Annotated in this window: 51 protein-coding genes, 1 other RNA gene and 1 pseudogene (2 of these 53 cut by a window edge); 22 read left to right on the top strand and 31 right to left on the bottom strand. The window is 66.8% G+C overall.

The genetic code is table 11. From position 1 onward, the window contains the following. From QZL87_RS04975 to dapA, 4 genes are all read right to left on the bottom strand, one after another. A protein-coding gene (locus QZL87_RS04975; RefSeq protein WP_295324624.1) for a M13-type metalloendopeptidase crosses the window boundary here: on the bottom strand, positions 1-1,431 show its 5' portion. It extends 624 nt beyond the left edge of the window; only the first 1,431 of its 2,055 coding nucleotides appear in the window; the start codon lies at positions 1,429-1,431; its stop codon lies beyond the left edge, outside the window. Positions 1,432-1,529: 98 nt separating this feature from the next. Next, a complete protein-coding gene (locus tag QZL87_RS04970; protein WP_295324618.1) occupies positions 1,530-2,108 on the bottom strand; it encodes a DUF2062 domain-containing protein in 579 nt (192 codons plus the stop codon). A 47-nt stretch (positions 2,109-2,155) separates the two neighbouring features. Continuing rightward, on the bottom strand, positions 2,156-2,641 hold the full coding sequence (gene smpB / locus QZL87_RS04965) for an SsrA-binding protein SmpB (RefSeq protein WP_295324614.1): 486 nt from the start codon (positions 2,639-2,641) through the stop codon (positions 2,156-2,158). Between the two features lie 137 nt (positions 2,642-2,778). Further along, a complete protein-coding gene (gene dapA, locus QZL87_RS04960) occupies positions 2,779-3,654 on the bottom strand; it encodes a 4-hydroxy-tetrahydrodipicolinate synthase (RefSeq protein ID WP_295324609.1) in 876 nt (291 codons plus the stop codon). Between the two features lie 100 nt (positions 3,655-3,754). Here dapA and QZL87_RS04955 point away from each other — a divergent pair, with 100 nt between their 5' ends. Both QZL87_RS04955 and greB read left to right on the top strand, forming a co-directional pair. After that, positions 3,755-5,782: a lytic transglycosylase domain-containing protein gene (locus QZL87_RS04955; protein ID WP_295324604.1), complete on the top strand. Its 2,028-nt coding sequence runs from the start codon at positions 3,755-3,757 to the stop codon at positions 5,780-5,782. Between the two features lie 107 nt (positions 5,783-5,889). Then, positions 5,890-6,378, top strand: a complete 489-nt coding sequence (gene greB, locus QZL87_RS04950) for a transcription elongation factor GreB (protein ID WP_295324600.1) — start codon at positions 5,890-5,892, stop codon at positions 6,376-6,378. Positions 6,379-6,539: 161 nt separating this feature from the next. Here greB and QZL87_RS04945 read toward each other — a convergent pair whose 3' ends face one another. The 9 genes from QZL87_RS04945 to QZL87_RS04905 form a co-directional block, all read right to left on the bottom strand. Further along, positions 6,540-6,695 (bottom strand): hypothetical protein, encoded by a 156-nt coding sequence (locus tag QZL87_RS04945; RefSeq protein WP_295324596.1) that lies wholly within the window; start codon positions 6,693-6,695, stop codon positions 6,540-6,542. Positions 6,696-6,769: 74 nt separating this feature from the next. Next, positions 6,770-7,156, bottom strand: an RNA gene (rnpB, locus tag QZL87_RS04940) — RNase P RNA component class A. 244 nt (positions 7,157-7,400) lie between these two features. Beyond that, positions 7,401-8,090 carry an N-acetylmuramoyl-L-alanine amidase gene (locus tag QZL87_RS04935; RefSeq protein WP_295324592.1) on the bottom strand — a complete coding sequence of 230 codons (690 nt, stop codon included), beginning with the start codon at positions 8,088-8,090 and terminating at the stop codon, positions 7,401-7,403. A 68-nt stretch (positions 8,091-8,158) separates the two neighbouring features. Then, the gene (locus tag QZL87_RS04930; RefSeq protein ID WP_295324589.1) at positions 8,159-9,028 is read right to left on the bottom strand and encodes a CheR family methyltransferase; all 870 of its coding nucleotides are present in this window, start codon (positions 9,026-9,028) and stop codon (positions 8,159-8,161) included. Further along, entirely contained in the window at positions 9,025-10,068 is a 1,044-nt protein-coding gene (locus QZL87_RS04925) for a chemotaxis protein CheB (RefSeq protein ID WP_295324584.1), read from the bottom strand. Before QZL87_RS04925 ends, QZL87_RS04930 begins: the two co-directional genes overlap by 4 nt. A 74-nt stretch (positions 10,069-10,142) precedes the next feature. After that, complete coding sequence (locus QZL87_RS04920; RefSeq protein WP_295324581.1) at positions 10,143-10,517, bottom strand: response regulator; 375 nt, start codon at positions 10,515-10,517, stop codon at positions 10,143-10,145. Positions 10,518-10,592: 75 nt separating this feature from the next. After that, on the bottom strand, positions 10,593-11,030 hold the full coding sequence (locus QZL87_RS04915; protein ID WP_295324578.1) for a chemotaxis protein CheW: 438 nt from the start codon (positions 11,028-11,030) through the stop codon (positions 10,593-10,595). Next, entirely contained in the window at positions 11,027-13,462 is a 2,436-nt protein-coding gene (locus tag QZL87_RS04910) for a chemotaxis protein CheW (protein WP_295324574.1), read from the bottom strand. The genes QZL87_RS04915 and QZL87_RS04910 overlap by 4 nt, the downstream gene beginning before the upstream one ends. Before the next feature lie 150 nt (positions 13,463-13,612). Beyond that, positions 13,613-14,254, bottom strand: a complete 642-nt coding sequence (locus tag QZL87_RS04905) for a histidine phosphotransferase family protein (RefSeq protein WP_295324569.1) — start codon at positions 14,252-14,254, stop codon at positions 13,613-13,615. Positions 14,255-14,511: 257 nt separating this feature from the next. Here QZL87_RS04905 and QZL87_RS04900 point away from each other — a divergent pair, with 257 nt between their 5' ends. From QZL87_RS04900 to QZL87_RS04890, 3 genes are all read left to right on the top strand, one after another. Next, positions 14,512-15,468, top strand: coding sequence for an RluA family pseudouridine synthase (locus QZL87_RS04900; protein ID WP_295324566.1), 957 nt, complete (start codon positions 14,512-14,514; stop codon positions 15,466-15,468). Between the two features lie 77 nt (positions 15,469-15,545). Continuing rightward, positions 15,546-16,448 (top strand): RNA polymerase sigma factor RpoH, encoded by a 903-nt coding sequence (gene rpoH, locus QZL87_RS04895; protein WP_295324563.1) that lies wholly within the window; start codon positions 15,546-15,548, stop codon positions 16,446-16,448. A gap of 92 nt (positions 16,449-16,540) precedes the next feature. Continuing rightward, positions 16,541-17,155: a hypothetical protein gene (locus tag QZL87_RS04890; protein WP_295324560.1), complete on the top strand. Its 615-nt coding sequence runs from the start codon at positions 16,541-16,543 to the stop codon at positions 17,153-17,155. A 184-nt stretch (positions 17,156-17,339) separates the two neighbouring features. Here QZL87_RS04890 and QZL87_RS04885 read toward each other — a convergent pair whose 3' ends face one another. Next, the gene (locus tag QZL87_RS04885) at positions 17,340-18,140 is read right to left on the bottom strand and encodes a transporter (RefSeq protein WP_295324557.1); all 801 of its coding nucleotides are present in this window, start codon (positions 18,138-18,140) and stop codon (positions 17,340-17,342) included. A gap of 91 nt (positions 18,141-18,231) precedes the next feature. Between QZL87_RS04885 and mtgA the strand changes: the two genes are divergently transcribed. Then, positions 18,232-18,939: a monofunctional biosynthetic peptidoglycan transglycosylase gene (gene mtgA, locus QZL87_RS04880; protein WP_295324554.1), complete on the top strand. Its 708-nt coding sequence runs from the start codon at positions 18,232-18,234 to the stop codon at positions 18,937-18,939. 109 nt (positions 18,940-19,048) lie between these two features. Here mtgA and QZL87_RS04875 read toward each other — a convergent pair whose 3' ends face one another. From QZL87_RS04875 to QZL87_RS04850, 6 genes are all read right to left on the bottom strand, one after another. Next, a complete protein-coding gene (locus tag QZL87_RS04875) occupies positions 19,049-19,585 on the bottom strand; it encodes a J domain-containing protein (protein WP_295324551.1) in 537 nt (178 codons plus the stop codon). A gap of 63 nt (positions 19,586-19,648) precedes the next feature. Beyond that, on the bottom strand, positions 19,649-20,434 hold the full coding sequence (locus QZL87_RS04870) for a polyphosphate kinase (protein WP_295324548.1): 786 nt from the start codon (positions 20,432-20,434) through the stop codon (positions 19,649-19,651). 97 nt (positions 20,435-20,531) lie between these two features. Then, positions 20,532-21,404, bottom strand: a complete 873-nt coding sequence (locus tag QZL87_RS04865) for an alpha/beta hydrolase (protein WP_295324546.1) — start codon at positions 21,402-21,404, stop codon at positions 20,532-20,534. Positions 21,405-21,535: 131 nt separating this feature from the next. Continuing rightward, the gene (gene aspS, locus QZL87_RS04860) at positions 21,536-23,317 is read right to left on the bottom strand and encodes an aspartate--tRNA ligase (protein ID WP_295324543.1); all 1,782 of its coding nucleotides are present in this window, start codon (positions 23,315-23,317) and stop codon (positions 21,536-21,538) included. Between the two features lie 99 nt (positions 23,318-23,416). Further along, entirely contained in the window at positions 23,417-24,928 is a 1,512-nt protein-coding gene (locus QZL87_RS04855) for an FAD-binding protein (RefSeq protein WP_295324540.1), read from the bottom strand. Next, positions 24,928-25,257 (bottom strand): hypothetical protein, encoded by a 330-nt coding sequence (locus tag QZL87_RS04850; protein WP_295324537.1) that lies wholly within the window; start codon positions 25,255-25,257, stop codon positions 24,928-24,930. Before QZL87_RS04850 ends, QZL87_RS04855 begins: the two co-directional genes overlap by 1 nt. A 119-nt stretch (positions 25,258-25,376) precedes the next feature. Here QZL87_RS04850 and rnd point away from each other — a divergent pair, with 119 nt between their 5' ends. Further along, complete coding sequence (rnd, locus tag QZL87_RS04845; protein WP_295324535.1) at positions 25,377-26,564, top strand: ribonuclease D; 1,188 nt, start codon at positions 25,377-25,379, stop codon at positions 26,562-26,564. A gap of 121 nt (positions 26,565-26,685) precedes the next feature. Here rnd and QZL87_RS04840 read toward each other — a convergent pair whose 3' ends face one another. From QZL87_RS04840 to QZL87_RS04825, 4 genes are read right to left on the bottom strand one after another with little or no spacing between them, the layout of a single operon-like run. After that, positions 26,686-28,173: a Ppx/GppA family phosphatase gene (locus QZL87_RS04840; protein ID WP_295324532.1), complete on the bottom strand. Its 1,488-nt coding sequence runs from the start codon at positions 28,171-28,173 to the stop codon at positions 26,686-26,688. A 7-nt stretch (positions 28,174-28,180) separates the two neighbouring features. Next, a complete protein-coding gene (locus QZL87_RS04835; RefSeq protein WP_295324529.1) occupies positions 28,181-30,352 on the bottom strand; it encodes an RNA degradosome polyphosphate kinase in 2,172 nt (723 codons plus the stop codon). Beyond that, positions 30,343-30,987: a chromosomal replication initiator DnaA gene (locus QZL87_RS04830; RefSeq protein ID WP_295324527.1), complete on the bottom strand. Its 645-nt coding sequence runs from the start codon at positions 30,985-30,987 to the stop codon at positions 30,343-30,345. Before QZL87_RS04830 ends, QZL87_RS04835 begins: the two co-directional genes overlap by 10 nt. Further along, a complete protein-coding gene (locus tag QZL87_RS04825) occupies positions 30,987-32,258 on the bottom strand; it encodes a heavy-metal-associated domain-containing protein (protein ID WP_295324524.1) in 1,272 nt (423 codons plus the stop codon). The genes QZL87_RS04830 and QZL87_RS04825 overlap by 1 nt, the downstream gene beginning before the upstream one ends. Before the next feature lie 85 nt (positions 32,259-32,343). Between QZL87_RS04825 and purM the strand changes: the two genes are divergently transcribed. Both purM and QZL87_RS04815 read left to right on the top strand, forming a co-directional pair. Then, a complete protein-coding gene (gene purM / locus QZL87_RS04820) occupies positions 32,344-33,450 on the top strand; it encodes a phosphoribosylformylglycinamidine cyclo-ligase (RefSeq protein WP_295324521.1) in 1,107 nt (368 codons plus the stop codon). Between the two features lie 114 nt (positions 33,451-33,564). Further along, positions 33,565-34,585, top strand: a pseudogene (locus tag QZL87_RS04815) (formyltransferase family protein). Between the two features lie 127 nt (positions 34,586-34,712). On the opposite strand, the gene ndk reads toward QZL87_RS04815, so the two are convergent. The 4 genes from ndk to QZL87_RS04795 form a co-directional block, all read right to left on the bottom strand. Further along, on the bottom strand, positions 34,713-35,135 hold the full coding sequence (gene ndk, locus QZL87_RS04810) for a nucleoside-diphosphate kinase (protein ID WP_295324518.1): 423 nt from the start codon (positions 35,133-35,135) through the stop codon (positions 34,713-34,715). Positions 35,136-35,223: 88 nt separating this feature from the next. Beyond that, positions 35,224-35,754, bottom strand: coding sequence for a hypothetical protein (locus QZL87_RS04805; protein WP_295324515.1), 531 nt, complete (start codon positions 35,752-35,754; stop codon positions 35,224-35,226). Positions 35,755-35,834: 80 nt separating this feature from the next. After that, positions 35,835-36,284 (bottom strand): DNA polymerase III subunit chi, encoded by a 450-nt coding sequence (locus QZL87_RS04800; RefSeq protein WP_295324512.1) that lies wholly within the window; start codon positions 36,282-36,284, stop codon positions 35,835-35,837. A gap of 128 nt (positions 36,285-36,412) precedes the next feature. Further along, entirely contained in the window at positions 36,413-37,858 is a 1,446-nt protein-coding gene (locus tag QZL87_RS04795; protein WP_295324508.1) for a leucyl aminopeptidase, read from the bottom strand. A 130-nt stretch (positions 37,859-37,988) separates the two neighbouring features. On the opposite strand from QZL87_RS04795, the gene lptD reads away from it, so the two are divergent. The 4 genes from lptD (at position 37,989) to rsmA (ending at position 43,820) form a co-directional block, all read left to right on the top strand. Next, entirely contained in the window at positions 37,989-40,295 is a 2,307-nt protein-coding gene (gene lptD, locus QZL87_RS04790) for an LPS assembly protein LptD (protein WP_295324504.1), read from the top strand. Positions 40,296-40,624: 329 nt separating this feature from the next. After that, complete coding sequence (locus tag QZL87_RS04785) at positions 40,625-41,965, top strand: peptidylprolyl isomerase (protein WP_295324500.1); 1,341 nt, start codon at positions 40,625-40,627, stop codon at positions 41,963-41,965. Next, positions 41,965-42,984 (top strand): 4-hydroxythreonine-4-phosphate dehydrogenase PdxA, encoded by a 1,020-nt coding sequence (gene pdxA / locus QZL87_RS04780; RefSeq protein WP_295324496.1) that lies wholly within the window; start codon positions 41,965-41,967, stop codon positions 42,982-42,984. Before QZL87_RS04785 ends, pdxA begins: the two co-directional genes overlap by 1 nt. Next, positions 42,981-43,820: a 16S rRNA (adenine(1518)-N(6)/adenine(1519)-N(6))-dimethyltransferase RsmA gene (gene rsmA, locus QZL87_RS04775; protein ID WP_295324492.1), complete on the top strand. Its 840-nt coding sequence runs from the start codon at positions 42,981-42,983 to the stop codon at positions 43,818-43,820. The genes pdxA and rsmA overlap by 4 nt, the downstream gene beginning before the upstream one ends. Before the next feature lie 213 nt (positions 43,821-44,033). Here the strand turns inward: rsmA and QZL87_RS04770 are convergent, their stop codons facing one another. Genes QZL87_RS04770 through guaB form a run of 3 tightly spaced genes read right to left on the bottom strand, consistent with a single transcriptional unit; the run spans position 44,034 to position 47,305 of the window. Continuing rightward, positions 44,034-44,585, bottom strand: a complete 552-nt coding sequence (locus QZL87_RS04770) for a tetratricopeptide repeat protein (protein WP_295324488.1) — start codon at positions 44,583-44,585, stop codon at positions 44,034-44,036. Positions 44,586-44,596: 11 nt separating this feature from the next. Next, positions 44,597-45,787 carry an RsmB/NOP family class I SAM-dependent RNA methyltransferase gene (locus tag QZL87_RS04765; protein WP_295324484.1) on the bottom strand — a complete coding sequence of 397 codons (1,191 nt, stop codon included), beginning with the start codon at positions 45,785-45,787 and terminating at the stop codon, positions 44,597-44,599. Positions 45,788-45,847: 60 nt separating this feature from the next. Beyond that, positions 45,848-47,305 carry an IMP dehydrogenase gene (gene guaB, locus QZL87_RS04760; RefSeq protein ID WP_295324479.1) on the bottom strand — a complete coding sequence of 486 codons (1,458 nt, stop codon included), beginning with the start codon at positions 47,303-47,305 and terminating at the stop codon, positions 45,848-45,850. 260 nt (positions 47,306-47,565) lie between these two features. Here guaB and QZL87_RS04755 point away from each other — a divergent pair, with 260 nt between their 5' ends. The 9 genes from QZL87_RS04755 to QZL87_RS04715 form a co-directional block, all read left to right on the top strand. Continuing rightward, positions 47,566-48,936 carry an MFS transporter gene (locus QZL87_RS04755; RefSeq protein WP_295324475.1) on the top strand — a complete coding sequence of 457 codons (1,371 nt, stop codon included), beginning with the start codon at positions 47,566-47,568 and terminating at the stop codon, positions 48,934-48,936. A 22-nt stretch (positions 48,937-48,958) separates the two neighbouring features. Continuing rightward, positions 48,959-50,041: a sn-glycerol-3-phosphate ABC transporter ATP-binding protein UgpC gene (gene ugpC, locus QZL87_RS04750; protein WP_295324471.1), complete on the top strand. Its 1,083-nt coding sequence runs from the start codon at positions 48,959-48,961 to the stop codon at positions 50,039-50,041. Between the two features lie 114 nt (positions 50,042-50,155). Beyond that, complete coding sequence (locus QZL87_RS04745; RefSeq protein ID WP_295324467.1) at positions 50,156-51,187, top strand: LacI family DNA-binding transcriptional regulator; 1,032 nt, start codon at positions 50,156-50,158, stop codon at positions 51,185-51,187. Positions 51,188-51,209: 22 nt separating this feature from the next. After that, positions 51,210-52,478: an extracellular solute-binding protein gene (locus QZL87_RS04740; RefSeq protein ID WP_295324463.1), complete on the top strand. Its 1,269-nt coding sequence runs from the start codon at positions 51,210-51,212 to the stop codon at positions 52,476-52,478. Next, positions 52,475-53,371, top strand: a complete 897-nt coding sequence (locus QZL87_RS04735) for a sugar ABC transporter permease (RefSeq protein ID WP_295324460.1) — start codon at positions 52,475-52,477, stop codon at positions 53,369-53,371. Before QZL87_RS04740 ends, QZL87_RS04735 begins: the two co-directional genes overlap by 4 nt. Then, complete coding sequence (locus tag QZL87_RS04730; protein WP_295324457.1) at positions 53,368-54,183, top strand: carbohydrate ABC transporter permease; 816 nt, start codon at positions 53,368-53,370, stop codon at positions 54,181-54,183. Before QZL87_RS04735 ends, QZL87_RS04730 begins: the two co-directional genes overlap by 4 nt. 35 nt (positions 54,184-54,218) lie before the next feature. Beyond that, a complete protein-coding gene (locus QZL87_RS04725) occupies positions 54,219-54,983 on the top strand; it encodes a hypothetical protein (protein ID WP_295324454.1) in 765 nt (254 codons plus the stop codon). After that, positions 54,980-56,326 (top strand): GH1 family beta-glucosidase, encoded by a 1,347-nt coding sequence (locus QZL87_RS04720; RefSeq protein WP_295324450.1) that lies wholly within the window; start codon positions 54,980-54,982, stop codon positions 56,324-56,326. The genes QZL87_RS04725 and QZL87_RS04720 overlap by 4 nt, the downstream gene beginning before the upstream one ends. Continuing rightward, a protein-coding gene (locus QZL87_RS04715) for an endonuclease/exonuclease/phosphatase family protein (RefSeq protein WP_295324445.1) crosses the window boundary here: on the top strand, positions 56,323-56,511 show its beginning. 678 nt of this gene lie beyond the right edge of the window; only the first 189 of its 867 coding nucleotides appear in the window; it begins with the start codon at positions 56,323-56,325; the stop codon falls past the right edge of the window. The genes QZL87_RS04720 and QZL87_RS04715 overlap by 4 nt, the downstream gene beginning before the upstream one ends.

The raw sequence follows: 56,511 nt of genomic DNA, 5'->3' as shown, positions 1-56,511 counted from the left end.
CGGGGTCATGCCCCACTCCCAGCGGCGGATCGGGCCGCCGAGGCGGCTGATATTGTCGTCGTGCGCGAACTGGTTCGAGCGCAGCGCATTGCCGAACAGGTCGTCGGCCTTGATCTCGAGCTTGCTATAATCCTTCCAGCGGTCGGGGTAGCCGATCTTGGTCGTGAAATTGGCGAGCTTCTTCTTCGCCTTGACCTTCGTTTCGGGCTGCATCCACGTCAGATTGGTGATGCGCGTGTCGAGCGCCGCGAGCACATTCTTGACGAGCAGGTCCATCGCCGCCTTGGTTTCGGGCGGGAAATATTTCGCGACATAATCCTTGCCGACGGCTTCACCCATGTTGCCCGTGGTGAAGTCGACCGCGCGCTTCCAGCGTTCCTGCATCTGCGGCGTGCCCGACAGCGCGGTGCCGTAGAAGGAGAAAGCTTCCTGCGCGACCGCATCGGGCAGCACGTCCGAGAAGCCGTCGAGGCTGCGCACGATCAGCATGTCGCGGATCACGCCGATCGGCGCGCCCGCCAGCAGCTTCGCCTCGCCGGTGAAGGCACTCGGCTGCGACACCAGCAGCGAATCCTCGTGGACGCCGATGCCGTGGATGAAGGTCTGCCAGTCGAAGCCGGGCGCCGCGGCGGCCAGTTCGGCGATTGTCATCTTGTTATAGACCTTGGTCGCGTCGCTGCTGTCATTCTTGTCCCAGTGGACCGTCGCGACCTGCTTTTCGAAATCGTAGATCGCCTTGGCGCGCGCCGCGGCATCCTTTTCGCCGGCGAGCGTCAGGACATTCTCGACATGCTTCAGGTAAGCGGCCTGCAGCTTGGTGTTCCGCTCATTCTCCTTCAGGTAGAAATCGCGGTCGGGCATGCCGATGCCGCCCTGGAACATCGTGTAGATATAGACTTCGGGATTCTTGTCGTCCTGCCCGACATAGCCGCCGAAGAAATGCTGGACGCCATTGCGGTCGGCTTCGGCGAGCAGCTTGGCGAGCCCCGCCTTGTCTACGGCGCGGATCTTGTTCAGCCAGGGCTGGATCGGCGCGAGCCCCTTCGCCTCGACCGCCGCCGCGTCGAGATAGGAGGCATAGGCGCGGCCGATCATGCTGTTCGGATCGGCCTTCGCCGCCTCGAGGATCTCCTGCGTGCGCTTCTGCGACAGGTCCGCAAGCGCGGTGAACATGCCGTAATTCGACTTGTCGGCCGGAATCTGGGTGTTCTTGGCCCAGGTGCCGTTGGCATAGGCATAGAAATCATCGCCCGGCTGGACGCTCTTGTCCATGCCCGAAAGGTCGAAGCCGAAGTCGCCGATTTCGGGCTTGGCGTCGGTGGCGGCAGCGGGCGCGGCCCGCTCCTGTGCGGTGGCCGGGACGGCGGCGAGCATCAGCGCGCCCAGCGCAGCGGTCGCCAGCAGCGGCGAAGAGAGTTTCAAGCGAGTCATGATATTCCCCGATTATCGATTTGAAGCGACGATCCGCGCCGTCGAAAAACGCCGCGGATCAGCGATGCGACAGCTATAGGCCCGGCTTTCGGGGGGGTTCAACCGGCGGCCGTGTCGCTCGTCGATGCCTCAAGTCGTTGGTCGCGTGCGCGCGCCAGCTTGCGCCGCCAGCGGAGGCGAATCCAATTGTCCCAGAACAATGTCGCGAGCACATAGCCCACCGCCGCCGAGACGACCGAGATCACGAACAGCCCCGCGAGCATGGCGGGCGCGGCATCGGAAAACACCCAGCGCACCCACTCGCCCGCTGACGCGCCATGCTCGATCATCGCCGAAAAGGTCGCGCTGTTGGCGTGAAGCCCGAACAGCCAGTCGCCGAGCCATACAGAGGCGAGGATGATGAACGGCGTCGTCACCGGGTTCGACAGGAAGGTCATCGCCGCACCGATCGGGATGTTGGCGCGGAAGGGCAGCGCGAGCAGCGCGACGCCCAATATCTGGACGCCCGGGATCAGGAAGAAGATGCCGACGAACAGCCCGAGCGCGGTGCCGCGCGGCACCGAGGTGCGCGTGAAGCGCCACAAATGGCTGTGCGCGACCCGGTGCGCGAACGGTTTGACGAAGCGGCTCGCGAGCAATTCCTCGCGCGTTGGCGAGTTGCGGCGGATCCAGTTCATGACCGCCGCCTTGTCCCGCCCCTTTGGGTCGCGCTGCTTGCCCCCGCTCATCCGCGGTCCTTCATCAGCCGCTGCTTGTCGCGCTTCCAGTCGCGTTCCTTGATCGACTCGCGCTTGTCGTGCGCCTTCTTGCCCTTGGCGAGCGCGAGTTCGACCTTGGCGCGGCCGCGGCTGTTGAAATAGACCGAGAGCGGCACGAGCGTCATGCCCTGGCGCATCACGCCCGCATGCAGCTTGTTGATCTCGCGCCAATTGAGCAGCAGCTTGCGCGGGCGCTTGGGCTCGTGGTTGAAGCGGTTGCCGTGGCTGAATTCGGGGATGTTCGCGTTGATCAGCCACACCTCGCCGCCGCTGACCTCGGCATAGCTCTCGGCGATCGTCCCCTCGCCGAAACGCAGCGACTTCACCTCGGTGCCCTGCAGCGCGATGCCGGCCTCGAACACCTGCTCGATCGCATAGTCGAAGCGCGCGCGCCGGTTCTCGGCGACGACCTTTTTCTTGTCGAATTCGGCGGCGGACTGCGGACGGGCCATGATGAAACCTAAAGCGTCAACTCTGATCCCGTTCGTGTCGAGCGAAGTCGAGACACCCCGAAGGAGTGCGCGCCCGATGGGCGTCTCGACTTCGCTCGACGCGAACGGAGAAGGAAGGATCGAACGGCCAACATATCCTAAATCACCCCAGCGGCGGCCATCGCGGCATCGACGGCCTTGCACGATGCGTCGGACGCCGGGATGATAGGTAGGCGCACTTCGGGCGAAAACCAGTCGTGGAGACGCGACAGCGCATATTTGACCGGCCCGGGCGAGGTGTCGGAAAACATCGCCTTGTGCAGACCGAACAAGCGGTCGTGGAGCGTCAGCGCGCGCGCCCAGTCCCCCGCCGCACAGGCCGCGGCGAAATCGGCGCAGAGGCGCGGGGCGACATTGGCGGTGACCGAGATGCAGCCGGCGCCGCCCATCACCGCGTGCGGAAGCCAGAGGTCGTCATTGCCCGAGAGCTGGCAGAAGTCCTTGCCCGCCCCTGCCCGCTGAATCGTGACGCGCGCAAGATCGCCGCTCGCATCCTTGATCGCGACGACGCTCGGGATTTCAGCGAGCCGGCACATCGTCTCGGCGCTGATGTCGGCGACGGTGCGGCTGGGGACGTTATAGACGACGATCGGCAGGTCGCTCGCTTCGGCGAGTGCCTTGTAATGCGCGATCAGCCCCTCCTGCGACGGCTTGTTGTAATAGGGCGCAACGACCAGCGCCGCATCCGCGCCCGCCGCCTGCGCGTGGCGCATGTGGCGGATCGCGGTCGCGGTGTCGTTCGACCCGCAGCCTGCGATCACGGGCACGCGGCCCGCCGCCGCCTCGATGCAGCAGTCGATGACCCGATAATGTTCCTCGAAGCCGAGCGTCGGACTTTCGCCGGTCGTTCCGCACGGGACCAGCGCGCTGGTGCCCTCTTTGATCTGCCAGTCCACGAGGCGCGCGAACGCCGGCGCGTCGAACGCCCCGTCGCGGAATGGCGTCACCAAGGCGGGAATCGAACCCGAAAACATGCTCCGCTCCTTTACAATGGACCGCTCCGACCGATAGAATCCGGCCAGCGCGCCGCTATTGGACGTCTATTCAGCGCCCCGCAAGGAGTTTGGCATTAGCATGGCCGGTATGATCTCGCTGTCCCGTATCTCCCGCCTCGCGCTCGCCGCGTCCCTTCTCGTCCCAACCATCGCTCACGCCAGCGAACTCACGCCCGAACAAATGGCCTGGTATCGGGCCCAGATGGGGCTCGCCTCGGTATCGGGCCCGCCGCCCTCGCCCAATTCGGTCGGCGATGCGGTGATGGAATGGCGTCGCCTGACCGCGAACACGGGAGCCTCGTTCGACCAGCTGTCGCGCTTCCTGATGGCGAACCGCGGCTGGCCCGACGCCCAAAAACTGCGCACGCGCGCGGAGAAAGCGATCTCGCTCGACAGCTATGATCCGCAGCGCACCCTCGCCTATTTCCAGGCCTATCCGCCGCAGACCGCGAGCGGAGAGCTGCGCTACGCGCTCGCGCTCAACGCGGCGGGCCGGCGCGAGGACGCCGATGCCGCGGTCCGCCGCGCGTGGACGAGCGGGCCGCTCGACGATTATGAAACGAGCCGCGCGCTCAGCATGTTCCCCGGCGCGATCACTCCCGCCGACCATGACGCGCGCATGGACAAGCTGTTGTGGCTCGGCGCGACCGCGGCGGCGAGCCGCCAGCTCGCCTACACCTCGCCCGGCAAGCGCAGCATCTTCGCGGCGCGGCTCGCGATGCGCAGCGGCGCGGTCGATGCGGCGTTCCAGGCGGCCGCGGTCGAAAGCGCCAACCCGTCGATCACCCGCACCGACCCCGGCTATATCACCGCCAAGGCGACCTGGCTGCGCGCGTCGGGCCGCGCCGGCGAAGCGCGCGCGCTGCTCGCGGCGCCGCGGTCGCTGGCAAAGCCGCCGACCGATGCCGAGGAATGGCTCGAAACCCTGCTCACCAACGCGCGGCTTGCCGATGCCGGCGGCGACAAGACGACCGCCTATCGTATCGCAAGCCAGCTCGGCGACGCGCTTCCCCCCGGCACGGTCGTCCGCGAAACGCCGCTGGGCGTGCGCGACGATTATACCTCGCTCGCCTGGCTGGCGGGCCAGCTCGCGTTCAAGGACCTCGGCCGGCCGGCCGAGGCGGTGAAGCATTATCGCGCCTATGGCGAGGCCGCGCGTTCGGCGCAGACGCGCACCAAGGGCTTTTACTGGGCCGGCCGCGCGGCGCTGGCGGCGGGCGATCGTGCCGCCGCCAACGCGCATTTCGCCGACGCCGCGCAGCATTACGACCAATTCTACGGCCAGCTGGCGCTCGAACGGCTGGGCCGCCCGCAGCCCAAGCCGGCGGCGGATTCCACGATCGAGGTCAGCAGCACCGAGCGCCGCGCGTTCGAGGACGACCGGCTGGTGCGCGCCGCGCGCGCGCTCGGCGAAATCGGCGCGTGGCGCGAGCAGTCGGCGTTCCTGCGCGCACTTGCGCAAAAGGCCAGCTCGCCCGCCGACCATGTGCTCGCGGGCCAGCTCGCCAAGCAGATCGGGCGCCCCGACCTCGGCGTGATGATCGGCCGCAGCGCGCAGGCGAACAGCCTCGACGCGGTCGAGGTGTCGGGCTTCCCGACAGTGCGCGTGCCGTCGGGCCACGAAGGCAACTGGACCTTCATCCACGCGATCACGCGGCAGGAAAGCCAGTTCGACCGCGCCGCGATCAGCCACGCCGGCGCGCGCGGCATGATGCAGCTGATGCCCGGCACCGCGCGCGAAGTCGCGGGCAAGCTGGGGATGAGCTATGACGCGGGGTCGCTGACCACCGACACCAACTACAACATGACGCTGGGATCGACCTATTTTCAGCAGATGCTGCGCTATTTCGGCGGCAGCTATCCGCTCGCGGTCGCGGCCTATAACGCGGGGCCGGGCAATGTGAACAAATGGCTGCGCGCCAACGGCGACCCGCGCACCGGCGCGGTCGACATCCTCGACTGGATCGAGGCGATCCCGATTTTCGAGACGAAGAATTATGTCCAGCGCGTGCTCGAAAATGCCGTCGTCTACGACACGCTGCGCGACGGCAAGACGCTGCCCAAGGCGCCGCTGAGCTTCTATCTCGGCAAGCGCACGCCGGGATAGGCATAGTCACAACGTCATCCCGGCGAAGGCCGGGATCTCGCCCTCACGTTTCGACAGCACGGCGAGATCCCGGCCTTCGCCGGGATGACGATTTGAGGGGTTGGGCAATGGCCGGAGACAAAAGCAACATCATCTCGCCCGCGGGCTATGCCGCGCTGCGCGCCGAATATGATGCGCTGTTAGGCGACGAGCGGCCGAAGCTGGTCGAGGTGATCAGCTGGGCGGCGGGCAACGGCGACCGCAGCGAAAATGGCGATTATATCTATGGCCGCAAGCGGCTGCGCGAGATCGACCGGCGCCTGGGCTTCCTCGCCCGCCGCATGAAGGCGGCGCGCATCGTCGACCCCGCCGCGCAGCCCGACAAGAGCCGCATCTGGTTCGGCGCGACGGTCGAACTCGCCGACGATGACGATGCGCGGCGCGTGGTGACACTGGTCGGCGACGACGAAGCCGAGGCCGGCGAAGGCCGGATCGGCTGGAACAGCCCCCTCGCCCGCGCGCTGCGCGGCGCGGCGGTCGGCGACCTCAGGACCGTGCAGCTTCCTGCCGGTCCCAAGGAATGGGAAGTAATGGCGGTCCGTTATCCCGCGGACTGATGCCGCATTCGACCGAAAGGCGACGCTTGGTATCTCATTGACTCGTCATTCCCGCGAAAGCGGGAACCCAGTGCGTGCGTCGGCTGCCCCCGAACTGGGTTCCCGCTTTCGCGGGGATGACGAATGTTGGAAATGTCCGCTTCTCACCCCTGAGTCCGCAATCACGGCTGCAGCAACGCCGGGATGATCCACACGGCGGACAGCACGATGATCACCGCGATCAGCGAAAAAGCCAGCACATAGCGGACATTATGCCCCTTTACCCCGCTGCTTGCCTCGGTCTCGGTCACTTCGACATGGTCATCGACGACTTTCATGGCTTCGCTCCCTTTCTGGTTCCTTGAGAACGCGGCCCGCGCGCGGGCGTTCCCGCATGCGGGGACGGAGGAGAGTTGCCAGAGGGTCTGTAAGCCGGGTTCTGTCCACCCCTTGCGGAGATAGGCGATCATTCCTCTAGGCGAACGGTTACCCGAACGCTCGAGCAGTCAACCCGGACGGCGGGGCCGGAACCGACCCTGGATTTCTCCGTGCCATCCCTATTCGACCTTGCTCCCGGTGGGGTTTGCCGTGCCGCGTCCGTTACCGTCCGCGCGGTGCGCTCTTACCGCACCCTTTCACCTTTCGCCGGGCCGAAGCCTTGGGCGGTCTGCTCTCTGTGGCACTTTCCCTGAACCGGTCCCGGAGGACCGGCCCGCCGGACGTTATCCGGCACCGTGGTTTCCGTGGAGCCCGGACTTTCCTCCCCCGCTTGCGCGGCGGCGATCGCCCGACCCTCTGGCCGAGCGAATATAGCGCGAACTGCCGAACATTACGAGCGATTGTAGGAGTGTCGGCTTAGGGGTGGATTGACGACGTTTAGGAGTTGAGGTGGTTTCCCCTCCCGCAGGCGGGAGGGGCAGCGAAACTTGCGAACTTGTTCGCTAGTTGCAGCGGGGTGGGCAATCGCAACGTCGCTGCCCACCCCCGGCCCCTCCCGCAAGCGGGAGGGGAGATAACGACAGCTTCCGCCCGAAACCCGCCGTTCAATTGCCCTCGGGCTGCGGCAGCAGCAGCGCGAGCAGGATCGCGCGGCATTCGCCGTCGATCGTGCCGTCGATCAGTTCGGGGCGAAAGCGGCGCTGGAACGCCACCGTTGCCGCGAAACCGTCGGTCACGTCATAGCCGAAGCGTTCGAGCGCGAGCAGGAAACCCGCGTCGGTCCACAAGGGATCGGTGAGCTTGCGGGTCGGACGCGGCAGCGCGAGGCGGCGGCGCGCAAGTTCCTCCCACGGGAAAAGCTCGCCCGGGTCCTGCTTGCGCGTCGGGGCGATGTCCGAATGGCCGACGACATTGCCGCGGGTGATGGTGTGACGATCCTTGATCATGTGGACGAGGCGGACGACCGAGGCGACCTGCGGCTCGGGAAAGGGCACATAGCCCCATTCGTGCCCCGGATTGACGATCTCGATCCCGACACTCGCCGAATTGATGTCGCTGACGCCGCGCCAATGCGATTTGCCGGCGTGCCAGGCGCGCTTCTCCTCGGGCACCATATGGGTAATCTGCCCGTCCTCGCTGACGACATAGTGCGCCGACACCTTGGCCTCAGGATCGGCAAGCCGATCAATGGCTTCGGCGCCGGTCTTCATACCGGTATAGTGGAGCACGATCATCGAAATGGGCAACGAACGCTCGTCGAAATTGGGAGACCAGCGTTCGATAAAATCGCTCATGCGCTTTGCGGGGCCCGTCCTGTTCTTGCCAATCCGTCGATTGCGCCAGCGGGGCGCAAAAAGCAAGGTCAGGCGGCGATCGAGCGCGAATCGGGCCGGCGCACCTGCTGGTCGGCGGGTTCGTAGAGGCCGCGCAAGCGCGGGCTCGCGACGAACTGGTCGGTCTGGCCGAGCACGGTTTCGCCCGCGCCGAGGACGAGGAAGCTTTGCGGCGCCGCCATCGCGCGCAGCCGCGCGAAGGCTTTCTGGCGCATCGGCGCCGAAAAATAGAGCAGCAGGTTGCGGCAGAAGATGAGGTCCGCCGGGCTCGCCAGCGGCGGCCGGTCGATGAGCATGTTCTGCACCGAAAAATCGATCCGGCGGCGGAGGTCGGCCTTGGCGAGCCAGCCGGCCTCGGTCTGGTCGAACCAGCGCACCATCCGCTGCACGGGCAGCCCGCGCTGGATCTCGAACTGGGTGTAGAGGCCGACGCGCGCGCGGCCGATCGCATGATGGCTGACGTCGGTGCCGACGATGTCGACCTGCCAGCCCGCCCATTTCGCGCCCTGCTCCGCGATCAGCATCGCCATCGAATAGGCTTCCTGCCCCGTCGAGACACCGCAATGCCAGATCGTCAGCCGGCGGCGCAGCTTGTTGACCTCGCGAATCTGCTCGAGCGCGGTCGCAGCTATTTCGTCGAAAACGCTGTATTCCCGATAGAAATAGGTTTCGTTGTTGAGCATCGCGTCGACCGTGTCGTCGAGCAGCGCGCGGCTGTTCGAGGTGACGAGCGCGGCGACCAGCGCGTCGAGATCCGCGATGCCATGGCGCTGCATCACGGGCTTGAGCGACATTTCGATCCGCCAGATGCGGCTCGGCGAAAGCGTCTGCCCCGTGCGCGATTCGAGCACGCCCATCAGGACGCGATAGGCCGATTCGCTGGCGCTGCCCCCCATCATGGCTTGCGCCTTCCGGGCATGAAGCTACCGAGCATCAGCGCGATCGCGTCGGGGTTGAGCGTCGCCGCGGCGATGCCCGACTTTGCCACCGCGCCCGGCATCCCCCAGATGACGCAGCTTTCGGGCGCCTGCGCGAAGATCGTGCCGCCCGCATCTTTCAGGCGCGCCGCGCCGATCGCGCCGTCGCGCCCCATGCCGCTGAGGATCACGGCGATGCCGCCCTTGCCGTAGACTTCGGCGACCGAATCGAGCATCGGATCGGCCGAGGGGCAGCATCCATTATCCACAGGGTGGCGATCGAGCGCGATTTCACGGCGCCGGACGCCCTCGACGACGATCAGATGCGCGTCGCCGGGGGCGAGATAGATGGAGTTCGGCTCGATCGCCATCCCGGCTTCGGCAACGCGCACTCGGCGCGACGTCATCATCCCGATCTGCTTCGCGTAAAATTCCATGAAGGCGTCGGGCAGATGCTGGGTCAGCAGGATCGGCGCGGCGATCCGCGGATCGAGGTGGGCGAGGAAATTGGTGAAGGCGGGGATGCCGCCGGTCGAGGCCGCGACCGCGATGCACTCGATCGGCTGGTCGGTATCGATCGCGAGCGCGGGCGGCGCAGGCGCGCGGCGTTCGGCGACCGGCACCGGTGCCGGATGGTCCTGTTGGTGGCCGAGCGTCATGATCCGTTCGGTCAGCACGTCGGCGAAGCGCCCCGAAAAGCTGCCGCGCCCGGGCTTGGCGAGCGTGTCGCTCGCACCGAGCGCAAGCGCCTCGATCGCCGCGGGACCGCCCTCGACGCAATTCGACGAGAGGATGAGCACGCGGGCCTTTTCGGCGCGTTCCAAAATGTGCGGGAGCGCGTCGATGCCGTTCATGCCCGGCATCTCGACGTCGAGCACGACGACATCGACGGGCTCGCGCGAGAGATAGTCGAGCGCCTCGTGCGCCGAGGCGACCGAGGCGCAGATCTTGAGCCCCGCGCGCTGGTCGACGATCCGCTCGAGGATGCTGCGGACGACGAGGCTGTCGTCGACGAGCATCACGCGCACGGTGCGTGCGGTTGGTTCTGCGTCCGGTATCGAGGGTTGCGGTTGGGCCACGCGCCGGGTTTCCGAATTCAGGCGATGCCGACGAGCTGCAATTTTCCTTCCAGCGTTTCGCGGTCGAACGGCTTCATCACATATTCGTCGGCGCCCGCCTCGATCGCGGCGCGGATATGGTCGATGCTGTTCTCGGTGGTGCAGAAGACGACGCGCGGCCGTTCCTCATGCCCGTAATCGAGATCGTTGAACGCGCCGAGGAATTCCATTCCGCTCATCACCGGCATGTTCCAGTCGAGCAGGATGACGTCGGGCCGGTTGGCGCGGCAAAAGGTCAACGCCTCCTGCCCGTCGGCCGCCTCCTCGACGGCAAAGGCCATGCTTTCAAGGATATGGCGCGCGACCTTGCGAATGACTTTGCTGTCATCGACGACCAGACAAGATTTCGACATGCAATTAACTCCGACCCCCGGGAATTGGGATGTTTACCGCCAAGGCGTGTGCAGCCCGTTAATGAACGGCCAGATTCATGCCGCCTTTAAGCCCGGCAGCGTGATAAAGTTGGACGGGTCGACGACGAGCAGCGACGCGCCCCGATATTCGATCATCGCGTCGGCGACGCGCGCCCAGCCGGGAAGCAGCTTTCCGGCGATGCGCGTCTCGGGCGCTTCGATGAAACAGACATCCTCGATCTCGTCGGCGAGCAGCGCATAGCCATGTTCGGCGACCTCGACGACGATCACCCGCTGACCTGGCGCGACGGGCACCGCGGCAAGGCCGATGACGACATGCGGATCGATGAGGGTGAAAACGCGGCTGCGCAGCGCGAAAAGGCCCGCGACATGCGGCGGCGCGCCGGGCACCTCGACCGGCGTGCCGACGGTGACGACCGAATGGATCGCGCGGCTGCGCAGCGCGACGCGCGTGTCGGCGATGCGCGCGACGAGATAGAGTTTTTCCATCATGCGCCTTCTCCCCCGACACGGCGACGCATCGCGTCGAGCAGCGCCTGGCGATCGTAGCGATAGACGCTTTCGTCCTCCGGCCCCTTCGCCGCGATCGACGCGCGCAGCCGGATCACCGGCACGCCGCCATCGCCATGCGAGCAAACCTCGCCCTCGTCCGTGAGGCAGAGCAGCAGGTCGGGCGCTTCGTCCGACGGATCGCCGTCCGCGATCACCCGATAACCCGCGCCGCGCAGGATCGGCGCAAGGAAATTGTCGCCCCAGCCGTCGCGATCGTCGGCGAGGCGGCAGAGCGGCTGGCGCGAGGCCGGCGCAGCGGCCGCGCCCGCGGCATATTGCTCCATCAGCCAGAAGGGATCGATGAGCTCGACCGGATCGCCGCCGACGAGCACGACACCCGCGATCAGTCCCGGCGCCACCGACGGCTGCACCGCGTCGGGCAGGCGGACGATGTCGATCACCTCGGCGATCGGATAGCAGAGCACCGCCCGGCCATCGTGGAGGCGAAGCAGCTTCTGCGTTCCCTCGCCCCCCGGCGCCGCCGCGGCGTGAACGGGGAATATCTCGTCGCCGATCTGGAACTGCACCCGTCCCGCGCTTTCGAACAGGCTCGATGCCGGCACTTCCTCGACCCGCTCGATCACCGACAGGCGAACTCCGCGAATGCGGGCGTTCGTGTCGCGGAAGAGCAGCAGCTGCGCGGCGTTGCGCGCCGCCACCGCCTCGGCTTCGGTTTCGGCGGCCTGGCCCTGGCTGCGGCCCGCTTCGGTCGCATCGATCGCCGCAGCGGCGAGCAGACCCTGAACGTCGAGCAGCAGCACCGGGCGGCCATTGTCGGGAAGCGTCGTTCCCGCATAGAGCCCCGTCGCCATGATCATCGGCGCGGCGGGCTTGATCACCAGTTCCTCCTGATCGTGGATCGCCGCGACGCTCAGCGCATAGCTTTGCCCCTGCCCCGGCCGGACGATGACGAGCGCGCGGTCGTCGACATCGTCGCCGTCATGGCGCTCGCGGCCGAGCACGGTTTCGAGGCGGAGCAGCGGATATCGCTCGCCGCGCACCGTCGCCAATTCGCCGCCGCCGACCCGGTCGATCCGCACGCTATCGCCGCTTTCGAGCAGGATTTCGCGCACGGCGCCGCGCGGAATCGCGAAATATTGCCCCGCCGCGCGCACCATCAGGCCCGAGATGATCGTCAGCGTCATCGGCACGCGAAGCAGGATCGCCAGTCCGCGGCCCTCGTCGTTGCGCAGTTCGACGACGCCGCCGATCTTTTCGACATTCGCCTTGACGATATCCATGCCGACGCCGCGGCCCGAAATGGCGGTGACCTTCGCGGCGGTCGAGAATCCCGGCCGGAAGATCAGCTCCAGCTTCTCCTTCGGTCCGAGCGCCCGTGCCTCGGTCGCGGTCACGAGGCGCGCCGCGACGGCCTTTGCGACCAGCGCATCGGGAGAGAGCCCGCGACCGTCATCGCGGATTTCGATTTCGATTTGATTGCCCGACTGGCGCGCCGAGACCGAAATGGTCGCGGTGATCTCCTTGCCCGCCGCGACGCGCTCATCGAGCGGCTCGACGCCATGATCGATCGCGTTGCGGACGATATGGATCAGCGGATCGCGGATATTCTCCATCATCTCGCGGTCGAGTTCGACCTCGCCGCCGCTCGTCTGGAACGCGATCTTCTTGCCCATCTCCTGCGCCAGATCGCGGACGATGCGCGGCAGCGGCGCGAACAATTTGTCGATCCGCTGCATGCGCATCTGGCTGACCGACTGGCGCATCCCCGCGATCGAATCGGACAGGCGGTCGAACGAGGCGATCAGCGACAGGTCCGCCCCCGATTCGCGCAGCATCCGGGCGAATTCGTTGCGCGCGAGCACGATGTCGGTGACGCCGGTCATCACGCTGTCGAGCAGCGGCAGCGGCACGCGGATCGATCGCCAGCTCTGCAGTTCGGTGCCGAAGTCGTCCTCCCGGCGCAGCGGAACGCCCGCGACTTCACGCGGCGCATCCTCCGTCGCCGCCCGTTCGGCGAGCGCATCGATGACATCGCGGTCGCCGCCCTCCGGCTCGGCTCCATCGCGCCCGAGCGCGGCGCAAAGCTCGTTCAGCCGGTCGAGGATGCCGAGTACCGCCGTGACGAGCGCGGCGTTGGCGACACGGTTGCCGCGGCGCACCTGGTCGAGCGCGTCCTCGGCGGCGTGCGACAGCGCCGTCACCCGCGGCAAGGCGAGAAAGCCGGAACTGCCCTTGATCGTATGCACGAAACGGAAAATGGCATCGAGCTGCGCGCGGTCGGCGGGATCCGCCTCCCATGCCACGATCGCCCCGCCCGCTTCGGCGAGGATTTCCGCCGTTTCGGTCAAAAAGTCGTTCAGCAGATCGTCCATCGCCGTACCGGTGCGCCCCAAAAATAGAGGCTCCACCATGGCGGACAATGGTTAATGGAGGGTTTTACCGGGAGATGCTTGGCACGAAAATTGAGCCCTCTCCTAGCTTCGTCATTCCCGCGAAAGCGGGAACCCAGTTGCGACCTTTGCTCGCTGGGTTCCCGCTTTCGCGGGAATGACGAGTTGGAGCTAACGTCCGCGGAGCACGGCTCCGACCAGCAAGGAGGTCGGCGTTTCGCGCGCGAGCATGACGGTGCCGTCGCTTTGCCGCGCGACCGCCTGTACGAGCACCGCGGGCGCGGTGCGCGAGGTCATAGGGCTCGCGCCCTCGCCGTCGGCCAAAATGCGTTCGACGTCGGCGTCGAGGAAAATGCGTTCCGCCTCGACATGCAGCGCGATTTCGATGCCTTCCGCCTGCTTCTCGCAGCCGATGTCGAGCCGGCCGCCGCGCACCAGCGCATCGACCAGCAGCAGCGCGAGGTTGAGGATGATCTTCACCGCCGGCTTCGGCAGCGGTTCCGCCCCGATCATCCAGTTCAGCGTGATCGCGCGGTCGCCGATGATGCCCTGGATCGCCGATTTCGCTTCATCGGCCGGCACCAGCTCGCCGAAGCCGCCCGCCGAGCCGAAGGCGAGACGGAAGAATTTGAGCTTGTTCGCCGAGGTGCGCGCGCTCTGTTCGAGCAATTCGATGCAGCGCGCCCGCATTTCGGGGTCTTTTTCGTCGGCGAGCAGTTCGAGGCCGTTGGCGAAGGCGCCGACCGGGCTCAAGAGGTCGTGACACAGGCGCGAGGCCAGCATCGAGGCGAAATCGACGCGATCGTCGGACAATGAACAGGCTCCCCAGCGCAGTCGCCGGTATTTCCGGCGTGGGGCTGCTCCTAGGACATGGGGGACCGTAAGGGCAAGGGCGATGCGGGCATTCGCCCTTCCTCCTCTTCATCGTCATCCCGGCGAAGGCCGGGATCTCGCCGGTTCGTCGTGTTGCGAAGTCGAGATCCCGGCCTTCGCCGGGATGACGGAGTGAGAGGTTGCTACGCACCAGCAACCCCCTTGAAAATCGCCGCCCCGAACCCATATCGCCACCAATGTTGGGGGACGACGAGATACTTACCGTGACGCTTCAGGACAGCGCGGCCGGGCTGCGGCTCGACCGGGCGCTCGCCGAGGCGCTTCCCGCCCTCTCGCGCGAACGATTGAAGACGCTGATCAAGGGCGGCCGCGTCGCCGACGCGAACGGCGCGGTCCTGTGGGATCCGTCGGCGAAAGCCGCCGCGCCCGCGACGATCGAGGTTCGGCTGCCCGCCGCCGCGCCCGCGCATAATGTCGCGCAGGACCTGGGCCTCGTCATCGCGTTCGAGGACGAGCATCTGATCGTCGTCGACAAGCCCGCCGGGATGGTCGTTCACCCCGCCGCGGGCAATCTCGACGGCACGATGGTCAACGCATTGCTCCACCATTGCGCGGGGCAATTGTCGGGGATCGGCGGCGTCGCGCGCCCCGGGATCGTCCACCGCATCGACAAGGATACGAGCGGGCTGATCGTCGCCGCCAAGCACGACAAGGCGCACGAAGGGCTCGCGAAGCAGTTCGCCGCGCACAGCATCGACCGCCGCTATCTCGCGCTCGCGACCGGGCGCCCGATGCCCGCGAACGGCACCGTCGACGCCGCGCTCGGCCGGTCGACCACCAACCGCAAGAAAATGGCGGTGGTCGCCGAAGGACGCGGCAAGCGTGCGGTCACCCATTACCGGACGGTCGAGCCGCTGCGGGGCGCGACGCTCGTCGAGTGCCGGCTGGAGACGGGCCGCACGCATCAGGTGCGCGTCCATATGGCGCATATCGGCCATCCGCTCGTCGGCGACCCGGTCTATGGCCGCGCCAAAAAGCCGCTGTCGGAAGTGCTGAAAGCGCGGAATTTCGCGCGTCAGGCATTGCACGCGGCCCATTTGGGCTTTATTCATCCGGTGACCGGTAACAGGATCGCGCTCGACAGCGAACTTCCCCAGGACATGCGGGAACTGATCGATGAATTGCGCGTTTAAGTTTCGAATGAAAATCTATCTCGACCGCAGGGAGCAACCGCGGCATATCTCTCCTCTGGAATTTTAGGGAAGACGCTATGGCTAACAAAAGCAATGTTCCGGCAGTGGTGCCCGCGCTCGGCGGTGAGGCGAGCCTGAACCGCTATCTGGCCGAAATCCGCAAATTTCCTCTCCTGACGCCCGAGCAGGAATATATGCTCGCCAAGCGGTTTCAGGAGCATGAAGACAGCGAGGCGGCGGCGCAGCTCGTTACCTCGCACCTTCGCCTCGTCGCAAAGATCGCGATGGGCTATCGCGGCTATGGCCTGCCGGTCAGCGAGCTGATCAGCGAAGGCAATATCGGCTTGATGCAGGGCGTGAAGAAGTTCGACCCCGAACGCGGCTTCCGCCTCGCGACCTACGCGATGTGGTGGATTCGCGCCTCGATTCAGGAATTCATCCTGCGCTCGTGGAGCCTCGTGAAGATGGGCACCACCGCGGCGCAGAAGAAGCTGTTCTTCAACCTCCGCCGGATGAAGAACAACCTCGAGGCGTTCGAGGACGGCGATCTTTCACCCGAGCATGTCGCCAAGATCGCGACCGACCTCGGCGTCACCGAGGACGAGGTCGTGAGCATGAACCGCCGCATGGCGATGGGCGGCGATACGTCGCTCAACGTGCCCATGGGCGAGGACGGCGACAGCCAGTGGCAGGACCTGCTCGGTGACGAAGGCCCGCTGCAGGACGAGCGCGTCGCCGAGGCGCAGGAACGCGATGTGCGCCACGCGCTGCTCAACGAGGCGCTCGAGACGCTCAACGAGCGCGAGCGCCACATCCTGACCGAGCGCCGCCTGACCGACGATCCCAAGACGCTCGAGGATCTGAGCCAGGTTTACGACGTCAGCCGCGAGCGCGTGCGCCAGATCGAGGTGCGCGCGTTCGAAAAGCTGCAAAAGGCGATGCTCAAGCTCGCCGGCGATCGGCGTCTGATCACCGCCTGAGCCCGGAGCGCCGCTCCGGCCGGGCCGCGATTTGACTCGCGGAGGCAAAAGGACGACCCTCCCTCTTCGGGCCGATCGAAGGGGGATATGTCATGTGGAAATGGATCCGGGTTCCCAAGGGCGTCGCGTTGCTGGCGTTCCTGTTGCCGTGGATGACCGTCAGCTGTTCCGAACAGAAGCTCGTCGAAGCGACCGGCTTCGGCCTCGCATTCGGCCGGGTGAGCGCGATGGGACAGGCGGCGCAGGCGAGCGACGGCGCATCGATGAACCTCTGGCTGATCCTCGCGCTGCTCGCGATCGCGGGCGGGCTGGCGCTGCTCTTCCTCAAAGGCCGCGAAGCGGCGAAGCCGGTGCTGGGCACGACCATCGCGGCGATCATACTGATCTTCGTCGGCACCTGGCGCTACAGCAAGGACGCGATCCTCGCCGAGGCCGCCCGGAACGGCCAGAACAGCGGGGCGGACCAGGCGGCGCTGGCGATGATCCAGGTCAATTGGGAAATCGGGTATTGGCTCGCGCTGCTGTCGCTGATCGTCGCGGCGGTGATGGCGTGGCTGGTGATGAACGGCAAGGAAGCCGAAGCCGAGGCGAAGATACGCTCGCTGGCCGCCGAAGCGGCCGAAAAGGCCAAAGCCGCCGCCGCGAAGGCGGGAGAAACGGTGGAGAATGCGGCGGACCGGAAGGACGAAGACCCGCCGAAGATTTGAGGCGGGAGCGGCCGGCTGCGGCCGGAAGCGGCCGTCGCCCCTGCGAAGGCGGGGGCCGCTGTCGGTTTACGTGGGCACCGCTGATCAAGGCCGCTGGCGGCCCCCGCCTTCGCGGGGACGACGGTTATAGGCGACGCCCGCTCTCCACCCCGGGACTGCCCTCCGGCGGGAATCAACGAGAGGTTCAGAAGCGGCGCGCGAAGCCGAAATAGAGCTCCACATCGGAGCTGTCGCGGTTGAGGCCGACATTCGCGCCGACATCCCATTGGCTGTCGTCGCCGGCCTGCCAGCCCGCCGAGAGGCCCGCGAGCGCCTCGGTCGCATGGCCGCCGGGATCGCGGTCGCGGGTCAGCGACAGTTCGGCGGTCATCGATATATCGTCCGCGACGCCGAAACCGACCCCGGCGACCGAGCCATAGGCCAGATGCCGCCCGTCGCCATCGCCGTCGACCGCCGCGTCGAGGTGCGGCGAAAGGCTGAGCGAAATCGAGCCCAGTTCGAAGCTGACCGGGACGACAAGTCCCGCGCCCCAGTCGCCCGCGCCGACTCCTCCGCCGCCGACGGGTAGCGTGGCGTAGGGCATGATCGCCGCCGCGAAGCCCGAACCATCAGGATTGCGCAGATTCCGCCGCAGCGCGAGCATGATGTCGCCCGCCCCCGTGCGGCGCGCCGTGTCGCCGGTCGTCCGCTCGCGCTCGCGCGCATGGCCGAGCATCGTCCAGCCGAGTTGGGCCTCGAGCGATGGCGTGAGCCCGGCGCGGAGCAGCGCGTCGCCGTAGGCGAAGCTGTCGGTGCGGCTGCCCGCGTCACGGTCGAGCGTCCAGTCGGCGATCCCGACCTCCAGCATCACCGCGCCCGCGTCGAGCGTGCAGGCGGGCGTGCCGAGCCCCGGCCGGTCGGGGCAAAGGTCGCGGCGGTCCTCCGCTGCATGTGCGGGCGCGGCGACGGCCAGTGCGGCGAACAGCAAGACGGATCGAAGCGGCATTCGTCTCTCCCTTTTTCGATTCTTGTCGCGGACGCCGGACGATCGATCAAGCCCGCTTGCCTCTGTCCGGCAAGCGGTTAGTTTGCCGCGCATGGCAACCTCCTCCCGCGCCAGGAAGCGCAAACTCCCCTGGTATCTCCGCCCATTCAAATGGCTGCTGTGGTTCGTGGCGATTTCGGCGGCCTGGGTGCTCGTCTACGCCGTCGTGCCGCCGCCGGTGACCTTCACTATGCTCGCCGACAGCAACGGCATCGCCAAGGATTGGGAAAGCCTCTCGAACATCGACCGCAACATGGTGCGCGCGGTGATCGCGGCCGAGGACGGCAAATTCTGCAGCCATAACGGTTTCGACCGCGAAGCGATCGAAGAGGCGATCGAGCGCAACGCCAAGGGCAAGAAGCTGCGCGGCGGATCGACGGTCAGCCAGCAGACCGCGAAGAATGTCTTCCTGTGGCAGGGCAGCGGCTGGGCCCGCTATGTCCGCAAGGTGCCCGAGGTCTGGTTCACCTTCCTGATCGAGACGATCTGGGGCAAAAGGCGGATCATGGAGGTTTACCTCAACGTCGCCGAGACGGGTATCGGCACCTATGGCGTCGAGGCGGGAGCGCAGCGCTATTTCAATCACGGCGCCGCCAAGCTGACTCCGCGCGAGGCGGCACGGATCGCCGCGATCCTGCCGCTGCCGAAGAAGCGCGAGGCGATCAGCCCGTCGGGTTTCACGCGGCGTTACGGCAACATGATCACCGCGCGCATCGGCGTGGTGCGGCGCGACGGGCTGGATGCGTGCGTTTATAAATAGCGGCTTCGGGGTGGGGAGAGGCTCTTCCCAACATTTGTCATTCCCGCGAAAGCGGGAATGACGAAGTTATGAGATACTCAACGTCCGCTTCCGGCCGCGAGCACCGCCGCTAAGCCGGCTTCCAGCTCTTCCGCTCTTCGGCCTGTTTGAGCACCTCGAACGCCGCCTGCCCCGCCGCGAAGCGTTTTGCGGCCTCGGCGTCGCCGGGCTTGACGTCGGGGTGGCACTCCTTGGCATAGGCGCGCCACGCCTTTTTCATCGCGTCGAAATCGGCATCGGGATCGAGCCCTAGCAGTTCGAGCGCGCGCATTTCGTCGGCGCTGCGGCTGCCGTCGCCCGCGCCGCCCCATGCGTAATGCTGCGCCCGCGCATAGCTGCGCGCGCCCTGCGCCTCCTCGGCGGCGCGCGCCGCAGCGTCCTCGGCCGACAGGCCGGCGAAATAGTCCCAGCCGCGATTATATTCGGCGGCGTGGGCTTCGCAGAAATACCAGCGTTCGGGGCTGTTCGGCGATTTGGGCGCCGGGCAGTTGCCAGGGTTGGTGCAGCCATGCCGATCGCACAGGCGCACCTTCTGCGTCTCGCGCGACGAGCCATAGGGGCGCCAGCGGGGAAAACCCCAGTCGTCGGATCTCTTGGCGCGGCTCATCCATCCCATGTAACGGCAGGGGGCCGGAATTGCTAGCCAAGCGGGCCGAAAAACCCAGAATCCCTACTCTTTGGGCTTGTAGCCGAACGCTTTGCCCGCGAGCTTGACCACCGCGGGATCGAGATCGGGCGGCGTCATCGGTACCGCCGCCTCGAGCGTTTCGGCGATATGGGTCAGCGCCGCGATCCGCGCCGCCTTCTTGTTGTTGCCGTCGATCACCTTCCACGGCGCCCAGCGTGTGTTCGTCTGCGCGAACATCTCCTCCATCGCGGCGAGATAATGTTTGCGCTTCGACCGGTTGCGATAATCCTCGGTGCCGGTCTTCCAGCGTTTCCACGGATCGTCGAGGCGGTCGGCGAAACGCTTGTCCTGCTCCTCCTGCGTGATGTGGACGAACAGCTTGACGAGATTCGTGCGGCTGCCGGTCAGTTGCGCCTCGAACTCGTTGATTTCGTCATAGCCCTTGCGCCACTCGGCCTCGCTCGCAAAGCCTTCGACGCGCTCGACGAGGACGCGGCCGTACCAGCTGCGGTCGAAGATCGAGATTTCGCGATTTCCGGGCAGGCGTTTCCAGAAGCGCCAGAGGAAATGGCGCGCCTTTTCCTCGTCGGTCGGTGCGGCGATCGGCCAGACCTCGAAATAGCGCGGGTCGAGCGACGCGGTCAGCCGCTGGATGATCCCGCCCTTCCCCGCCGCGTCCCAGCCTTCGAACATGATGACGCTGCGCTGACCGTGGATGATATGCGCCGCCTGAAGCCGTTCGAGCCGGTCCTCCAGCGCGGAAAGGTCGTCGGAATAGTCGCCATCATATTTGGCGCCGGTTTCATGGTCGGAAAGCGAGATCGTCATCGGCGCACCCTAGCGCAAGCGGCGGCGTCCTACCAAGGCCGATGCGCCGATGTCATATTTCGGGACGGCGGACGCGGACTTTCTTGCAACCCGCGATTCAGAGCAGGTCGGCAAGCAGCGCGGCGACGCGTTCGGGGGCTTCCATCGGGATGAAATGGCTATGCTCGGCCCACAGTTCGTCGCGTTCGGCACCGATGGCAGGGCCGAGGCCGCTCCAGGTCGGGCTCAGCGAAAAGTCGAGCTCGCCGCCGCGTTCGCCGGTCGGCGCGCGGATGACGGTCGAAGGGGTTGCGAGATAGTGCAGCCACGCATGCGGATCGGTGCGCAGCGCGTTCTGATAGACCGATGCCTCCAGAGCCGGCGGGCAGGCCAGTTCGAGTCCTTCCCCATCGGCGGCGGGGAGCAGGCCATGGGTGCAATAATCGGCGAGCACGCGCTGATCCCAGTTCGCATAGGGCGGGCGGTCGGCGAAGCGCGCCCGCATCTCTTCGGCACTGGACCATGTGTTGCGGCGCCGCGCAACCGGATGGCTTGCAGGATCGGGGATCGGCTTGGCGCTCTCACCCTCGTAAAGGGCGGGATCCATGATCACCGGGTCGATCAGGACGAGGTGGCGGAAGGCCGCCGGCCGCTGCGACGCGAGCCGGGTCAGAATATAGGCGCCCATGCTGTGGCCGCATCCGGCGAGCGGGTGCCCGCCGAGCCCGTCGAGCAGCGGCAGCAGCACGTCGGCGGTCGCGGCCCAGTTGGCGAGCGTCGCGGGGCGATAGCTGCGCCCGTGGCCGCGATGATCGGGCGCAATGACGTGCGTGCCGGCGGGTAAAGCCGCGACCACCTGATCCCATAACCGGGCATGAAAACCCGTCGCGTGGAGCAGAAGCAGCGAAGCCCTCTCGCCGCGTTCGCCCCATTCGAACCAGCAGATATCGCCTTCCGGCGTTTCCAGCCGGTGTTCGCGGGGATCGGTCATGCGGCCTCCCCCATTTTCGTCATCCCGGCGCAGGCCGGGATCTCGACTTCGCGTCGAGCGGCGACGGCGAGATCCCGGCCTGCGCCGGGATGACGGAGGAACGATGGAGACGGCATGTTCAAAGGATAGGCTCAGCTCTTCGGGCCGTCGACGAGGCGGATGCTGAGTTCCTTGAGCTGCTTGTCGCTGACCGGCGCCGGGGCGCCCATCATCAGATCCTCGGCCTTCTGGTTCATCGGGAAGACGACGACCTCGCGGATGTTCGGCTCGTCGGCGAGCAGCATCACGATGCGGTCGACGCCCGGCGCCGAGCCGCCGTGCGGCGGCGCGCCAAACTTGAAGGCGTTGATCATGCCGCTGAAATTCGCATCGACGTCGGCTTGGCTGTAGCCCGCGATCTCGAACGCCTTGTACATGATGTCGGGGCGGTGGTTGCGGATCGCGCCCGACGACAGCTCGACGCCGTTGCAGACGATGTCATACTGCCAGGCGAGGATGTCGAGCGGATCCTTGGTTTCGAGCGCTTCGAGCTCGCCCTGCGGCATCGAGAAGGGGTTGTGGCTGAAATCGATCTTGCCGGTGTCCTCGTCGGCCTCGAACATCGGGAAGTCGACGATCCAGCACATTTCGAATTTGTTCGCGTCGATGAGGTCGAGCTGCTCGGCGACGCGCGTGCGCGCCAGCCCCGCGAGCTTCGCCGCGACGGCTTCCTTGCCCGCGGCGAAGAAGAGGCCGTCGTCGGGGCCGAGGCCGAGCTCGGCGGCGAGCGCGTCCATCTTCTCCGGTCCATGATTCTTGGCGATCGGACCGCCCCATTCGCCGCCTTTGCGCGTCGCATAGCCGAGGCCGGCGAAGCCCTCGCTCTGCGCCCAGCTGTTCATGTCGTCGAAGAATTTGCGGCTCTTCTCGGCCGTGCCCGGCGCGGGAACGGCGCGGACGACATCGCCCGCGGCGACGATGTCGGCGAAGCGGCCGAAGCCCGATCCCGCGAAGTGCGAGGAGACGTCGGTGATGATCAGCGGGTTACGAAGGTCGGGCTTGTCATTGCCGTATTTCAGCATCGACTCGCGGTACGGAATGCGCGGGAAGGAGCCGGCGGGCGTCACCGACTTGCCGTTCGCGAATTCTTCGAACACGCCGGCGAGCACGGGTTCGATCGCGTTGAACACATCGTCCTGCGTGACGAAGCTCATCTCGAAATCGAGCTGGTAGAATTCGCCCGGCGAGCGGTCGGCGCGCGCGTCCTCGTCGCGGAAGCAGGGCGCGATCTGGAAATAGCGGTCGAAGCCCGCGACCATCAACAGCTGTTTGAACATCTGCGGCGCCTGCGGCAGCGCGTAGAATTTGCCGGGATGGACGCGGCTCGGCACCAGATAGTCGCGCGCGCCCTCGGGCGAGGAGGCGGTGAGGATCGGGGTCTGATATTCGGTGAAGCCCTGTTCGACCATGCGGCGTCGCAGCGACGCGATCACGTTCGAGCGAAGCAGGATGTTGGCGTGGAGCCGTTCGCGGCGGAGGTCGAGGAAGCGGTATTTGAGGCGGATATCCTCGGGATATTCCTGTTCGCCCGCGACCGGCATCGGCAGTTCGACGGCGGCCGACTGCACCGCGACATCGCGCGCGCGGACCTCGATCGCGCCGGTCGGCAGGCCCGCGTTGACCGTCTCGGCCGAGCGCGCGACCACGTCGCCGGTGATCGTCACGACGCTTTCGGCGCGCAGGCCGTCGAGCGTGGCGAAGGCCGCGTCGCTCGAGTCCGCGACGATCTGCGTCAGGCCATAATGGTCGCGCAGGTCGACGAAGAGCAGCCCGCCATGGTCGCGCTTGCGATGCACCCAGCCCGACAGGCGGACATTCTGGCCGACGTCCTCGGCGCGAAGCTGGCCGCAGTTATGGGTGCGATAGGCGTGCATTTTGGTCGTCTTTCGATGAATGAGGAAATCAACTTTAACGTGATTTATGGCCGCGCCTAAGGCAGGTCGGCGCGCCATTTGTCAAGGGTCGAGGCGGTTTCAGCAGGTCAGGCCGAGGCCATCGAGCACCTCGCTGCCGAACAACGCGCGGTGGGCCGGATCGGGCATCAGGCGATCGCGCGCGGCGCGCCAACGGCGAAAATCCTCGCCATAGTCGGCGGCAACGCGCGCCGCATCGAGATGGCAGCTTTTCGCCCAGTGGCGCGTGAAGGCGATGCCCTCCGCGTCGAGGCATTCGATGACGCGCGCATAGGCATCGGCGGTGCGCTGGCTGCGCGGGCCGTCGAAATCGATCACCGCATTGTGCGGAAAGCGCGCGGGCGCGAGCAGGCCCTGCGCGCGCTCCATGAAACGCAGCGTGACGACGGTCGAGCCGCCGTGGCGCGCATATACCGCGCAGATGCGTTCGAAGGCGCGCGCAAGGTCGGCGCGGTCGATGGTGACCGAGGCGTTGAACAGGTCCGCCAGCGGGCGGTGGGTGTCGAGCCCCTCGCCCCAGCTGCCATAGACGGGCGGATCGTCGACGTCGGGGCCGGCAGCATAGCCCATCTTCATCGCGAATTGCAGCAGAGGCCCACGCGCCCACGGATAATCGTCGAGCAGCCGCCCGAGCAGGCTGAGCGCGTCATAGCCCGCGCCGAGCTGGCCGGGCGTCGCGCGCGGATAATCGTCGCGCCACGCTTCGCGATAGAGGAAGCGCAGCATCGCGGGCCGTTTGAACGGCTTGTAGGGATTGACGATCATCTGGACGAAATCGGGGTCGCGGTCGAGCGCATAGGCCGCCGAGAAGCGCCGGAAATCGCCGTCGGCGAGCCAGCCCAGCGCAGCGCGGTCGACCTTGCGCAGATTCTGGATCGGGCGGACGAGAAATTTGGGCACGCTGTCGACGACGAGCGCGGTGATGATACCGAGCGAGCCGACCGGAAGCTGCGCCGCGGCAAAGACGTCGTCGTCACGCAGCACCGTAGAGCCGGTCGCGGCGATGAAGGCGTCGCTCATCACGCCCGTGTGCGGCTCGATCCAGTGGATGCCGCCGGGCGTGACGACCTGCACCGCACGGATATGATCCTGAATGCCGCCGCGCGCGATCATCGAGCCGTGGGTTCCCGTCGCCGCGGCGCCCGCGAAGGTCTGGCCGTTGCCCGCACCGCTGGTCCAGAGCGAACGGCCCTGCGCCTCGAGCTTGTCGGACACTTCGTCGACGAGCGCGCCAGCTTCGACGAGCATCAGGGAAGCGGCATCGACGCCGGGGCGGACATCGCCGGCGTCGATCCGGAAGCAGCGGTTGAAGCGGCGCGTGTGGAGCAGCCAGCTTTGCGAGGCGATATTGACGTTCGAGGGCGACCAGCCCGCGCCGAGCGGCCGGACGCGGCACCGCGCGGCGGCGGCTTCGGCGAGCCAGTCCTGCACGGCCTTCGCGGCGAACGCGATCTCGTCGCGCCCGCGCTCGGCGTCGCCGCTGCGCAAGGCGAAGCGCGTCGCCGCCTCGCAGGTGCCGGTGCCGTGATAATTGGTCCAGCGGCCCTCCTCGCGGAGCTTGACGACCGGCATCAGGCCTCTCCCAGCGGCAGGACGCCGGCGTGCGCGCGCCATGCGACGGTCACCGGGCGCAGGAAGCCGAAGGTCGCGATCGCGACGAGCATCTGGCGCCGCGTCGCGAACAAGCGGACATCGCTCAGGCCATGGTCGGAATCGGGCGTCACGAACGGCTGCGCGGCCTCGGCGGCGAAGCCCCAGCCCTTCAGCGTCACGACCATCGATTCTTCGTCGAGCGGCCGCGGATTGGCGATCGAGACGAAAATATCCGCCTGCCCCGCCAGATATTGACCGAAAAGCAACGCAAAACCGAGCGCGGCGAGCGCCCAACCAAGCCACATCATGCCCCTAATCCCTTCGTTTTCCCCTTGGCCGGTGTTCCGGCTCCGCGACCCGAAGAGCTACGGGAAGGCCTGTTCAATTTTTCCTGCCCGTTCCCCTCAACTAGCTGTATAGGCGCGCTATGCAAGTCCATCCGTTGATCGAAACCAACGCCGCGCTCGCCGAATTCTGCGACCTGATCGGGAACAGCGATTTCATCGCGGTCGATACCGAATTCATGCGCGAGAACACCTTCTGGCCCGAGCTTTGCCTGATCCAGGTGGCCGACCGCGACCATGCCGCCGCGATCGATCCGATGGCGCCGGGCATCGACCTGAAGCCGCTGCTCGACCTGCTCGTCGGCAATGAGGACATGCTCAAGGTCTTTCACGCGGGCGGGCAGGATGTCGAAATCATCTTCAACCTGACCGGCAAGACGCCGCATCCGATCTTCGACACGCAGATCGGCCAGATGGCGCTCGGCCAGGCCGAACAGGTCGGCTATTCGAACCTCGTCGAAGCGTGGATCGGCGTGCAACTCGACAAGGGCGCGCGCTTCACCGACTGGAGCCGGCGTCCGCTCGACAAGCGCCAGATCGATTACGCGATCGGCGACGTCACGCACCTCGCCAAGATTTTCCCGATGATGCTCGACAAGCTGATCAAGACCGGCCGCGGCCATTGGCTCGACGAGGAAATGGAAAAGCTCGCCGACCCCGCCAATTACAGCGTCGATCCCGACAAGGCGTGGCAGCGGATCAAGATACCGACGCGCAAGCTCGACGTGCTCGGCCGGTTGCAGGCGCTGGCAGCGTGGCGCGAGCGCGAGGCGCGCTCGAAGAATCTGCCGCGCGGCCGGATCGTCAAGGACGAGACGCTCGCCGACCTCGCGGCGCATCCGCCGAAGGATCAGGACGGGCTCGGCCGCGTCCGCGGCCTGTCGGCGACATGGCGCACCAACGACATCGGCGGCCGGCTGATGGACGCGATCGCAAATGCCAAGCCGATGTCGAAGGACGACCTGCCCGACCGCGCGCCGCGCGGCCCGGGGCTCGGCAAGGAAGGCACGCTGGTCGCCGACCTTTTGAAGCTGCTGCTCAAGATCCGGGCGCGCGAGCTCAATGTCGCGGCGCGCCTGATCGCGCGCAGCGACGATCTCGAGGCGCTCGCCGCGGGCGCACGCCAGGGCATCCAGATGATGGAGGGCTGGCGCTACGACGTCTTCGGCCACGCCGCACTCGACCTCGTCGAGGGACGGATGGGCTTTGCCGTCAAGAACGGCAAGCTGGTGATGAGCGAGATCGACGCGGCGGTGGCGGCGGAGGTTTAGACCTTACGTCCCCCCGCGAAGGCGGGGGCCGCTGGAGGTTTGCGCCTTTCACGCTGTTCCAGGCCGACGGCGGCCCCCGCCTTCGCGGGGGCGACGAGTGTTTATAACGGCACCGATTGGATTATAGCAGCACCAGCTCAGGCTTGGCATCAAGCGCCTGCGCGAGGACGCGCAGGCGGCGTTCGACCGACTCGCCCGCCAGATGATGCCAGCCCGCCGCGAGGCTCAGCCGCAGCCTGCCCTCGACGAGTGCGATTCCACTCGCCTTGAGCGGCGCCTCGACGCCGCCGGTCAGCCGCTGCGCGAGACGGATCGCGAGACCCCATTGTCGCGCGCGCGCCAGTCTTTCGGTAGAAACGAGCCTGCCCATCGCGGGAAATTCGGCGTCGGCGCCGCCGAAGCCCGCGTAAAGCGCGCGCGCGAGCAGGATGCGCCCCGGAATGTCGATGCTGCGCCAATTGCCGTGGAGGCCGATCTCGGTGCCGCGCTCGGCGCGGAAATCGGGGTTCGCCGACCAGGCGACGTCGCTGAGCAGGCTCGCCGCGAGGCGCACGCGGCTGTCAGCCGGCCCCTCGTCGGTGAAGAGCGGCGCGATCCACTCGGCGATCGCGCGGCCGTGCGGCGCGAAGCGCGCGAGGCGGCGGCCCTCGAACTCGGCGGCGACGATCAGCGGATCCTGCGCGCGCGTCTCGGCATCGAGCGCCTGATAGAGCAATCCTTCGCGCAGGCCCGAAGACGATACCGTCATTTCGGGAACATCGAGGATGTTGACGAGCGCCGCGAGCAGCGCCGCCGCGTCGGGCAAGGCCGCCGCGCGGTTCGACGCCATGCCGGGGATCGCGCGCATTTCCTCGAAGCTCAGCCTTTTGGTCGCGCGGATCAAGCGGCGGAGCGCGCTGCGCGGCAGCGTGTGCTGATCAAGGACCGCGAGCGGATCCTTGGTGAGTTCGAGGTCAAGGCGCGAGAGCGCGCGCCACGAGCCGCCGACGAGATAGAGCGGCAGACCGCTGAGTCCCTCGCCCGGCCAGCCGGCGGCGCGGAGCATTTTGCGGATCGCGCGCTCGAATGCCTGTTCGCCATCCTTGCGCAGCGCGGGCAGCCGGAGCACGCCGAGCGGAAAGGAGGCGCAGCGGCCGACCCGGCCGTCCGAAACCTCGGCCAGTTCGAGGCTGCCGCCGCCCAGGTCGACCGCGATGCCGCGCGCGTCGGGAATCGCCGAAAGCACGCCGTGCCCGGCCGCCTCGGCCTCTTCCTCGCCCGAGAGCAGCCGGATGTCGAGCCCGGCTTCGGCCGCCGCGGCGATGAAGTCGGGACCGTTCGCCGCGTCGCGGACGGCGGCGGTGGCGACGCACTGGACCGCCTTCACGTCCATATGCTTCGCGAGCAGCGCGTAGCGGCGGAGCGCGACGAGGCCGCGTGTCGCATCCTCGGCGGCGATGCGGCCGTCGATCGCGAGGCCGCGGCCGAGCCCGGCGGCGACCTTTTCGTTGAAGATCACCGCGGGGGCGCGGGCTGGCCCTTCATAAACGACGATGCGAACCGAGTTGGAGCCGATGTCGATGACGGCGGACCGGCTGACCTTTTGTCCGGAAGTGCGCAGGAAATTCAACCTCTTCTCAGTCTTCGCGCGTGTGGAAGGCCAGCGTCGGCACGTCCTGACGCTTGTGAAGCGCGGTGCCGCGGCCCGACAGCGACGGGTTGTTCATAAAATAATGATGCAGGTTGAAAGGCTTATCTCCGGGGGCCACGCGCACCGAGGTGCCGTCGGGCTGTAATATCCAGCTTTGTTCATTGTCGATGAGATTCGCGACGAGCACCTGATCGAGGATCTGGTCGTGGACGGTCGGATTTTCGATCGGGATCATATATTCGACGCGGCGGTCGAAGTTGCGCGGCATCCAGTCGGCGCTGCTGATATAGAGTCGGGCCGCGCGGTGCGGCAACGGCGCGCCGTTGGCGAAGGCCCAGACGCGGCTATGTTCGAGGAAGCGGCCGACGACCGATTTGACGCGGATCGTTTCGGAAAGCCCCGGCACCTCCGGACGCAGGCAGCAGATGCCGCGCACGATCAGTTCGATCGGCACGCCCGCGGCGCTCGCCTCGTAGAGCTTGTCGATGATGTCGGGATCGACGAGGCTGTTCATCTTGGCCCACACGCCCGACGGCCGCCCCGCCCGCGCCGCGGCGATTTCGGCGTCGATCAGCTCGCACAGATGCTGGCGCATGTTGAGCGGCGACATGGTGATGAGTTCGAGCCGCTCGGGCTCGACATAGCCGGTGATGTAGTTGAAAAGCTGCGCCGCGTCGCGGCCCGCGCGCGGATCGGCGGTGAAGAAGCTGAGGTCGGTATAGATGCGCGCGGTCACCGGGTGGTAATTGCCAGTGCCGAAGTGGCAATAGGTGCGATAGCCCTGCCCCTCGCGGCGCACGACCATCGAAATTTTGGCGTGCGTCTTCCACTCGATGAAGCCGTAGACGACCTGCACCCCGGCGCGTTCGAGTTGGTTCGCCCAGAGGAGATTCTGCTCCTCGTCGAAGCGCGCCTTGAGTTCGACGACGGCGGTGACCGACTTGCCCGCCTCGGCCGCCTCGATCAGCGCGCGGATGACCGGCGACTGGTTGCCCGCGCGGTAGAGCGTCTGCTTGATCGCGACGACGTCGGGATCGGCGGCGGCCTGCCGCAGGAAGGAGAGAACGACGTCGAAGCTTTCATAGGGATGGTGGACGACGATGTCCTTCGATCGGATCGCCGCGAAACAGTCGCCGCCATGTTCGCGGATGCGTTCGGGAAAGCGCGGCGAATAGGCCGGGAATTTGAGGTCGGGGCGGTCGACGTCGACCAGTGCGGAAAGGGCTGCGAGACCGATGAAGCCGCCGATCTTGGCGACGATCGCCTCATGCCCCTGAATATCGGCGCCGAGCACCTCGGCGATCTCCGCCGGCATGTCGGCTTCAAGCTCCATCAGGATCACGCGGCCGCGGCGGCGGCGGCGGATCGCGGTGCGGAACAGGCGCACGAGATCCTCGGCCTCTTCCTCGAGTTCGATGTCGCTGTCGCGGATGATGCGGAACACGCCCAATGAGCGGATCGCGAACCCCGGAAACAGGAGGTCGCCGAACAGTTCGATCAGATATTCGATCGGCACGAAGCCCGCCGTCCCACCCGGCACCGGCACGAAGCGCGGCAACGAAGCCGGGATCATCACCAGTTCGCGCACCGTCTCGCCGCTCGCCCGGCGCTGAAGGTCGAAGATGACGCCGAGGCCGCGGTTGGGGATGAAGGGAAAGGGGTGCGCCGGATCGAGCACCTGCGGGGTCAGGATCGGGAAAATCTGGTCGATGAAATATTGGCGCAGCGCCGCGCGGAGCGCCTCCTTGTCCGATCCCGCGCCGTGGACGACGATGCCCTGCTCGGCGAGCTGGCGATGGAGCAATTGCCATTCGCTCTGCTGCTGGTCGACGAGGCGGTGGACCTCGGCCTCGATCTCGGCGAGCTGCTGCCCCGGCGAGCGGCCGTCGGCCGAGGGGTCGTCGATTCCCTGAAGCTGCTGCCCCTTCAGCCCCGCGACGCGGACCATGAAAAATTCGTCGAGATTGCTGCCCGAGATCGAGAGGAAGCGGAGGCGTTCGAGCAGCGGATGCGCGGGATTGCGCGCTTCCTCCATCACCCGCCGGTTGAAGGCAAGCCACGAGAGTTCGCGGTTGAAGAAGCGTTCGGGACCGAAGGGAATTTGCGACGCGCCATCGGCGTCATTGTCTGCGCGTAAGGGGCCGCCGGCTATCGACATGTCGCTTCATCCTGCCTTTCGAGCAAATCGGGATCGATCAGCCCCTGTGACAGTAATGTTTCACGCGTAAGACGAATGGTGATCCCGCCCTTTTTTTCGAGCGAGGCGGCGTCGAGCGCCGCGACGATGCGGTGGATCATCGCATAGCTGCGCTCCATCCGCGGCACGATATAGGCGGCGACGCCGGGCGCCAATGCCACGCCGCGCTGCGCGAACAGCGCCTCGATCAGGTCGCGCGCGAGGCAGTCGTCGGGCTCGCCGACCGCCAGCACCGGGACGGCGGCGAGGCGCGAGCGAAGATCGGGCAGCGCGACATCCCATTCGGCCGGGGGCGCGTCGGCGATGATCAGCAGCGGCGTGCCGCTCGCCTGCGCAGCGTTCCAGGCGTGGAAAATCTCTTCTTCGGCGACGCTGCCCGCCCCGTCGATGACGCGGCCGCCGGTATCGCGCGCAAAGAGACGGCCCATCAGGCTGCGCCCCGAACCGCGCGGCCCGGTAAGCACCGCGGTGCGGACGGGCCAGGTCGCGACGTGGCGCAGGTAGCGGACGGCGTCGGCGTTGCTGGTGCCGACGATCAGCGGGCCGTCGTTCGAGCCGCCCGCGCTCCAGTCGAGCGGTAGCGCGATCTGTCCCATCAGCGGCTGATCCTGAGCTGCCCGCCGCCTTCCTGCACGTTGAACCCGCGCGCCGCGAGCGCCGCGCGCAGCGCCGCGAGATCGCCGCGGAAGGTCACGCGCATCACCGAAGTGCCGCCGAGCGCGAGGCTGGTGGTCGAGGCCGACTGAACGCCCGCGACGCCGGCGACGGCGCGTTCGGTCGCGGTGACCGAATCGACGTCGGGCGAGCTGTACTGGACGGTGAAGCTCTGCACGCCCGGGGCGGGCGCGGTGGACACGCTGGCGTCGATCTCGCTGGGCAGCGCGCCGCCATCGGTCGCGACCTCTTCGGGCAGATCTTCCTTTTCGACCGGTTTTTCGAGCACCAGATAGGTGTCGGTCTTGAGGATGCCCGCGGTGAGCGCGTCGGTATAGATGCTGTCCATCCGCGCGACCGCCTTTTCCATCATGTCGGGCAAGGCGGCGGGGCTGGGCCCGGTCATCGTGAAGCTGGAGATAAGCTTGCTGTCGGGACCGAAGCGCGCGGTGAAAATGCCCTTGATCGGGCCGCCGGGGTAGGAATATTCGACCCGCGCGATCGGCATGAGCACGTCGGCGGCGCCATATTGGTCTAGGATCACTCGCCACCAGACGCGGCCGCGACGGCCGGTCTGCCCCGCGTTGAGCAGCAAGGTGTCGGCGCCGGTGCCCGCGGTGCGGACATAGTCGATCGCGCTCTGCCCCGTATTATATTCGGCCCAGGCGCGCTGCCAGGCGCTGCGCTGTTCGAACACCTGGGGGATGCCGTCGACCGAATAGACGGGGATCACGAGCAAGGGCGGCGAACGAAGCGTGCGGCCGCTGACGCCGAGAATCTGTCCGGCGCGGACACGGTCGAACTGGATGCCCAGCTTCGCGACATAGCGGCGCGGGCCGATCTGTTCTTCCTCGACGACGATCGCGGTGACGATGCCGTCGAGCACCGAATCGGTAAGCGCGGGGCCGTCACTGCCGTTCAGCCGCCGATAAAGCTGTGCCCAGCCCTTGCGCTGCGCCTCGCGCCAGCCCTTCGAGCGCGCGTCGTCGGCATTGTCGCCGGTGACATCGACGAGGATACCGCTGGCGAGGAAATCGCCGCTGCTGTTGATCGGGGTGATGCCGCGGTCGCCGCGGGTGATCTGCCCATCGACGATTCCCGCGAGCAGAATCGCGAAGAAAAGGCCGAAAAGCGCAGCCCATCGCCAGTCGCGGCCACGCAGCGCGTCGAAGGAAAAGCTTGGGACGAAGCGGGGGAAAGCGGCCGAAATCATATCTTCTCTATGCTTTGCCCAAAAGCGCGGGCCCCGACAAGGAAATCATGGCAATTCTCGGCTGGAACCGTTAGTCGCGCGTGCCATGGATTCCAAGCACAACCCACCCGCCTCCTACACTTATGCCGGTGCCGGCGTATCGATTGAGACCGGCAACGCGCTGGTCCGTGCCATTGCTCCGCTCGCTCGTGCGACGCGCCGTCCCGGCGCCGATGCCGACCTTGGCGGTTTCGGGGGATTCTTCGACCTGAAGGCGGCGGGGTTCAGCGACCCGCTGCTCGTCGCGGCGAACGACGGGGTCGGCACCAAGCTCAAGCTCGCGATCGAATCGGGCAAGCATGACGGAGTGGGCATCGACCTCGTCGCCATGTGCGCGAACGACCTGATCGTGCAGGGCGCCGAGCCGCTGTTCTTCCTCGACTATTATGCGACCGGAAAGCTCGACAACGATGTCGCGACCGAGGTCGTCGCGAGCATCGCCGAAGGGTGCAAGCAGGCCGGATGCGCGCTGATCGGGGGCGAGACCGCCGAGATGCCGGGCATGTATTCAGACGGCGACTATGACCTCGCGGGCTTCTGCGTCGGCGCGGTCGAGCGCGATCAGGTGCTGACCGCCGACAAGGTCGCGGCGGGAGACGTGATCCTCGGCCTCGCTTCGTCGGGCGTCCATTCGAACGGCTTTTCGCTCGTGCGCCGGCTCGCGGCGGACAAGGGATGGAAGCTCGATCGCCCTGCCCTGTTCGACCAGAATGTGCTGCTGATCGACGCGCTGATGGCGCCGACGCGCATCTATGTGAAGAGCCTGTTGCCGCTGGTGAAGACCGGCAGGATCCATGCGCTCGCGCATATCACCGGCGGCGGATTGCTCGAAAATATTCCGCGCGTGCTGCCGAAGACGCTCCACGCGCACATCGATGCCGACGCATGGGAGCAGCCGCGGCTGATGGCTTTCCTGCAGGCCCAGGGGAATATCGAGCCCGAAGAGATGGCGCGCACCTTCAACTGCGGGATCGGCATGGCCGTGGTTGTCGCCGAGAGCGATGTCGCCGAGGTGACGGCGGCGCTCGAAGCCGCGGGCGAGACGGTGTTCCGGATCGGTCATATCGCCGAGGGCGAAAAAGGCTGCACCGTGACGGGAAGCGCCGAGACGTGGAGCGCGATGGGCGCGTGGAGCGCAACGTACCACGGGTAAGTCCAAAACCGTTCGCCCTGAGCTTGTCGAAGGGCCGTTCTTCCTTTCAACTGAAGAAGAGACAAGAACAGTGCTTCGACAAGCTCAGCACGAACGGATTGAAGGGGTGGCGCTGTGACGAAAGCCAAAGTCGCGGTCCTGATCTCGGGCTCCGGCACCAATATGGCGGCGCTGCTCTACGCCGCGAAGGCCGAAAGCTGCCCCTATGAACTGGTGCTCGTCGCGAGCAACAATCCCGATGCGCCGGGGCTGAAGATCGCCGAGGCCGAGGGCGTCGCGACCTGGGCCTTGTCCCACAAGGGCATGAACCGCGACGCCTTCGACGCGCTGGTCGACGAACGGCTCCGCGAAGCCGGCGCCGAATATGTCGCGCTCGCGGGCTATATGCGGATTTTAAGCGACGATTTCGTCGCGCGTTGGGCAGGCAAGATGATCAACATCCATCCGAGCCTGCTACCGCTCTACAAGGGGCTCAACACCCACAGCCAGGCCATCGAGGCCGGCGACGTCTGGTGGGATCGCCGGTGAACAGGTCGGCCTGTCCGACACCGAGCGCGAGGCCATCGAGGCCGGCGACCAATTCGGCGGATGCAGCATCCATATCGTCACGCCCGGTGTCGACGAGGGGCCGGTGCTCGCGCAGACGCCGGTCGCGATCGTCCCTGGCGACACCGCCGAAAGCCTCGCGCGGCGCGTCCAGTTCGCCGAGCATCAGCTTTATCCCGCGACGCTCGCGGCTTTCGTGACGCGCGAGCGGTCGCCCGACTATCTGCGCGGCCGGGTGCGCGAGCTGGCGATGGCATTGCCCGAGGCAGACGAGGTGGTGTCGCACGGCATGCCCTGCTTCGGCATCGTGAAGGGCAAGAAATTCGCCTATTTCACCGAGGATCACCACGGCGACGGCAAGATCGCGCTGCTGGTGAAGATCAGCGGCGCCGACGAACAGGCGGCGCTGATCGAGATGGACGCCGACCGCTATTACCGCCCCGCTTATTTCGGCGACGGCTGGGTGGGCATCCGCCTCGACCTTGGCGACACCGATTGGGATGCGATCGGCGAATGGCTGCGCAAGAGCTGGCTCGCGGTCGCGCCGAAAAAGCTCGCGGGGTTGATGGCGGTGGCGGAGGATTTCTGACGAAAAAGGCCGCCGGATCGCTCCGGCGGCCTTTCCATAACCGTCGCCCCCGCGAAGGCGGGGGCCGCTATCAGGGTAGCGCTAGGCGGCTTGCGGCCCCCGCCTTCGCGGGGGCGACGCGTTTTTATCAGCCGACGATTTCTTCGGGCTTGAAGAAATAGGCGATCTCGATCGCAGCATTTTCGTCGCTGTCCGAACCGTGAACCGTGTTCGCCTCGATGCTTTCGGCGAGTTCCTTGCGGATCGTGCCGGGCGCGGCGTCCTTGGGGTTGGTCGCGCCCATGATGTCGCGGTTGCGCTGCATCGCATTCTCGCCTTCGAGCACCTGCACGACGACGGGGCCCGAGGTCATGAAGGTGACGAGTTCGCCGAAGAAGGGGCGTTCCTTGTGGACCGCGTAGAAGCCTTCGGCCTGTTCCTTGGTCATGTGGATGCGCTTCGACGCGACGACGCGGAGGCCGGCGTCCTCGAGCATCTTGGTGACGGCGCCGGTGAGGTTGCGACGCGTGGCGTCGGGCTTGATGATCGAAAAGGTGCGGGTGACCGCCATGGGAAAGCTCCTGCGATGTTATGGTTTGCGATGCGCGCGCCTCTAGCCGCGCTTTCGCCGCGCCGCAAGGAGAGAGCGCAGCGCGCGCCTATGCCCCGGTGCCGTAGGTTATCGCGCCTTCGACCATATCGCCGTTTTGGGTCGCGGTGACCTGGATCGAGGTCTCCGCATCGTCGGGCTTCTCGGCGCTGATGATAACCGTGTCTTCGGCCTTCATTTCGGATTTCACCTTGAGGCCCGCCGCCTCGATCTGACGCCGATAATGCGCGACGACATCCGCGGCTTTCCCCTTCACTTCGAAGCTCGCAAGGCCGCCCCGCCTGCCCTCCGACGACCCGGAGAAACCGCCCGTCATCTTCGACCCCGGAAAGGGCGTGAACCCAGCCGGCAGTTTCGCCTCGCCGCCGAACTGGACTTCGCCGTCGTCGGTCTTGATCGTCACCTTGCCGTTTTCGCCATCTTCGCTGCTGCTGATCTTGTAATCGGCCGTCTTGCCGGTTTCGGGGTCGGTATAGGTGCCGCTCGCGACCTCGGTTTCCGATTTCGAGCCGCAGCCGGCGAGAAGCAGGACCGTCGCCGCCAGCGCGGCGCAAACGGAAGATTGGGCACGGGTCGTCATTTCAAAAGCTCCTGTTGAATCAACATGCTGCCTCCTTGCGCGTGCGCCGCCGGGCTGTCGGTGACGCACGTCACAACCGTCTACGGCCCCTCGGACCAGCGGCCGTTTTCGTCCTGTTTCCAGAAGCGGTTGTCGACATCCTCGCGCGCCGCGAGCGTACGCCAGAGCGCGCGGGCGTCGTCGATGCGGCTGTTGTCGAAGAGGAGGAAGGTGCGCTCGAACTCCAGCGCCGCGTCGCGCCACTCGCCATCGGCGAGCGCGAGGTGGCTGGCGCGGTTCGGCGGCGACGGTTCCAGGGTGCCCGAGATCAGGACCGGCTCGATCGCTTCGTCGGGCGACCCCGCATGGCCGTGCGGCAGGAAGCTCGCGGGGTTCAGCGTCCACAGCGCCTCGTCGATCGCCTGGCGCTGCATCGCCGAGGCGGCGACCACCAGCAGGCGATCGCCATTGCCAAGAACGCGCGTCGCAAGCGCGGGGAGCACCCGTTCGACCGGGGCGCGGGTCAGCCGGTAGAAATCGACGCGCGGCATGGTCGGCTACGTCGCCCCCGCGCAGGCGGGGGCCGCTGCCGGCCTTGGCCCCTCATCACTGCGTAAACCGCCGGCGCCCCCCGCCTGCGCGGGGGCGACGAGGGTTTGCGGTGACCGAGGGAATGACATCAGCCCTCGTGGTTCGCCGCAATGTAGCGGTCGAGCAGGCGCACGCCGTAACCGGTCGCGCCCTTGGCATGGACCGCGCTATCCTTGTCGGCCCACGCCATGCCCGCGATGTCGAGATGCGCCCAGGCGACGCCGTCCTCGACATAGCGTTTGAGGAATTGCGCCGCGGTGATCGAACCGCCTTCGCGCGGGCCGATATTCTTCATGTCGGCGATGGGGCTGTCGATCAGCTTGTCATAGGCGGGCGACAGCGGGAAGCGCCACAGCTTGTTGTTCGACGCCTCGCCCGCCGCGAGCAGGCCGGCGGCGAGCGTCTCGTCGTTCGCGAACATGCCGGCATATTCATGGCCGAGCGAGATGACCATCGCGCCGGTCAGCGTCGCGAGATCGACGATCACCTTGGGATCATAGGCCTTTTGCGCCCAGCTGATCGCGTCGCAGAGGACGAGGCGGCCCTCGGCGTCGGTGTTGAGCACTTCGACCGTCTGCCCCGACATGGTGGTGACGATGTCGCCGGGGCGCATCGCATTGCCGTCGGGCATATTCTCGACGAGGCCGACGACGCCGACGACATTCGCCTTCGCCTTGCGCCCGGCGATCGCCTTGATCGCGCCGGCTACCGCGCCCGCGCCGCCCATGTCCCATTTCATCATGTCCATGCCCGCGCCGGGCTTGAGGCTGATGCCGCCGGTGTCGAAGGTCACCCCCTTGCCGATGAAGACGACGGGTGCGTCACCCGGATTGCCACCGTTCCAGCGCATCGCGAGCAGCCGCGGCGGACGCGTCGAGCCCTGTGCGACGCCGAGCAGCGCGCCCATGCCGAGCGCCTTCATCTGGCGTTCGTCGAGGATTTCGAGTTCGACGCCAAGGTCGGCGAGATGCTGGCAGCGTTCGACGAAGCTTTCGGGATAGAGGATGTTCGGCGGCTCGGCGACGAGCGTCTGGGTCAGCGCGACGCCCTCGGCGATCGCTTCATTTGTCGCCCAGCGGTCCGAAAGGTCGCCGTGCGGCGAGGCGATCGTCACCGTCGCAAGACTCGGCTTCGCCTTGTCGGCGAGGCGGGTGCGATAGGTGTCGAGGCGCCAGTTGCGCAGGCGCGCGCCCATCGCGAAGGCGAGAACATCGTCGGCGTCGCTCTGCCCCGCGCTCGCGAAATCGACATGGACTTGCGTGACGCCGCTTGTCTGGAGCTTTGCCGTCAGCGCCGCGCCGCCGCGTTCGAGGTCATGCTCCGAACCTTCGCCGATGCCGACGAGCAACAGGCGCTTCGCCTGTTCGCCGTCGATCGCCGCGGTCTCCGCGATCGCGCCCGCCGCACCGTCGAAGCGCGCCTGCGCCGCGGCGGCGCCGAGCAGTGCCCCGAGCGCACCCGCCTCGCCCTTGCGGACCGGAAATGCGACGACGTCGGCAGACGCATCGATTTGCGCGACAAACTGAATGTCCATGCCTTAACTTTCTTATGCGATGATTGATTGGAACGTGGCGGACCGATAGGGGTTTCGCCTGCGAGTTGCAAAAACAAAGCGGCCGGTCCAAGCCGGCGACTGTCTATAGGGTTCGGGACAAAGGGATTAAATGAGCTGGTCTTTGTTCCATCGGACAGCCCGTGCGCGGCCGTTCTGGCTGGCGACGGCGAGCGGCTTCGCCTTGGCTGCCAGCCCGGTGCTGGCCCAGAACGAGGCGAATCCGGCCCAGCCCGCGGAGGAAGTCGCGGGCGAGCCCGATTTGCAGACCCCCGACGTCGCACCGACCCTGTCGGATGCCCCCGACACAACGGACGAGCAGCAGATCGGCTTTGCGGCCGACAACCTCAATTACGACGGCGATACCGAGGTCGTCGTCGCCGAAGGCAATGTCCAGATGAACCGCGATGCGATCGAGATGCGCGCGGACAAGGTGACGTGGAACCGGCAGACGGGACAGGTGTTCGCCGAAGGCAATGTCATGATCAGGAACCCCGAAGGCGACATCGCCTATGGGGACAGGATCGAACTGACCGACAGCTTGCGCGACGGCGTCGTCGAAAATCTGCTCGTCGTGCTCGACAATGGATCGCGGCTCGCCGCGGTCCGCGGCACGCGCTTCGACAACGGCAATATCGAGCTGGAGAATGCCGCCTACACCCCCTGCCCGGTCGAGGACGACGCGGGCTGTCCGAAGAACCCGAGTTGGCAGATTCGCGCGGTCAAGGTGATGTACGACCGGGCGAAGAACAAGGTCCGCTACAAGGGCGCGCGCGTCGAGATTTTCGGCCTGCCGCTGATCCCGCTGCCCGGGCTCAGCCACACGATCAACAATGAGGCGAGCAGCGGCATATTGGTGCCCGAAATCCGGCTTGACCGCAGCAACGGCTTCGAGATCGCGGTCCCCTATTACCTCCGCATCGCGCCCGATCGCGACATGACGATCACCCCGCATCTCTACACCGATGCGGCGCCGATGATCGAAGGCGAGTTCCGCGCGCTGACCGACATCGGATCGTTCCGCATCAACGGCTATGCGACCTATGGCTCGCTCGTCCCGCTGGTCGGTGAGGACCCCGATACGCAGAAGCGCTTTCGCGGCTACCTCGAAAGCGCGGGCAAGTTCCAGTTCGACCCGCACTGGAGCCTCACCTATTCGGGACGCATCGCGACCGACCGCACTTTCATGCGCCGCTACGACATCAGCCGCGACGACCGGCTGCGCTCGACCTTCGAGCTCGAGCGGATCGGCGGCAGCTCCTATCTCTCGATCGCCGGCTGGGCGACGCAGACGCTGCGCGTCAACGATATTCAAGGCCAGCAGCCGATCGCGCTGCCGATCATCGATTACCGCCAGCGGCTCGACGACCCGATCTTCGGCGGGCAGTTCGAGTTGCAGCTCAACACGCTCGCGATCGGCCGCACCGCGGGGCAGGACACGCAGCGCGCCTTTGCCGGGGCGCAATGGAATCTGCGCGGGCTGACGGGGCTTGGGCAGGAAGTAACCCTGACGGCGCTGGTGCGCGGCGACGTCTATCACAGCGACGAGAATCTGCTGACCGCGATCCCCGGCTATCGCGGCAAATCGGGCTGGCAGGCGCGCGCGATCGCGGCGGTCGCCGCCGACATGCGCTGGCCCTTCATCGGCGAATTCGCCGGCGGAACGCAGACGCTGACCCCGCGCGTCCAGGTCGTCGCCACGCCGCCGATCAAGAATCTCGACATTCCGAACGAGGATTCGCGCGCCTTCGATCTCGAGGACAGCAATCTCTTCGCGATCAACCGCTTCAACGGTCACGACCGGTTCGAGGACGGCGCGCGCATCACCTATGGCCTCGAATGGAATTACAGCCGCCCGGGATTCAACATCAACAGCATCGTCGGGCAAAGCTATCGCCTGACCGACAAACCCAGCCTGTTCCCCGACGGCACCGGCCTGACCGACCGCACGTCGGACATCGTCGGACGGACGACGATCGCGTACAGGGATTTCCTGCGCCTCACCCACCGCTACCGGCTCGACAAGGATAATCTCGCGATCCGGCGCAACGAATTCGACGCGACGATCGGCAGCCGCTCGACCTATGCCGTGGTCGGCTATTCGCGGCTCAACCGCGACATATTGCTGCTCGGCGAGGATTTGCAGGACCGCGAGGAAGTGCGCGCCGGCGGCCGCGTCGCCTTCGCGAAACACTGGTCGCTGTTCGGCTCGGCGATCGTCGATCTGACCAAGCAGAGCGACGACCCGCTGAGCGAGGCCGACGGATTCGAGCCGATCCGCCACCGGCTCGGCCTCGCCTATGACGACGAATGCCTGTCGATCGCGCTGACCTGGCGGCGCGACTATGCCGACACCGGGGACGCACGCCGCGGCAACAGCTTCTCGTTCCGCATCGCTTTCCGGAATCTGGGGTTCTGAGGGCGGACTTCGGCCGGTAGTTGCCATTTGATCCTCCCTGTCGCGCAGCGATGGGGAGGTGGCAGCGCGAAGCGCTGACGGAGGGGCTAATAACGCGACGTCGCGGCCCCTCCACACTCGCTGCGCGAGCGGTCCCCCTCCCCATGGCTTCGCCACAGGGAGGATCTTTACGTCAGCTCCCCATCCCAAAGCGGACAGCCCTCGCTCAGCCTAGGTTCAGCGTCCGCGGCGTATCTGCAGGCATCAAATGGCTCCGATGGCGGATTGCGCTGGACCATCGGGCGTATCCGCTGATACGGAGCGTCCGGACTTTCTCGAATAGGGTAAAGATGACCAAATTTTCGACCATGACCGGCCTGATCGCCTTGGCCGCCGTCGGCGCGGCGCCCGTGCTGGCGCAGACCGTGCCCGACAGCGAAGTGCCGACGACCAGCCTCAACATTCCCGGCAATGTGCAGCTTTACGGCGACGCCAAGCCGAACGTCTATCGCCCCTCGGCGACGGTGAACGGCGAGATCATCACCGCGACCGACATCGAACAGCGCATGGCGCTGATCCGCATCGCGAACAACAATATCGAGCTGCCGCCCGAGGAGATCGAGCGACTGCGCAACCAGGTGTTCAGCAACCTGATCGACGAGAAATTGCAGATCCAGGAAGCCAAGGCGGCCGAGATCGCGATCGACGAAAATGTCGTCAACGACCAGTTCGCCCGGCTCGCGACGCGCTTCAAGCAGACACCCGAGCAATTTTCGGAATATCTGGCATCGAAGGGCTCGTCGGCCGCGGCGGTTAAGCAGCAGATTCGCGGCGAATTCGCGTGGGATCGGCTGTTGTCGCGCAATATCCAGTCGACGACCAACGTTTCGACCGAAGAGGTCGACCTGATCGTCAAGCAGTTGGAAGCGGCCAAGGGCCAGGATGAATTCCACCTTGGCGAAATCTATCTGTCGGCGACCCCCGAAAATATGGCCGCGGTCACCGAAAACGCGCAGAAGATCATCCAGGCCCTGCAGGCCGGTGGCAGCTTCGCCGCCTATGCGCGCCAGTTCTCCGAAGCGTCGACCGCGGTCGTTGGCGGCGATCTCGGCTGGGTGAAAGCGGCGCAGCTGCCCGCATCGATGGGTGAGGCCGCGACGCAGATGCAGCCCGGCCAGCTCGTCGGGCCGGTCTCGGTGCCCGGCGGCCTTTCGATCATGCTGCTGATCGACCGGCGCCAGGTGCTGACCGCCGACCCGCGCGACGCGGTGCTCAGCCTGAAGCAGATCTCGCTCGATTTCCCGGCCGGGACGACGCAGGAAAAGGCGTCCGAGCTCGCCAGCAAGTTCGCCGAAGCGACGGGCGCCATCGCCGGCTGCGGCGCCGCCGACGCGGTGGCGCAGCAATTGGGCGCGAGCGTCGTATCACGCGACAATATCGAAATGCGCGCCTTGCCCGCACCGCTCCAGGCGACGCTCGTCAACTTGCAGGTCGGCCAGACGACGCAGCCCTTCGGCGCCGCGAACGAAGGCGTCAGCGTCCTTGTCCTTTGCGGCCGCGACATGCCGCAGACGGCGACGGCGCCGAACCTCGAGCAGATCGAGCAGAAGCTGCTGGAGGAAAAGGTCAACAAGCGGGCCCAGCGCTATCTGCGCGACCTGCGCCGGGATGCCGTGATCGAATATAGCTGATGTCCGAGTTGAATATCAGGCGCCCGATCGCGGTCACCATGGGTGACCCGGCCGGCGTCGGCCCCGAAGTCACGGCGCGCGCATGGGCCGCGCGCACCGAAAACCGCCTGCCTCCCTTTGTCGCGATCGGCGACATCGCCGCGATCGAAGCCGTATGGGACGGGCCCGTGGCGCGCGTCGGCGACATGGACGAGGTCGTGCGCACCTTTGGCGAGGCGCTGCCCGTCTGGCATCTCGAGGACAGCGGCCCGCTGACCCCCGGATCCCCGACGCCGGCCGGCGCGACCTGCGCGCTCCACACGCTCGAAACGGGCATCGGGCTGACGCGGACCCAGGCAAGCTCGGCGCTCGTCACCGGATCGGTGTCGAAACATGCGCTCCACGGCATCGGCTATACGCATCCCGGACAGACCGAATTCATCGCCGAACGCTGCGGCGTGACCGCGACCAATGCGGTGATGATGCTGGCCGGGCCGGCCTTGCGCGTCGTGCCGCTGACCGTGCATATCCCGCTCGCCGAAGTGCCCGAGCGGCTGACGGTCGAGTTGATCGTCGCCAAGGCGCGGATCGTCGCGCGCGGGCTGCGCCGCGATTTCGGCATCGACGCGCCGCGCATCGCGCTCGCGGGGCTCAATCCGCACGCGGGCGAGAGCGGCCAGCTCGGCGGCGAGGAGGAGCGGATCATGAAGCCCGCGATCGCGCAGCTGGCCGAGGACGGGATCGCCGTCGATGGCCCGCTCGCCGCCGACGCGCTCTTCGCTCCCGGCATCCGCGACCAATATGACGCGCTGCTCTGCGGCTATCACGATCAGGCGCTGGCGCCGTTCAAGGCCTTGCATTTCCACGACGGGGTCAATCTGACGCTCGGGCTGCCGATCATCCGCACCTCGCCCGACCATGGCACCGCGTTCAACATCGCGGGCACCGGCCGCGCCGATCCCGGGCCGACGATCGCCGCGATCGCGATGGCCGCGCGGATGGCGACGGCGCGCGAGCGCGGCTGCGCGTCCGCAAAGTGACGGTCCAGCCGCGCACGCCGCTGCCGCCGCTGCGCGAGACGGTGCGTGTCCACGGCCTGTCGGCGAGCAAGGCGCTGGGGCAGAATTTCCTGTTCGACGAGCAATTGCTCGACCGGATCGCGGCGCTTCCGGGCGATTTGGGCGGCGCGACGGTGTTCGAGGTCGGGCCCGGCCCCGGCGGGCTGACGCGCGCGCTGCTGCGCGCGGGAGCGAAGGTGATCGCGGTCGAGCGCGACGACCGCTGCCTGCCGTTGCTCGCCGAGCTGGGCGACGCCTTTCCGGGGCAGCTGACGGTGATCGCCGACGACGCGATGGCGGTCGACGTCGATGCGCTGACCGGCGGGGCGCCCTATCATATCGTCGCCAACCTGCCCTATAATGTCGGCACCGCGCTGTTCACCCGCTGGCTCGAGCCCGCGGCGTGGCCGCCGCGCTGGTTGTCGCTGACCCTGATGTTCCAGCTCGAGGTCGCCGAGCGCATCGTCGCACCGGTGGGGACGAACGCCTATGGCCGGCTCGCCGTGCTCGCGCAGTGGCGCTCGAACGCCAGGATCGCGATGAAGGTGCATCGGTCGGCCTTCACCCCGCCTCCCAAGGTGATGTCGGCGATCGTCCATGTGACGCCGGGCGATCAGCCCGCGGGTGTCGAGCCGAAAATCCTGTCGAAGCTCACCGAAAAAGGCTTCGGCCAGCGGCGCAAGATGCTGCGCCAGAGCCTGAAGGGGATCGAGGGCGCGGTCGCGGCGGCGGAGGCGCTGGGCATCGACCCGACGCGGCGGGCGGAAACGGTGAGCGTCGATGAATGGGTCGCGCTGGCACGCGCGCTCGGCGCGTAGATCGAGGGTTGGCTTCAAACACCACCCGTCATCCCGGCGCAGGCCGGGATCTCGACCTCGCCTTGTGATGCACCGGCGAGATCCCGGCCTGCGCCGGGATGACGATTCGGATGGGAAGGTTCAAACTCCAAACGTTGCCCCCGCGAAGGCGGGGACCGCTGGCAGCCTTGCGCCACATCCATAGTGACCCCGCCTTCGCGGGGACGACGTTTCTTAATTCTGCCCCGTGGCCGGCTTGACCGTCGCGACGACCGGCGTCGGCACGAGTGCCTCGGCGGCGACGACGCGTTTCGATGCACTCGATGCGATCGTTTTTTCGAGCGCGGCGACCTGCGGGCATTTAGCGCCGCAGACGCGCTCGGCCTCGGCGAGCTTTTCGCGCGCCAGTTCGAGCGCACCCTTGTCGGCGAGCGCCTCGCCCTGCCCGGTCAGCGCGACGATGTCCTTGGGTTCGAGGATCAGCGCCTCGCGATAGAGGCCGATCGCCTTGCCCGGCAGCCCCTGCGCACGCGCGACCTGCGCCAGCGCGATGATCGCCGAACGGTTGCGCGGATCGGCGGCGAGCGCCGATTCATAGAAGTCGATCGCCTGATCGAGATCGCCAGCCTCCTGCGCCTTTTGCCCTTCCTGCTGAAGCGCGATCGAGCGGGGGAAGATGTCGTTGTCGGCGCGCTGGGCATCGGAGGCGGTGGGCAGGCTGGCGAGGATCAATCCCGCCGAAAGAGCCAGAAAACCGACGCGCATCGCATTCTCCCATCGCTTCATTGCAGGGGATGCTAACATGGCGCGGTCAGCCGTGCGAGAAAAAATCCGTCGCAGCCGTCATGCGCCGGAGTCAGCAGGAAACCTGGGCCCGCGGCGCGGCCGATGCCCTCGGGAAGATAGCCCGCGTCGGCCGTCCAGCCCGAATGCCGGTTCAGAAAATCATCCACCTGTGCCCGCCCCTCGCGCATGATGATCGAGCAGACAGCATAGAGAAGTTTGCCGCCCGGCGCCACCAGATCGGCGGCTATGTCCAACAGCTTCGCCTGATCGGCGAGATGGCGGTCGAGTCGCGCGGGGGTGAGCCGCCAGCGCAGTTCGGGGCTGCGGCGCCAGGTGCCGCTGCCCGAGCAGGGCGCATCGACGAAGACCCGCGCCGCCCTGCCCCGGCAGTCGGCGAGCATGTCCGCCTCCTGCCCCGGGTTGAGAAGCCGCATTTCGATGCGCGTCGCTCCGGCGCGTTCGGCGCGCGGGGCGAGCTGCTGGAGGCGCGCGCGGTTGGTGTCGGCGGCGAGGATGTCGGCGTCGTTTCCGGTCAGCGAGGCGATGGCGAGCGTCTTGCCGCCGCCGCCCGCGCAGAGATCGACGATGGCCCGCCCCGGCGCCGCGTCCAAAGCGGCGGAGGCATATTGGCTCGCGGCGTCCTGCACCTCGAAGCGGCCTTCGGTGTAGGCGGCGTGCTGGGTCGCGGCGGTTTCGGGCGGTAGGCGCCAGCCGTCGGGCGCGCCGGGGATCGCCTCGCCCTCCGGAAAGAGCGTAGCGAGATCGCCGCCTTCCGCCCTGATCCGGTTGGCGCGGAGGTCGAGCGGCGCGCGCGTCAGCATCGCGTCATGCTCGTCTTCGCCGACGAGCGGGTCGAAGAGGTCAATCAGCGCCTCTGCGGCGAGCCCGGTTTCGGCGCGCCGTTCGTCGGCGGCGATCGGCGCGGGACCGTAAGGCGAGCCATCGAAAAGCGCGGCAAGTTCGGGCTGCGCGTCGGCGAGCGCGAGCATCGCCGCGCGGCCCGAGGCGGGCGCCGAGCGCACGGCGCGGATCGCGTCATAGACATGGGCGCGGATCGCGCGGCGGTCCTTCGACCCCGCATAGCGGCGCGCGCGCATCGCCTCGGCGAAGATCGCATCGGCGGGTGCCCCACCCTCTCGCGCCGCGACGGCAATGGCGTCCAGGATCTCGATGGCGGTTTGAAGGCGGGCGGCCGGGGTCATGCTATAAAGCCCCTCCCGCAGGCGGGAGGGGATAAGGAGTGGACGGCCGCATCGCCGACCTCAACCCGCCGGGTAATTCGGCGCCTCGCGGGTGATCGCGACGTCGTGGACATGGCTTTCGCGCAGGCCCGCATTGGTGATGCGCACGAATTTGGCGCGCTCGCGGAAATCCTTGAGGGTGCGGCTGCCGGTATAGCCCATCGCCGCCTTCACGCCGCCGACCATCTGGTGGATGACGTCCTTCGCAGGGCCCTTGAACGGCACCTGCCCCTCGATGCCTTCGGGAACCAGCTTCATCTGGTCCTTGATATCCTGCTGGAAATAGCGGTCGGCCGAGCCGCGCGCCATCGCGCCGACACTACCCATGCCGCGATAGCTTTTGTAGGTGCGCCCCTGATAGAGGAAGGTTTCGCCCGGCGCCTCGGCGGTGCCCGCGAGCATCGATCCGACCATCACGCTCGACGCGCCCGCCGCGAGCGCCTTGGCGACATCGCCCGAGGTGCGCAGGCCCCCGTCAGCGATCACCGGCACGCCGAGTTTCGACGCGGCTTCGACGCTGTCGAGGATCGCGGTGAGCTGCGGCACGCCGACACCCGCGACGATACGCGTGGTGCAGATCGAGCCCGGCCCGATGCCGACCTTCACCCCGTCGGCGCCCGCATCGATCAGCGCCCTGGTCGCGTCGCCGGTCGCGACATTGCCCGCGAGCACCTGCACCCGGTTCGACAATTTCTTGATCCGTGCGACGGTCTCGCCGACGCCCTTGCTGTGGCCGTGCGCGGTATCGACGACGATCAGGTCGCATTCGGCCTCGAGCAGCGCCTCGGCACGCTCGACGCCGCTATCGCCGGTGTTCGTCGCCGCAGCGACGCGCAGGCGGCCGTTCCCGTCCTTGGTCGCGTCGGGGAAATTGACCGCCTTTTCCATATCCTTGACGGTGATCAGGCCGATGCAGTGATAATCGTCGTCGACGACGAGCAGCTTTTCGATGCGGCGCTGGTGGAGCAATTTGCGCGCCTCGTCCTGCCCGACTCCGGCACGGACGGTCGCGAGATTTTCGGCGGTCATCAGCTCGCGCACCGGCTGCCCCGGATTGTCGGCGAAGCGCACGTCGCGATGGGTCAGGATGCCGACGAGCTTGCCGCCGGTTTCGACCACCGGAATGCCCGAGATCCGGTGCTGGTCCATCAAGGCGGTCGCGTAGGAAAGCGGCGCGTCGGGGGTGATGGTGATCGGGTTGACGATCATGCCGCTTTCGAAGCGCTTGACCTGCCGCACCGCCGCCGCCTGTTCTTCGACGGTCAGATTGCGGTGAAGCACGCCGATGCCGCCGATCTGCGCCATCAATATCGCCATGTCGGCCTCGGTCACCGTGTCCATCGCCGACGACAGGACCGGGATGTTGAGGCTGATCTCGCTGGTCAGCTGGGTCGAGAGATTGGCATCCGAAGGCAGGATGTCCGACGCCCCTGGCACCAGCAGCACATCGTCGAAGGTCAGGCCGGTGATGATTTCCATGGGGTGCCACTTTCTGCTGCGGGCGGCGCCTGCCCCCAAGCTTTCGGGGCGGCACACGCGAATCATTTGGTGGCGGCCCATGTAACCAGTCGCGCCCGCGCGCGCCAGTGGGGGACGAACGATTATTTCACGTGATTCGGGAGGGCCGCCGGAGCGCCGCGGAGACGCGCGTCATCGCCACCGATGTAACCGGTTGCATTGCTTCCGAGGCCCCGTTAGACCCGCCGCATAACATAGTAGCGGCGAAGAGGATATTGCGAATGAACCTGCCCAGCCAGGCGACCGCCAGCACCGGCGGCCGGTCGAATGCCATGGCGGCCTTTGCCGCGGTGACCGTGCTGTTCTTCGCCTGGGGCTTCATCACCTCGCTGATCGACCCGCTGGTCGCTGCGGTGAAGGGCATCTTCACGCTGAGCGATACGATGGCCCAGCTTCCCGCCTTTGCCTTCTTCGCCGCCTATGGCCTGATGTCTTTTCCGGCCGCTAAGTTCATTGCACGCTTCAACTCGGTGCCGTCTATTCTTGGGGCGCTGGCGACGATGGTCGGCGGCTGCCTCGTGATGCTGCTGGCGGCGAACCTCGCGGTTTATATCCTTGTCCTCGTCGGCCTCTTCATCCTCGCAAGCGGCATTACCGTGCTTCAGGTTGCGGCGAATCCGCTCGCGGCCGCGCTCGGCAATCCGAAATGGAGCCATTTCCGGCTAACGCTCAGTCAGACGTTCAACAGCTTCGGCACCTTTCTTGGGCCGCTGATCGGCGCACACCTGTTTCTGGAAGGCGTCGAGGTCAAGGACGGCGGAGCATTGACCGACGCGGTCCGCGCACAGGCGCTGGCGGGAATCGATTCGGCCTATTTCTGGCTCTGCGGCTTGATCGCGGCGCTGTTTCTTTTCTTCTGGATCAGCCGCCGCATTGTCGATGCAGCCGTGCCCCCCGCGCCGCTCGGAGCGCCGGTCGGCATGGGCGAGTTGATCCGCGAGGCGCTGGCATCGCGCTGGGCACGGATCGGGGCTATCGCGATCTTTCTTTATGTCGGCGCGGAGGTCGCGATCGGCACCCAAATGGCGCTGTTCCTGAACAGCGACGCGATCTGGGGGCAGTCCGACGCCGCCTTCGGCGTCCCGCTGCTTGGTTTCACCATGGGCAGCGACGGCGTCGCCGGCGTATCGTTACAGGAGGCGGGCAAGGCAGTCGCCTTCTATTGGGGCGGCGCGATGGTCGGCCGCGCGATCGGATCGGTGCTGCTTGCCCTCGCACCGGCGGCACGCTTGCTCGCCATCTTCACCGCCATCGCCTGCCTGATGTGCCTCTATGTCGTGTTCGTCGGCGGCGTGAATGCCGGTTTCGTCGCGCTCGCCATCGGCCTGTTCAATTCCATCATGTTTCCGGTGATATTCACGCTGACGCTCGAGCGATCGGAGGCACGCGCAGAGGCGACGTCGGGGCTGCTATGCACGGCGATCATCGGCGGTGCGATCGTCCCGGTCATCGTCGGCGCCTTGTCGGGCGCAATGGGCTACGCTGCTGCGCTGATCCTGCCAGCCGCCTGCTATGCGGTGCTGTGCCTCTTCGCGATGGCTGCGGCGCGCGCGCCCGCGCGGCGGGCGGGCGCGGGCGTGACGGTCCACTGAGGCCTTCGGGACGCGGAGGATCATGGCCGGTTTATTGATCGAGCGCGCGCGCAAGAACTTCGGCGCCACCGAAGTGCTGAAAGGTATTTCAATCGAGGTCGCCGACGGCGAATTCACCGTCATCGTCGGCCCGTCGGGGTGCGGCAAGTCGACGCTGCTGCGTGCCGTGGCCGGGCTCGAGGAACTGACGGACGGCCGCGTCGTCATCGGCGACCGCGACGTCACCGGCCTCGCGCCGTCGCAGCGCGGGATCGCGATGGTCTTCCAATCCTATGCGCTCTACCCCCATCTCAGCGTCTATGAGAATATGGCGTTCGGGCTGCGCATCGCGAAGGCCGGCAAAGCGGCGACCGATGCCGCGGTGCGCCGCGCGGCGGCGATATTGAACATCGAGGCGCTGCTCGATCGCAAGCCCGCGGCCTTGTCGGGCGGGCAGCGGCAGCGCGTCGCGATCGGCCGCGCGATCGTCCGCCAACCGCAGATTTTCCTGTTCGACGAGCCGCTGTCGAACCTCGATGCCGATCTGCGCGTGCGGATGCGTTATGAATTTGCCGAGCTCCACCGCCAACTCGGCACGACGACGCTCTATGTGACGCACGATCAGGTCGAGGCGATGACGCTCGCCGACCGGATCATCGTGATGCGCGACGGGAGGATCGAACAGGTCGGCACCCCGCGCGACCTCTATGCGCGGCCGGCCAATATTTTCGTCGCGCAGTTTCTCGGCACCCCGCGGATGAACATCCTGCCCGCGACGGTGGTCGAAAACGGGCGCGCGGCGCTGGCGGGCGGGCGCAGCATCGCCCTGCCCCGGCTCAGCGCGCCGCCACCGGCCGGAACGCCGCTATCGATCGGAATCCGGCCCGAGGACATCGCGGTCGGCGACGCGCCGGACGCGCTGCCTTTCATCATCCGTTTTATCGAGCGGCTGGGTGGGCTGGCGACACTGCATCTCGGCGGGCGCGACGGTGACGCGCCCATCGCGTGCCAGTTGCGCGACGACGGGAGCTTCGATGAAGGCGACACGGTCGCCCTGTCCTTCGCGCCCGCACATCTGCACCTGTTCGGCGCCGACGGCAATGCGCTGGAGACCGCGGGCGAATGACCTTGCATTTCGCCATTGTAACCGGTTACGCTGTCGCCGTTTCCGCGCCCGGTGAGAGAGGAACGGAGTCGCGAAGGCGGCCCGTCGCCATATGAGGGAAAGGGGGCCCGCGACATGGCAACATTGAGGGACGTCGCCCGCGAAGCGGGGGTTTCGGTGGCGACGGCGTCGCGCGCGATCAACGGGCTCGGCAACGTCACCGCACCGACCCGCGCCGCGGTGATGGCGGCGGTCAAGAAGCTGAACTTCGTGCCGCACAGCGGCGCGCGCAGCCTGACGCGGCGCAGGACCGATACCGTCGGGGTCATCCTGCCCGACCTGTTCGGCGAATTCTTCTCCGAAATCATTCGCGGCATCGACCTGGTCGCGCATGAATCGGGGATGCACCTGCTGCTCGGCAACATGCACGGCAGCACGCACGAGACCGCCGCGGCGATCGCCGCGATGCGCGGCCGCGTCGACGGGCTGCTCGTCATGCCGCCCGATCTGAAGCCCGAACTGCTGGCGGACTATCTCGACCCAGCGCTTCCCACGGTGCTACTCAACTATGATGCGGGCCCGCTCGACCTGCCCTTCGTGGCAGTCGACAATTATCGCGGCGCCTATGCGATGACCGAGGCGCTGCTGGCGCGCGGCGCGCGGCAGGTGATCCATATCGCGGGGCCCAAGCACAACCGCGACGCGCGCGACCGCCAGCGCGGCTTCGCCGACGCAATGGCAAAGATCGCCAAGGAGCGCAGCCCGGTGATCCTGCCCGGCGATTTTTCGGAGGAAAGCGGCGAGAAGGCGGCGCGGCTGCTCGTCGAGGGCCAGCTCCCCGCCGACGCGGTCTTCGCCGCGAACGACCAGATGGCGGTCGGGCTGATCGCCGAACTGGCGCGCGTCGGCGTGTCGGTGCCCGGCGACGTGATGGTCGCGGGCTTCGACGATATTCCGCTCGCACGTCATTTGAGCCCCGGCCTGACGACGATGCAGGTCAATATCGACCGGCTGGGATCGACGGGCATGATGCTGCTGCTTCGCCTGCTGCGCGGCGACGCGCTGGGCGCAGCGAGCGCGACGATCCTGACCCCGAACCTCATCGCGCGCGGCACGACGGCGGGCGCGGCGCGAACGAGCGCCGCAGCGGGAGCCTCTGCGCCGTGAGCTGCCCAGCGCGCCTTTGCCGATGCAGCTGACGCGCCGCCATATGGCCGGCGCGCTCGCCACGCTGCCCCTCGCTCCGCTGCTCGGCGGCTGCGATGCGCGCGGGCGCGATACGCTGACGATCTGGGCTATGGGCAATGAAGCGGCGAGTCTTCCCGCGCTGCTCAAGGGCATTACCTGGCCCGCCGAAGCGCCGCCGATCGCGGTCCAGCCGCTGCCGTGGACCGCGGCGCACGAGAAATTGCTCACGGGCTTTGCCGGCGGATCGCTGCCCAGCGTCGGGCAGGTCGGCAACAGTTGGATCGCCGAACTGGCCGCGATCGGAGCGATCGTGCCGGTGCCCGGACGTGCGATGCGGTTGCTGAGCGACCAGTTCGGCGCGGTGATCGATACCAACCGCATCGCGGGCAAGACGTGGGGCGTCCCCTGGTATGTCGACACGCGGCTGCAATTTTATCGCAAGGATCTGTTCGCGCGCGCGGGCTACGCCGCGCCGCCGTCCGACTGGACGGGGTGGAAAGCCGCGCTCCACAAGGTGAAAGGCCAAGCGGGCGACGGCAATTATGCGCTGCTCTATCCGCTCAACGAATATGAGCAGCTGACGACGCTCGCGCTGTCGGCGGGGGCGCGGATGCTGCGCGACGAAGGCGGACGCGGCGCCTTTTCGGACCCCGAGTTCAAGGCGGCGCTCGCTTTCTATAAATCGCTGTTCGACGAGGGGCTCGCGCCGCGGATCTCGATGGCGCAGATTTCCAACGTCTGGACCGAATTCGGACGCGGCTATTTCAGCCTGTTCCTGTCGGGGCCGTGGACGATAGGCGACATGCGGAGCCGCCTCGGGCCCGAACGGCAGGACGTCTGGGGCACCGCGGCGAACCCCGGCCCCGAAGGCACCGGATCGGCGGCGCCGGGCGGGTCAAGCCTCGTCGTCTTCGCGGGGAGCGAGCATGGCAGGGCGGCGTGGGATCTGGTGGCGCGCCTGACGACCTCTGGCGCGCAGCTCGCGCTCCACGAGGCGACGGGCGACCTGCCCGCGCGGCGCTCGGTGTGGACTGCGGCGGGGTTGATGCGCGACCCGGCGGTCGCGCCGTTCCGCGCCCAGCTCGAAAATGCGACCGCGCTGCCCAAAGTGCCCGAATGGGAGCGCATTGTCACCGAGATGCAAATCGTCGCCGAGCGCATGGTCCGCGGCCAATATAGCGTCGACGAGGCCGCGAAGGAAATCGACGCGCGCGCCGACCGGCTGCTCGAAAAGCGGCGCTGGATGCTCGAGAAGGGACGCGCGCTGTGAGCCGCGTCGGCCGGGCGGACGAGGCGCGCGCGGGTTGGGCGATGTCCTCGCCCGCGCTCGCGGCAATCCTGCTCTTCTTCGTCCTGCCCGCGATCGCATCGCTGTTTCTGAGCTTCACCGATTTCGACATTTACGCGCTCGCCGACATCGGCAATCTGCGCTTCGTCGGCTTTGCCAATTACGAGCGCCTGCTCGAAAATCCGTTGTTCTGGAAGGCGATGACGAACACATTGCTGTTCGTCGCGGTCGGCACGCCCTTCATCGTCGCACTGTCGCTGTTCGCCGCGATGCTCGTCAATTCGCGCTGGCTGAAATGGCGGCCGGTGTGGCGCGTCGCCTTGTTCGCGCCCTATGTGACGACGCTCGTCGCCACCGCGGTCGTGTGGCGTTATCTGCTCCACACACGCTACGGCCTGCTCAATTATATCCTCTCCTTCTTCGGCGTGCCGCCGGTCGACTGGCTCGGCAGCCCGACAGCGTCGCTGCCCGCGATCCTGCTCTTCGTGGGGTGGAAGACCTTCGGCTACAGCATGATCATCTTCCTCGCCGCGCTGCAGACGGTGCCGCGCGAGCTCGACGAGGCGGCGCGGATCGACGGCGCGGGATGGTTCGCCCGGCTGCGCCACGTCACCCTGCCCGCGATCGGCCCCACGCTGCTGCTCGTGTCGGTGCTCACGGTGGCGGGCATGTTCCAGCTCTTCGCCGAACCCTATGTGATGACGCAAGGCGGTCCCGCCCAGTCGACCGTCACCATCCTCTATTTCATGTATGAGGAAGGGTTCAAATGGTGGAACCTGGGGTCGGGCGCGGCGGTCGCCTTCCTGCTCTTCCTCTGCATCTTGGCGGTGACGCTGGTGCAGCTCAGGCTCGCGAAACGGAGCGGCGCGATATGAGTCTGCGCCGCTGGTCCGTCACCCTGCTCGCCGCGCTCGTCGCGCTGGTCACGATCGCGCCGCTCGTCTGGATGGTGTCGGTCAGCTTCATGGCGCGCGGCGAGGCGGCGCAATTTCCGCCGCCGCTGTGGCCCGCGAGCCCGACACTCGAAAATTACCGCCTGCTCTTCGGCAGTTTCGGGGTCGGCCATTTCCTGTTCAACAGCATCCTCGTCTCGACGCTCGCGACGGGCCTCGCTTTGCTCTTCACCATCCCGGCGGGCTATGCCTTCGCCAAATTGCGGTTCAAGGGCCGCGACGCCACTTTTCGCATACTCGTCGCGGCGCTCGTCGTGCCGGGGCAGGTCGGCATGTTGCCGCTGTTCCTCGAACTCAAGGCGATGGGGCTGGTCAATAGCTATGCCGGCGCACTGGTGCCGTGGCTCGCGGGCATTTTCGGCATCTTCCTCGTCCGCCAATATTGCCTGTCGATCCCCGACGAGATGCTCGAGGCGGCGCGCATCGATGGCGCGAGCGAGGGGCAGATATTGTGCCGCATCGTCCTGCCGATCCTGACCCCGATCGTCGTCACCCTCGCGCTCTATGTCTTCCTGTCGAACTGGAACGATTTCATGTGGCCGCTGATCGTCCTCGCCGATCAGGACCTCTACACCCTGCCCGTCGCGCTCGCGGCGATGGGCCGCCAGCATGTGCAGGATAACGAACTGATGATGGCGGGCGCCGTCGTCACCACTCTGCCCGTGCTCATCCTCTTCCTTTCGCTGCAACGCTTCTACTTGAGCGGACTGCTCGCCGGGAGCGTCAAGGGATGACCCGCCACTCCCTCCTCCTGCCAAGGACAAGACCGATGCGATTCCGGATCGCGGCGCTCGCCGCGCTCGCCCTTTCCCTTTCCACCCCCATGACGATGGCGCAGTCGATGGCCGACGGGCAAAGCCCGCAACCCGCGATCGAGGCGGGCAACTACCCCTATCAGCTCTTCCTGCCGCGCGGCTACACCGCCGATCCGAAGGCGAGTTGGCCGCTGCTGATCTTCCTCCACGGCTCGGGCGAGCGCGGCGACGATGTCGCCAAGGTCAAGGTCCACGGCCCGCCGAAGATCGCCGACCGCACCCCCGATTTCCCCTTCGTCACCGTTTCGCCGCTGCTCGGCACCGATCAGGATTGGGACGTCGCGAAGCTCGACCGGCTGCTGGGTCATGTGACGCAGACGCTGCGTATCGACCCTACGCGCATCTATCTGACCGGGCTCAGCCGCGGCGGCCATGCGAGCTGGCGCTGGGCGGCGGCCGAACCGCACCGCTTCGCGGCGGTCGCGCCGGTCGCGGGGCGCGGCGATCCCGCCACCGCCTGCGCGCTCAAGGACACGCCCGTCTGGGCCTTTCACGGCGACCGCGACGACGTCGTCGTGCCCGAGGGCAGCTTCGCCATGGCGCGCGCGATCCGCGCCTGCGGCGGACAGCTCTCGCGGCTGACCATCTACCCCGACCTCGGCCACAACAGCTGGGCTCCGGCCTATGACGATCCCGCGCTCTATCTCTGGCTGCTCTCGCACCGCCTCCCCACGCCGCCCGACGCGGCGACGAACAAGAAAACCAAGGACAAAAAATGACGCAGACGATTTTCCCCGACGATTTCCTGTGGGGCGCGGCGACCGCCGCCTATCAGATCGAAGGGTCGCCGCTCGCCGACGGAGCGGGTGCGAGCATCTGGCAGCGGTTCAGCCACGACCCGCGGCTGATGGCGGCGAAGGGCGACACCGGCGATGTCGCGTGCGATCATTACAACCGCATGCCCGCCGACGTCGCGCTGATGAAGGAGTTGGGGCTCAAGGCCTATCGCTTCAGCGTCAATTGGGGCCGCGTGCTGCCCGACGGCATCGGCCGCGTGAACGAGCCCGGCCTCGGCTTTTACGAACGGCTGGTCGACGAACTGCTCAAGCACGACATCGAGCCGCTCTTGACTCTGCACCATTGGGACCTTCCCGCGGCGCTCGATGACAAGGGCGGCTGGCTCAACCGCGACAGCGCCGACTGGTTCGCCGAATATGGATCGGTCATGTACCGCCGCCTCGACGGCCGGGTGAAGAAATGGGTGACGCTCAACGAACCCTGGGTGATCACCGACGGCGGCTACCTTCACGGCGCGCTCGCCCCCGGTCATCGCAACCTGTTCGAGACGCCGATCGCGAGCCACAATCTGATGCGCGCGCACGGCCGCGCGGTGCAGGCCTATCGCAGCGAAGGCGCGCACGAAATCGGCCTCGTCGTGAACATCGAGCCCAAATATCCGGCGAGCGACAGCCCCGAGGACCGGGCCGCGACCGCACGCGCGCACGCCTATATGAACCGCCAGTATCTCGACCCGGCGCTGAAGGGCAGCTACCCCGAAGAACTCGCCGAAATCTTTGGCGAAGCCTGGCCGGAGTGGCCCGCCGAGGATTTGGAGGACATCTGTCAGCCGCTCGATTTCATCGGGATCAACTATTACACGCGCAACGTCGTGAAGGCCGACCCGCATCAATGGCCTCTCGGCGCATCGCCGGTGCGGCAGGTCGCGACGCACACGACGACCGACTGGGAGGTCTATCCGCCCGCGCTCACCGACATGCTGGTCTGGTTCCGCGACACTTATGGCGATATTCCGGTCTATATCACCGAAAACGGCGCCGCCTTCTATGACCCGCCGCAAGCAGGGCCCGAGGGGGTCGACGACCCGCTGCGCTGCGATTACCTCCGCACCCATATCTCGGCGATCGGCGACGCGATCCGGCAGGGGGTCGACGTGCGCGGCTATATGGCCTGGTCGCTGCTCGACAATCTCGAATGGTCCTTGGGCTTTTCGAAGCGCTTCGGTATCGTCCATGTCGATTATGAAACGCAGGTTCGCACGCCGAAGCGCAGCGCGCGTTTCTACAGCGGCGTGATCGCCGCCAACGGAGGAAATCTCGGATGACCCGCAAAATCCTGCTGCTCGCCGCGGCGCTGCTCGCCCTGCCCGCCACGGCGAAAGAACGCGCCGATCATTATGAAGCGATGACCTATAATATTCGGCTCGACGTCGCGTCGGACGGCGACAATGCGTGGCCGCACCGCCGCGCGGCGCTGACCGCGCTTGTCGCCTATCAAGCGCCCGACCTC

This window comes from uncultured Sphingopyxis sp. (genome assembly GCF_900078365.1).
Taxonomy (GTDB): domain Bacteria; phylum Pseudomonadota; class Alphaproteobacteria; order Sphingomonadales; family Sphingomonadaceae; genus Sphingopyxis.
The sequence above is the reverse complement of the archived record's forward strand: the minus strand, read 5'-3'. Positions and strand labels throughout refer to the sequence as shown.

Excerpts from the sequence above, each read along its gene's own strand:
- QZL87_RS04865 (WP_295324546.1), bottom strand. The coding sequence starts at position 21,404 with ATGACCGATCCCCGCGAACACCGGCTGGAAACGCCGGAAGGCGATATC.
- rpoH (WP_295324563.1), top strand. The coding sequence starts at position 15,546 with ATGGCTAACAAAAGCAATGTTCCGGCAGTGGTGCCCGCGCTCGGCGGT.
- QZL87_RS04835 (WP_295324529.1), bottom strand. The coding sequence starts at position 30,352 with ATGTCGATAGCCGGCGGCCCCTTACGCGCAGACAATGACGCCGATGGC.
- QZL87_RS04770 (WP_295324488.1), bottom strand. The coding sequence starts at position 44,585 with ATGAAGCGATGGGAGAATGCGATGCGCGTCGGTTTTCTGGCTCTTTCG.
- QZL87_RS04730 (WP_295324457.1), top strand. The coding sequence starts at position 53,368 with ATGAGTCTGCGCCGCTGGTCCGTCACCCTGCTCGCCGCGCTCGTCGCG.
- QZL87_RS04970 (WP_295324618.1), bottom strand. The coding sequence starts at position 2,108 with ATGAACTGGATCCGCCGCAACTCGCCAACGCGCGAGGAATTGCTCGCG.
- QZL87_RS04740 (WP_295324463.1), top strand. The coding sequence starts at position 51,210 with ATGCAGCTGACGCGCCGCCATATGGCCGGCGCGCTCGCCACGCTGCCC.
- QZL87_RS04725 (WP_295324454.1), top strand. The coding sequence starts at position 54,219 with ATGCGATTCCGGATCGCGGCGCTCGCCGCGCTCGCCCTTTCCCTTTCC.
- aspS (WP_295324543.1), bottom strand. The coding sequence starts at position 23,317 with ATGCACGCCTATCGCACCCATAACTGCGGCCAGCTTCGCGCCGAGGAC.
- QZL87_RS04830 (WP_295324527.1), bottom strand. The coding sequence starts at position 30,987 with ATGGGACAGATCGCGCTACCGCTCGACTGGAGCGCGGGCGGCTCGAAC.
- QZL87_RS04800 (WP_295324512.1), bottom strand. The coding sequence starts at position 36,284 with ATGCCGCGCGTCGATTTCTACCGGCTGACCCGCGCCCCGGTCGAACGG.
- QZL87_RS04755 (WP_295324475.1), top strand. The coding sequence starts at position 47,566 with ATGAACCTGCCCAGCCAGGCGACCGCCAGCACCGGCGGCCGGTCGAAT.
- QZL87_RS04805 (WP_295324515.1), bottom strand. The coding sequence starts at position 35,754 with ATGACGACCCGTGCCCAATCTTCCGTTTGCGCCGCGCTGGCGGCGACG.
- QZL87_RS04870 (WP_295324548.1), bottom strand. The coding sequence starts at position 20,434 with ATGACGATCTCGCTTTCCGACCATGAAACCGGCGCCAAATATGATGGC.
- QZL87_RS04930 (WP_295324589.1), bottom strand. The coding sequence starts at position 9,028 with ATGATGGGGGGCAGCGCCAGCGAATCGGCCTATCGCGTCCTGATGGGC.
- QZL87_RS04785 (WP_295324500.1), top strand. The coding sequence starts at position 40,625 with ATGACCAAATTTTCGACCATGACCGGCCTGATCGCCTTGGCCGCCGTC.
- ndk (WP_295324518.1), bottom strand. The coding sequence starts at position 35,135 with ATGGCGGTCACCCGCACCTTTTCGATCATCAAGCCCGACGCCACGCGT.
- QZL87_RS04915 (WP_295324578.1), bottom strand. The coding sequence starts at position 11,030 with ATGATGGAAAAACTCTATCTCGTCGCGCGCATCGCCGACACGCGCGTC.
- mtgA (WP_295324554.1), top strand. The coding sequence starts at position 18,232 with ATGGCAACCTCCTCCCGCGCCAGGAAGCGCAAACTCCCCTGGTATCTC.
- dapA (WP_295324609.1), bottom strand. The coding sequence starts at position 3,654 with ATGTTTTCGGGTTCGATTCCCGCCTTGGTGACGCCATTCCGCGACGGG.
- rnd (WP_295324535.1), top strand. The coding sequence starts at position 25,377 with ATGCAAGTCCATCCGTTGATCGAAACCAACGCCGCGCTCGCCGAATTC.
- QZL87_RS04935 (WP_295324592.1), bottom strand. The coding sequence starts at position 8,090 with ATGAGCGATTTTATCGAACGCTGGTCTCCCAATTTCGACGAGCGTTCG.
- QZL87_RS04825 (WP_295324524.1), bottom strand. The coding sequence starts at position 32,258 with ATGATTTCGGCCGCTTTCCCCCGCTTCGTCCCAAGCTTTTCCTTCGAC.
- QZL87_RS04885 (WP_295324557.1), bottom strand. The coding sequence starts at position 18,140 with ATGCCGCTTCGATCCGTCTTGCTGTTCGCCGCACTGGCCGTCGCCGCG.
- QZL87_RS04765 (WP_295324484.1), bottom strand. The coding sequence starts at position 45,787 with ATGACCCCGGCCGCCCGCCTTCAAACCGCCATCGAGATCCTGGACGCC.
- QZL87_RS04875 (WP_295324551.1), bottom strand. The coding sequence starts at position 19,585 with ATGAGCCGCGCCAAGAGATCCGACGACTGGGGTTTTCCCCGCTGGCGC.
- pdxA (WP_295324496.1), top strand. The coding sequence starts at position 41,965 with ATGTCCGAGTTGAATATCAGGCGCCCGATCGCGGTCACCATGGGTGAC.
- QZL87_RS04945 (WP_295324596.1), bottom strand. The coding sequence starts at position 6,695 with ATGAAAGTCGTCGATGACCATGTCGAAGTGACCGAGACCGAGGCAAGC.
- QZL87_RS04890 (WP_295324560.1), top strand. The coding sequence starts at position 16,541 with ATGTGGAAATGGATCCGGGTTCCCAAGGGCGTCGCGTTGCTGGCGTTC.
- QZL87_RS04745 (WP_295324467.1), top strand. The coding sequence starts at position 50,156 with ATGGCAACATTGAGGGACGTCGCCCGCGAAGCGGGGGTTTCGGTGGCG.
- QZL87_RS04920 (WP_295324581.1), bottom strand. The coding sequence starts at position 10,517 with ATGTCGAAATCTTGTCTGGTCGTCGATGACAGCAAAGTCATTCGCAAG.
- QZL87_RS04955 (WP_295324604.1), top strand. The coding sequence starts at position 3,755 with ATGGCCGGTATGATCTCGCTGTCCCGTATCTCCCGCCTCGCGCTCGCC.
- QZL87_RS04720 (WP_295324450.1), top strand. The coding sequence starts at position 54,980 with ATGACGCAGACGATTTTCCCCGACGATTTCCTGTGGGGCGCGGCGACC.
- purM (WP_295324521.1), top strand. The coding sequence starts at position 32,344 with ATGGATTCCAAGCACAACCCACCCGCCTCCTACACTTATGCCGGTGCC.
- smpB (WP_295324614.1), bottom strand. The coding sequence starts at position 2,641 with ATGGCCCGTCCGCAGTCCGCCGCCGAATTCGACAAGAAAAAGGTCGTC.
- lptD (WP_295324504.1), top strand. The coding sequence starts at position 37,989 with ATGAGCTGGTCTTTGTTCCATCGGACAGCCCGTGCGCGGCCGTTCTGG.
- guaB (WP_295324479.1), bottom strand. The coding sequence starts at position 47,305 with ATGGAAATCATCACCGGCCTGACCTTCGACGATGTGCTGCTGGTGCCA.
- greB (WP_295324600.1), top strand. The coding sequence starts at position 5,890 with ATGGCCGGAGACAAAAGCAACATCATCTCGCCCGCGGGCTATGCCGCG.
- QZL87_RS04795 (WP_295324508.1), bottom strand. The coding sequence starts at position 37,858 with ATGGACATTCAGTTTGTCGCGCAAATCGATGCGTCTGCCGACGTCGTC.
- ugpC (WP_295324471.1), top strand. The coding sequence starts at position 48,959 with ATGGCCGGTTTATTGATCGAGCGCGCGCGCAAGAACTTCGGCGCCACC.
- QZL87_RS04900 (WP_295324566.1), top strand. The coding sequence starts at position 14,512 with ATGTTGGGGGACGACGAGATACTTACCGTGACGCTTCAGGACAGCGCG.
- QZL87_RS04855 (WP_295324540.1), bottom strand. The coding sequence starts at position 24,928 with ATGCCGGTCGTCAAGCTCCGCGAGGAGGGCCGCTGGACCAATTATCAC.
- QZL87_RS04850 (WP_295324537.1), bottom strand. The coding sequence starts at position 25,257 with ATGATGTGGCTTGGTTGGGCGCTCGCCGCGCTCGGTTTTGCGTTGCTT.
- QZL87_RS04910 (WP_295324574.1), bottom strand. The coding sequence starts at position 13,462 with ATGGTGGAGCCTCTATTTTTGGGGCGCACCGGTACGGCGATGGACGAT.